General features: G+C 72.5%; 54 protein-coding genes (1 of these 54 running past the window's edge). 40 read left to right on the top strand and 14 right to left on the bottom strand.

The window, feature by feature from the left end; translation table 11 throughout:
- Positions 1–782, bottom strand: the beginning of a protein-coding gene (locus ACGF0J_RS24425; protein ID WP_393149280.1) for a protein kinase. It extends 1258 nt beyond the left edge of the window; only the first 782 of its 2040 coding nucleotides appear in the window; the start codon lies at positions 780–782; the stop codon falls past the left edge of the window.
- Between the two features lie 646 nt (positions 783–1428).
- On the opposite strand from ACGF0J_RS24425, the gene ACGF0J_RS24420 reads away from it, so the two are divergent.
- Both ACGF0J_RS24420 and dnaE read left to right on the top strand, forming a co-directional pair.
- Entirely contained in the window at positions 1429–2454 is a 1026-nt protein-coding gene (locus ACGF0J_RS24420; protein ID WP_393149279.1) for a chorismate mutase, read from the top strand.
- Positions 2455–2757: 303 nt separating this feature from the next.
- Entirely contained in the window at positions 2758–6285 is a 3528-nt protein-coding gene (gene dnaE, locus ACGF0J_RS24415; protein ID WP_393149278.1) for a DNA polymerase III subunit alpha, read from the top strand.
- A 58-nt stretch (positions 6286–6343) separates the two neighbouring features.
- On the opposite strand, the gene ACGF0J_RS24410 is transcribed toward dnaE, so the two are convergent.
- Positions 6344–7396, bottom strand: a complete 1053-nt coding sequence (locus tag ACGF0J_RS24410; RefSeq protein WP_393149277.1) for an SMP-30/gluconolactonase/LRE family protein — start codon at positions 7394–7396, stop codon at positions 6344–6346.
- 104 nt (positions 7397–7500) lie between these two features.
- Here ACGF0J_RS24410 and ACGF0J_RS24405 point away from each other — a divergent pair, with 104 nt between their 5' ends.
- Positions 7501–7947 carry a MarR family winged helix-turn-helix transcriptional regulator gene (locus tag ACGF0J_RS24405; RefSeq protein ID WP_393149276.1) on the top strand — a complete coding sequence of 149 codons (447 nt, stop codon included), beginning with the start codon at positions 7501–7503 and terminating at the stop codon, positions 7945–7947.
- A gap of 116 nt (positions 7948–8063) precedes the next feature.
- The gene (locus tag ACGF0J_RS24400; protein ID WP_393149275.1) at positions 8064–9449 is read left to right on the top strand and encodes an amidase; all 1386 of its coding nucleotides are present in this window, start codon (positions 8064–8066) and stop codon (positions 9447–9449) included.
- On the opposite strand, the gene ACGF0J_RS24395 is transcribed toward ACGF0J_RS24400, so the two are convergent.
- Positions 9446–9955 carry a hypothetical protein gene (locus ACGF0J_RS24395; protein ID WP_393149274.1) on the bottom strand — a complete coding sequence of 170 codons (510 nt, stop codon included), beginning with the start codon at positions 9953–9955 and terminating at the stop codon, positions 9446–9448. The two genes, ACGF0J_RS24400 and ACGF0J_RS24395, sit on opposite strands and share 4 nt — an antisense overlap.
- A gap of 62 nt (positions 9956–10017) precedes the next feature.
- Here ACGF0J_RS24395 and murA point away from each other — a divergent pair, with 62 nt between their 5' ends.
- A complete protein-coding gene (murA, locus tag ACGF0J_RS24390; protein WP_393149273.1) occupies positions 10018–11331 on the top strand; it encodes a UDP-N-acetylglucosamine 1-carboxyvinyltransferase in 1314 nt (437 codons plus the stop codon).
- Positions 11332–11408: 77 nt separating this feature from the next.
- Positions 11409–13703, top strand: coding sequence for a transglycosylase domain-containing protein (locus tag ACGF0J_RS24385; protein WP_393149272.1), 2295 nt, complete (start codon positions 11409–11411; stop codon positions 13701–13703).
- Here ACGF0J_RS24385 and ybaK read toward each other — a convergent pair.
- Positions 13700–14191 carry a Cys-tRNA(Pro) deacylase gene (gene ybaK, locus ACGF0J_RS24380; protein WP_393149271.1) on the bottom strand — a complete coding sequence of 164 codons (492 nt, stop codon included), beginning with the start codon at positions 14189–14191 and terminating at the stop codon, positions 13700–13702. The two genes, ACGF0J_RS24385 and ybaK, sit on opposite strands and share 4 nt — an antisense overlap.
- Before the next feature lie 49 nt (positions 14192–14240).
- The gene (locus tag ACGF0J_RS24375; protein ID WP_393149270.1) at positions 14241–14720 is read right to left on the bottom strand and encodes a nucleoside deaminase; all 480 of its coding nucleotides are present in this window, start codon (positions 14718–14720) and stop codon (positions 14241–14243) included.
- Between the two features lie 83 nt (positions 14721–14803).
- On the opposite strand from ACGF0J_RS24375, the gene hisD reads away from it, so the two are divergent.
- From hisD to hisF, 9 genes are all read left to right on the top strand, one after another.
- A complete protein-coding gene (gene hisD / locus ACGF0J_RS24370; protein ID WP_393149269.1) occupies positions 14804–16111 on the top strand; it encodes a histidinol dehydrogenase in 1308 nt (435 codons plus the stop codon).
- Positions 16112–16142: 31 nt separating this feature from the next.
- Positions 16143–17213, top strand: a complete 1071-nt coding sequence (locus tag ACGF0J_RS24365; protein ID WP_393149268.1) for a histidinol-phosphate transaminase — start codon at positions 16143–16145, stop codon at positions 17211–17213.
- A complete protein-coding gene (gene hisB / locus ACGF0J_RS24360) occupies positions 17210–17803 on the top strand; it encodes an imidazoleglycerol-phosphate dehydratase HisB (RefSeq protein ID WP_185082143.1) in 594 nt (197 codons plus the stop codon). Before ACGF0J_RS24365 ends, hisB begins: the two co-directional genes overlap by 4 nt.
- Complete coding sequence (locus ACGF0J_RS24355) at positions 17800–17955, top strand: hypothetical protein (RefSeq protein WP_393149267.1); 156 nt, start codon at positions 17800–17802, stop codon at positions 17953–17955. The genes hisB and ACGF0J_RS24355 overlap by 4 nt, the downstream gene beginning before the upstream one ends.
- Positions 17949–18581, top strand: a complete 633-nt coding sequence (hisH, locus tag ACGF0J_RS24350) for an imidazole glycerol phosphate synthase subunit HisH (protein WP_393149266.1) — start codon at positions 17949–17951, stop codon at positions 18579–18581. Before ACGF0J_RS24355 ends, hisH begins: the two co-directional genes overlap by 7 nt.
- A gap of 67 nt (positions 18582–18648) precedes the next feature.
- Positions 18649–18978 (top strand): hypothetical protein, encoded by a 330-nt coding sequence (locus ACGF0J_RS24345; protein ID WP_393149265.1) that lies wholly within the window; start codon positions 18649–18651, stop codon positions 18976–18978.
- Complete coding sequence (priA, locus tag ACGF0J_RS24340) at positions 18978–19706, top strand: bifunctional 1-(5-phosphoribosyl)-5-((5-phosphoribosylamino)methylideneamino)imidazole-4-carboxamide isomerase/phosphoribosylanthranilate isomerase PriA (RefSeq protein ID WP_393149264.1); 729 nt, start codon at positions 18978–18980, stop codon at positions 19704–19706. The genes ACGF0J_RS24345 and priA overlap by 1 nt, the downstream gene beginning before the upstream one ends.
- A 21-nt stretch (positions 19707–19727) precedes the next feature.
- Positions 19728–20123, top strand: coding sequence for a Rid family hydrolase (locus ACGF0J_RS24335; protein WP_393149263.1), 396 nt, complete (start codon positions 19728–19730; stop codon positions 20121–20123).
- The gene (gene hisF / locus ACGF0J_RS24330) at positions 20120–20881 is read left to right on the top strand and encodes an imidazole glycerol phosphate synthase subunit HisF (protein WP_393149262.1); all 762 of its coding nucleotides are present in this window, start codon (positions 20120–20122) and stop codon (positions 20879–20881) included. Before ACGF0J_RS24335 ends, hisF begins: the two co-directional genes overlap by 4 nt.
- On the opposite strand, the gene ACGF0J_RS24325 is transcribed toward hisF, so the two are convergent.
- The 4 genes from ACGF0J_RS24325 to ACGF0J_RS24310 all read right to left on the bottom strand — a co-directional run bounded on the left by ACGF0J_RS24325 (position 20853) and on the right by ACGF0J_RS24310 (position 23189).
- The gene (locus ACGF0J_RS24325; RefSeq protein WP_393149261.1) at positions 20853–21290 is read right to left on the bottom strand and encodes a hypothetical protein; all 438 of its coding nucleotides are present in this window, start codon (positions 21288–21290) and stop codon (positions 20853–20855) included. The two genes, hisF and ACGF0J_RS24325, sit on opposite strands and share 29 nt — an antisense overlap.
- Positions 21291–21335: 45 nt before the next feature.
- Positions 21336–21497: a hypothetical protein gene (locus ACGF0J_RS24320; protein WP_180903143.1), complete on the bottom strand. Its 162-nt coding sequence runs from the start codon at positions 21495–21497 to the stop codon at positions 21336–21338.
- 103 nt (positions 21498–21600) lie between these two features.
- Complete coding sequence (locus ACGF0J_RS24315; protein WP_393149260.1) at positions 21601–22071, bottom strand: ABA4-like family protein; 471 nt, start codon at positions 22069–22071, stop codon at positions 21601–21603.
- Complete coding sequence (locus ACGF0J_RS24310) at positions 22068–23189, bottom strand: hypothetical protein (RefSeq protein ID WP_393149259.1); 1122 nt, start codon at positions 23187–23189, stop codon at positions 22068–22070. The genes ACGF0J_RS24315 and ACGF0J_RS24310 overlap by 4 nt, the downstream gene beginning before the upstream one ends.
- Before the next feature lie 95 nt (positions 23190–23284).
- Between ACGF0J_RS24310 and ACGF0J_RS24305 the strand changes: the two genes are divergently transcribed.
- The gene (locus ACGF0J_RS24305) at positions 23285–23971 is read left to right on the top strand and encodes a MerR family transcriptional regulator (RefSeq protein WP_393149258.1); all 687 of its coding nucleotides are present in this window, start codon (positions 23285–23287) and stop codon (positions 23969–23971) included.
- Between the two features lie 45 nt (positions 23972–24016).
- Here ACGF0J_RS24305 and ACGF0J_RS24300 read toward each other — a convergent pair whose 3' ends face one another.
- Positions 24017–24646, bottom strand: coding sequence for a TIGR03085 family metal-binding protein (locus tag ACGF0J_RS24300; protein ID WP_393149257.1), 630 nt, complete (start codon positions 24644–24646; stop codon positions 24017–24019).
- Between the two features lie 118 nt (positions 24647–24764).
- On the opposite strand from ACGF0J_RS24300, the gene ACGF0J_RS24295 reads away from it, so the two are divergent.
- Together ACGF0J_RS24295 and ACGF0J_RS24290 are read left to right on the top strand one after the other, a co-directional pair.
- Positions 24765–26555 (top strand): ABC transporter ATP-binding protein, encoded by a 1791-nt coding sequence (locus ACGF0J_RS24295; protein ID WP_393149540.1) that lies wholly within the window; start codon positions 24765–24767, stop codon positions 26553–26555.
- The gene (locus ACGF0J_RS24290; protein WP_393149256.1) at positions 26552–28339 is read left to right on the top strand and encodes an ABC transporter ATP-binding protein; all 1788 of its coding nucleotides are present in this window, start codon (positions 26552–26554) and stop codon (positions 28337–28339) included. Before ACGF0J_RS24295 ends, ACGF0J_RS24290 begins: the two co-directional genes overlap by 4 nt.
- 89 nt (positions 28340–28428) lie before the next feature.
- On the opposite strand, the gene ACGF0J_RS24285 is transcribed toward ACGF0J_RS24290, so the two are convergent.
- Positions 28429–28818 (bottom strand): ATP-binding protein, encoded by a 390-nt coding sequence (locus ACGF0J_RS24285; RefSeq protein ID WP_393149255.1) that lies wholly within the window; start codon positions 28816–28818, stop codon positions 28429–28431.
- A 320-nt stretch (positions 28819–29138) separates the two neighbouring features.
- Between ACGF0J_RS24285 and ACGF0J_RS24280 the strand changes: the two genes are divergently transcribed.
- From ACGF0J_RS24280 to ACGF0J_RS24200, 17 genes are all read left to right on the top strand, one after another.
- Positions 29139–30113, top strand: a complete 975-nt coding sequence (locus ACGF0J_RS24280; protein ID WP_393149254.1) for an RNA-guided endonuclease InsQ/TnpB family protein — start codon at positions 29139–29141, stop codon at positions 30111–30113.
- Positions 30082–30321: a zinc ribbon domain-containing protein gene (locus tag ACGF0J_RS24275; protein ID WP_393149253.1), complete on the top strand. Its 240-nt coding sequence runs from the start codon at positions 30082–30084 to the stop codon at positions 30319–30321. The genes ACGF0J_RS24280 and ACGF0J_RS24275 overlap by 32 nt, the downstream gene beginning before the upstream one ends.
- 45 nt (positions 30322–30366) lie before the next feature.
- A complete protein-coding gene (locus ACGF0J_RS24270) occupies positions 30367–30726 on the top strand; it encodes an STAS domain-containing protein (protein ID WP_393149252.1) in 360 nt (119 codons plus the stop codon).
- 59 nt (positions 30727–30785) lie between these two features.
- Positions 30786–31136: a phosphoribosyl-AMP cyclohydrolase gene (hisI, locus tag ACGF0J_RS24265; protein WP_393149251.1), complete on the top strand. Its 351-nt coding sequence runs from the start codon at positions 30786–30788 to the stop codon at positions 31134–31136.
- Positions 31133–31798: a Trp biosynthesis-associated membrane protein gene (locus ACGF0J_RS24260; RefSeq protein ID WP_393149250.1), complete on the top strand. Its 666-nt coding sequence runs from the start codon at positions 31133–31135 to the stop codon at positions 31796–31798. Before hisI ends, ACGF0J_RS24260 begins: the two co-directional genes overlap by 4 nt.
- Positions 31799–31950: 152 nt before the next feature.
- Positions 31951–32607 (top strand): DUF4190 domain-containing protein, encoded by a 657-nt coding sequence (locus ACGF0J_RS24255; RefSeq protein ID WP_393149249.1) that lies wholly within the window; start codon positions 31951–31953, stop codon positions 32605–32607.
- A gap of 144 nt (positions 32608–32751) precedes the next feature.
- Entirely contained in the window at positions 32752–33237 is a 486-nt protein-coding gene (locus tag ACGF0J_RS24250; RefSeq protein WP_393149248.1) for a CD225/dispanin family protein, read from the top strand.
- Positions 33238–33252: 15 nt separating this feature from the next.
- Complete coding sequence (locus ACGF0J_RS24245) at positions 33253–33684, top strand: DUF2752 domain-containing protein (protein WP_393149247.1); 432 nt, start codon at positions 33253–33255, stop codon at positions 33682–33684.
- A 119-nt stretch (positions 33685–33803) separates the two neighbouring features.
- Positions 33804–34643 carry an indole-3-glycerol phosphate synthase TrpC gene (gene trpC / locus ACGF0J_RS24240; RefSeq protein WP_393149246.1) on the top strand — a complete coding sequence of 280 codons (840 nt, stop codon included), beginning with the start codon at positions 33804–33806 and terminating at the stop codon, positions 34641–34643.
- A 38-nt stretch (positions 34644–34681) separates the two neighbouring features.
- The gene (gene trpB, locus ACGF0J_RS24235) at positions 34682–35887 is read left to right on the top strand and encodes a tryptophan synthase subunit beta (RefSeq protein WP_393149539.1); all 1206 of its coding nucleotides are present in this window, start codon (positions 34682–34684) and stop codon (positions 35885–35887) included.
- A gap of 214 nt (positions 35888–36101) precedes the next feature.
- A complete protein-coding gene (gene trpA / locus ACGF0J_RS24230) occupies positions 36102–36902 on the top strand; it encodes a tryptophan synthase subunit alpha (RefSeq protein ID WP_393149245.1) in 801 nt (266 codons plus the stop codon).
- A gap of 132 nt (positions 36903–37034) precedes the next feature.
- A complete protein-coding gene (locus tag ACGF0J_RS24225) occupies positions 37035–37571 on the top strand; it encodes a MauE/DoxX family redox-associated membrane protein (RefSeq protein WP_393149244.1) in 537 nt (178 codons plus the stop codon).
- Complete coding sequence (locus ACGF0J_RS24220) at positions 37568–38320, top strand: DsbA family protein (RefSeq protein WP_393149243.1); 753 nt, start codon at positions 37568–37570, stop codon at positions 38318–38320. Before ACGF0J_RS24225 ends, ACGF0J_RS24220 begins: the two co-directional genes overlap by 4 nt.
- Before the next feature lie 26 nt (positions 38321–38346).
- Positions 38347–39462: a prolipoprotein diacylglyceryl transferase gene (lgt, locus tag ACGF0J_RS24215; RefSeq protein WP_393149242.1), complete on the top strand. Its 1116-nt coding sequence runs from the start codon at positions 38347–38349 to the stop codon at positions 39460–39462.
- Positions 39459–40163, top strand: coding sequence for a VIT1/CCC1 transporter family protein (locus ACGF0J_RS24210; RefSeq protein WP_393149241.1), 705 nt, complete (start codon positions 39459–39461; stop codon positions 40161–40163). The genes lgt and ACGF0J_RS24210 overlap by 4 nt, the downstream gene beginning before the upstream one ends.
- Entirely contained in the window at positions 40160–40996 is an 837-nt protein-coding gene (locus tag ACGF0J_RS24205) for a hypothetical protein (RefSeq protein WP_393149240.1), read from the top strand. Before ACGF0J_RS24210 ends, ACGF0J_RS24205 begins: the two co-directional genes overlap by 4 nt.
- Before the next feature lie 88 nt (positions 40997–41084).
- On the top strand, positions 41085–41678 hold the full coding sequence (locus ACGF0J_RS24200) for a hypothetical protein (RefSeq protein WP_393149239.1): 594 nt from the start codon (positions 41085–41087) through the stop codon (positions 41676–41678).
- Positions 41679–41749: 71 nt separating this feature from the next.
- On the opposite strand, the gene ACGF0J_RS24195 is transcribed toward ACGF0J_RS24200, so the two are convergent.
- Genes ACGF0J_RS24195 through ACGF0J_RS24185 form a run of 3 tightly spaced genes read right to left on the bottom strand, consistent with a single transcriptional unit; the run spans position 41750 to position 44933 of the window.
- Positions 41750–42316, bottom strand: a complete 567-nt coding sequence (locus tag ACGF0J_RS24195; RefSeq protein WP_393149238.1) for a TetR/AcrR family transcriptional regulator — start codon at positions 42314–42316, stop codon at positions 41750–41752.
- Positions 42313–44379, bottom strand: a complete 2067-nt coding sequence (locus ACGF0J_RS24190) for a YhgE/Pip family protein (RefSeq protein ID WP_393149237.1) — start codon at positions 44377–44379, stop codon at positions 42313–42315. The genes ACGF0J_RS24195 and ACGF0J_RS24190 overlap by 4 nt, the downstream gene beginning before the upstream one ends.
- Entirely contained in the window at positions 44379–44933 is a 555-nt protein-coding gene (locus tag ACGF0J_RS24185) for an ATP-binding cassette domain-containing protein (protein ID WP_393149236.1), read from the bottom strand. The genes ACGF0J_RS24190 and ACGF0J_RS24185 overlap by 1 nt, the downstream gene beginning before the upstream one ends.
- Before the next feature lie 278 nt (positions 44934–45211).
- On the opposite strand from ACGF0J_RS24185, the gene gltB reads away from it, so the two are divergent.
- From gltB to pyk, 5 genes are all read left to right on the top strand, one after another.
- On the top strand, positions 45212–49732 hold the full coding sequence (gltB, locus tag ACGF0J_RS24180; RefSeq protein ID WP_393149235.1) for a glutamate synthase large subunit: 4521 nt from the start codon (positions 45212–45214) through the stop codon (positions 49730–49732).
- 14 nt (positions 49733–49746) lie between these two features.
- Entirely contained in the window at positions 49747–51225 is a 1479-nt protein-coding gene (locus tag ACGF0J_RS24175) for a glutamate synthase subunit beta (protein ID WP_393149234.1), read from the top strand.
- Between the two features lie 111 nt (positions 51226–51336).
- A complete protein-coding gene (locus ACGF0J_RS24170) occupies positions 51337–52536 on the top strand; it encodes a cytochrome P450 (RefSeq protein ID WP_393149233.1) in 1200 nt (399 codons plus the stop codon).
- Between the two features lie 88 nt (positions 52537–52624).
- A complete protein-coding gene (locus tag ACGF0J_RS24165; protein WP_393149232.1) occupies positions 52625–54352 on the top strand; it encodes a S8 family serine peptidase in 1728 nt (575 codons plus the stop codon).
- A 160-nt stretch (positions 54353–54512) separates the two neighbouring features.
- Complete coding sequence (gene pyk, locus ACGF0J_RS24160; protein WP_393149231.1) at positions 54513–55943, top strand: pyruvate kinase; 1431 nt, start codon at positions 54513–54515, stop codon at positions 55941–55943.
- The last annotated feature ends 936 nt before the right edge of the window (positions 55944–56879 follow it).

The following is a 56879-nucleotide window of genomic DNA, read 5'->3' as shown; positions in this document are numbered from 1 at the left end:
TCGTACGAGGGACGCTGCACCGGCTCCTTGGCCAGCAGCAGGTCGATCACCTCGGCCAGCGGGCCCGCGTGGGGAGCCGGGTCCGGCGGGTCGGTGAGCACCGCGTGCATGGTGGCCAGCGCCATGCCGCGCTCGTGCGGCGAGCGGCCCTCCACGGCGGTGTAGAGGGTCGCGCCGAGCGACCACAGGTCGGACTCGCGCCGTGCGGGCAGCCCCTTGAGCCGCTCGGGCGCGATGAACGCCGGAGTGCCCGCCAGGCCGGTCACGGTGAGCTGTGTCTCGGTCTCCAGCGTGGCGATGCCGAAGTCGGTCAGCACCACCCGGCCGTCGTCGGCCAGGAGCACGTTCTCGGGCTTGACGTCGCGGTGCAGCACGCCCGACTCGTGCGCGCGGTGCAGGGCGTCGAGCACCGCCAGGCCGATCTCGGCGACCCGTTTCGGCTTCAGCGGCCCGTCCTGCTTGATGACCGCGCCCAGGGAGCGCGACTGGACGAGCTGCATGACGATCCAGGGGCGGTCGTCCTCCTCGATCACGTCGTGCACGACGATCACGTTGGGGTGCTCGAACCTGGCCGCCGCCCGCGCCTCGCGCATCGTGCGCCGGTTGAGCATCTGCACCTCGTCGCCCAGAGCGGCGGCATAACGGACTTCCTTGACCGCCACCGTGCGATCCAGCAACTCGTCATGGGCGCGCCAGACGATGCCCATCCCGCCCTTGCCAATGGGTTCCAGCAGCTGGTAGCGGCCGGCGATGCGGCGTCCGTCCCGCTTGCGATCCGACATCAACGGCCTCAAACCCTCCCTCTAGGCCAAGAAATACTCCCATAGCGAGGGATCATCGGCGACTCGCTCGAAGGACAGTCCGCCGTCAGGACCTCCCGAGGGGGCCGGCGGCTTCGGCCGTCGGGTGGATCGGGAGTGGGCGGCCCGCCGAGGCCTGAGTGGGCTCTGGCCTGCGAGGTCCGCGCCTGGCGGAGGCCTTCCGGGTTCTGCCGTACCGGCCGACATCGTGGTCGTCTCGTCACGGAACGTGAGAGGTGGGCGCGCGCAGGTCGTTCAAGTTCCGCTGCGACCCACCGCCAGGCGGTGCGCCGCGCTCGCGCGGTGCGTGGAGGGCCACCGGCAGTCGCGCGACGCCGCGCCGGAGCATCGCCGCACCGCCTGCCGCAGGCCGGTGTCACGATTGACTGCGGCGAGCAGTCCCGCGAGCGGCTCGGCGAGAAGCCGCTTCCTTCAGGGAACGGAGGCGGGTGGAGGGCGGGTGTAGGGTTTCTGACATGACCTGTCGCTACACGTTTACCGAGCCGGCTCCGGGAGGGCCGGTCGCCGGGTAGCGACCACCTGGAGTCGGCAAGAGGCAGAGACGCCCGTCTCTGCCTTTTTGGTTTTCCGCCGGCTTCCGAAGGGCCGGCCCGAGTGAGGAGCCGAGATGTCATCGACCTTGGAACGCCGCGTCGTCACCCTGGGCGGGACGCCGGTCGGCGCGGGACCGGCCGTGGTGATCGGCGGCCGGGTGAGCCTGCGCGAGCGGCGCGGGGACGCGGCGCGGACCCTGCGCGGGCGGGCGAGGCTGGTGGAGCCGTCCGGCGCCGGTGACCTGCCGTGGATCGCCGAACGGGCCGACGGCGTGGTGGTCGGCGCGGCCTGGACCCGCGACATCCCGCTCGTCCGGGCCGTCGCCGGGCTGGGGCTGCCCGTGGTGGTGGAGCGCAGGCCCTCGGCGTCGCTGGAGGAGTGGCTCACGCTGGCCGGTTACTGCGCGGCCGAGGGCGACGACCAGGTGATCCTGTGCGAGGGCGGGCGGCTCGACCTCGGCCTGCTGCGGGCCGCACGGGCGGCGTCCGGCCGTCCGGTGGTGGCCGACGTGCGCGCCGACCCGGGGCTGTCCGCCGCGGCGGTGGCTGCCGGGGCCGACGGCCTGATCGTGGCGGATCCGGCCGGGGCGGGGCCGGACGGTGTCCCGTACCCGAGATCGCGCGGCGAGGCGGGCGGCGGGCACGGCGCTGTTCGTGGCGCCGCTTCCGGCGCGGCCCGCAACGCCGCGATCGGTGCAGCGGACGGTCCAGCGGGGGAGTTCGAGGACCGTCCCGAGGGCGGGTTCGAGGACGGGTTCGAGGATGGTGGGCGGCGGGCGGCGGAGGAGGCGGTGACGCTCGTGGGGGCGCTGCTCCGGCCCGAGACGCCCGACACGCTGGAGGAGTGCCGGGAGGCGATCGACCGGGTCGACGCCGCCCTGGCCACGCTGCTGGAGCGGCGTGCCGCGCTGGCCGGCGTCGTGCAGACGCTCAAGCCCGTCGGCGGCTTCGCCGGCCGCGACCCGGGGCGGGAGCGGGCCCTGGTGGCGCGGATGGCCCGGCGCGCGCCCGAGCTGGGGGAGGAGCGGCTGGCCGCCATCATGAACGCGGTCATCGAGGCCGGCCTGCACCTGGCGGAGGAACGCCGCGCCCACCGGTGACCCGCCCGGAGGGAGGCGGCCCGGAGACGACCCGGGAGACGATGCGGGAGGCGGCCCGGGAGGCGGCCCGGAGACGGCCCGGAGACGGCCCGGGAGGCGGTGCGGGAGGTGGCCCGGGAGACGGTGCGGAAGCCGGTGCGGGGGGCGGGCTGACAGGGTGTCAGGAGGTCGTCGCCAGGTGACGCGCCGCCCCCTCGTACGGACGCGGGTTGTCGGCGGGGAGCACTAGAGTCGGAGCACACCCTCGACCGCCCGGACGCGCCGGGCCGGCCGGCTGACCCGCAGACTCGGAGGCGCCGCTCCATGTCGTCCAGCGACTCGTTCGTCCATCTGCACGTGCACACCGAATACTCCATGCTCGACGGGGCCGCACGGCTCAAGCAGATGTTCAAACAGGTCGGCGAGCTGGGCATGCCCGCGATCGCCATCACCGACCACGGCAACATGCACGGCGCCTACGACTTCTACAAGCAGGCGACCGCCGCGGGCGTGAAGCCGGTCATAGGCATCGAGGCGTACGTCGCGCCGGAGTTGCGGCACAACAAGAAGCCGGTGCTGTGGGGCGAGCCGCACCAGAAGAGGGACGACGTCTCCGCGGGCGGCTACTACACCCACATGACGATCTGGGCGCGCGACAAGGCGGGCCTGCACAACCTGATGAAGCTCAGCTCGCGCGCCTACACCGAGGGGTTCGTGCGCAAGTGGGCGCGGATGGACGCCGAGATCCTCGCCGAGCACGCCGAGGGGCTGATGGCGACCACCGGCTGCCCGTCGGGCGAGGTGCAGACCCGGCTGCGGCTCGGCCAGTACGACCTGGCGCTCCAGGCGGCGGCGCGCTTCCAGGAGATCTTCGGCAAGGACAACTACTACCTGGAGATCATGGACCACGGCCTCGACATCGAGCGCCGCGTCCGCGACGGGCTGACCAGGATCAGCAAGGAGCTGGCCATCCCGCCGCTGGTCACCAACGACTCCCACTACACCTACGAGTCCGACGCCGCCTCCCACGACGCCCTGCTGTGCATCCAGACGGGCAAGCAGCTCTCCGACCCCGACCGGTTCCGGTTCGACGGCTCCGGCTACTACATCAAGACGGCCGACGAGATGCGCGCCGTCGACTCCTCCGACCTGTGGGCCGAGGGCTGCCGCAACACCCTGCTGGTGGCGGAGAAGGTCGATCCGACCGGGTTCTTCGAGTTCAAGAACCTCATGCCGACCTTCCCGATCCCCGAGGGCATGACGGAGGAGCAGTTCTTCCGGCAGGAGGTCTGGAAGGGCATGGAGCGCCGCTTCCCGGGCGGCGTGGACGAGGAGCACCGGGCCTGGGTGGAGAAGGAGCTCGGGGTCATCGTCCAGATGGGCTTCCCGAGCTACTTCCTCGTGGTCGCCGACTTCATCATGTGGGCCAAGAACAACGGCATCCGCGTCGGGCCTGGCCGTGGCTCGGCGGCCGGCTCGCTGGTGGCCTACGCCCTCGGCATCACCGACCTCGACCCCATCCCGCACGGCCTGATCTTCGAGCGTTTCCTCAACCCCGAGCGCGTCTCCATGCCCGACGTCGACATCGACTTCGACGAGCGCCGGCGCGCCGACGTGATCCGCTACGTGACCGAGAAGTGGGGCGCCGACAAGGTCGCCATGATCGCCACGTTCGGCACCATCAAGGCGAAGGCCGCCATCAAGGACGCCGGCCGCGTCCTCGGCTATCCCTACGCGCTCGGCGACCGGGTGTCCAAGGCGTTCCCGCCCGCCGTCATGGGCAAGGACATCCCGCTGTCCGGCATCTTCGACAAGGACCACCCGCGCTACAACGAGGCGGGTGAGCTGCGCAAGCTCTACGAGGAGGACGTCGACGTCAAGGCGACGATCGACCTCGGCAAGGGCCTGGAGGGCCTGATCCGGCAGACCGGCGTGCACGCCGCCGGCGTGATCATGTCGTCCGAGGTGCTGACCGACTACATCCCGATCATGCGCCGCGACTCCGACGGCGCGATCATCACGCAGTTCGACTACCCGACCTGCGAGACGCTCGGCCTGCTGAAGATGGACTTCCTGGGCCTGCGCAACCTGACGATCATCGACGACTGTCTCAAGGCCATCGAGGGCACCACCGGCGAGCAGATCGAGCTGCTGGAGCTGCCGCTGGACGACGCCAAGACGTACGAGCTGCTGGCGCGCGGCGACACGCTCGGCATCTTCCAGCTCGACGGCGGCGGCATGCGCTCGCTGATGCGGCTGATGCGGCCCGACAACTTCGAGGACATCTCCGCGGCCCTGGCCCTCTACCGGCCGGGCCCGATGGGCGCCAACTCGCACACCAACTACGCGCTGCGCAAGAACGGCCAGCAGGAGATCACCCCGATCCATCCCGAGCTGGAGGAGCCGCTCAAGGAGATCCTCGACACGACCCACGGCCTGATCGTCTATCAGGAGCAGGTCATGGCCATCGCCCAGAAGGTCGCCGGCTACTCGCTCGGCGGCGCCGACCTGCTGCGGCGCGCGATGGGCAAGAAGAAGAAGTCCGAGCTGGACAAGCAGTTCGAGTTCTTCGAGAAGGGCATGCAGGACAACGGCTTCTCGGCCGCCGCCATCAAGGCGCTGTGGGACATCCTGCTGCCGTTCTCCGACTACGCCTTCAACAAGGCGCACACCGCCGGCTACGGCCTCGTCGCCTACTGGACCGCCTACCTCAAGGCCAACTACCCGGCCGCCTACATGGCGGCCCTGCTGACCAGCGTCAAGGACGACAAGGACAAATCGGCCCTCTACCTCAACGAGTGCCGGCGCATGGGCATCAAGGTCTACCCGCCGGACGTCAACGACTCCGACTTCGACTTCACGCCGCGCGGCACCGACATCCGTTTCGGCCTGTCGGCGGTCCGCAACGTCGGCGGCAACGTCGTCGACGGCATCATCGCGGCCCGTAAGGAGAAGGGCCGCTTCGGCGACTTCAAGGACTTCCTGCGCAAGGTGCCGGCGATCGTCTGCAACAAGCGGGTGATCGAGTCGCTGATCAAGGCGGGCGCGTTCGACTCGCTGGGCCACGTGCGTAAGGGCCTGGTCATGGTGCACGAGCAGGCCGTCGACGCGATCATCGACATCAAGAAGAACGAGGCGATCGGCCAGGACTCGCTGTTCGGCGCGGTCGACGGCGGCGAGGACCAGACCTTCGACGTGCAGATCCCGGTCGGCGAGTGGGACAAGAACACCCTGCTCCAGTTCGAGCGGGAGATGCTCGGTCTCTACGTCTCCGACCACCCGCTGTTCGGCGTGGAGCACATCCTCGCCTCGGGCGCCGACTGCACGATCGCCGCGCTGCAGGACGACAGCCGCCCCGACGGGCAGATCGTCACCGTGGGCGGCATCCTCAGCGGCGTGCAGCGCAAGATCACCAAAAAGGGCGACACCTGGGTGCTGACCCAGCTCGAAGACCTCGAAGGCTCGATCGAGGTCATGATCTTCCCGTCCGCCTACCAGCTCTGCTCGACGATCCTGGCCGAGGACGCGATCGTCTTCGTCAAGGGGCGCATCGACAAGCGGGAGGACGTCGCCAAGATCATCGCCATGGAGGTGACGGCGCCCGACCTGACCCAGGAGGCGGGCGGGCCGCTCCTCGTCAGCCTGCCGCTCAACCGGTGCACGCCGCCGGTGGTCGGCCGGCTCAAGGAGATCCTCACCACCCACCCGGGCACCTCCGAGGTGCACCTGCAGGTGCACAACGGGCCCAAGACGACGGTCATGCGGGTCGAGGACCGGCTCCGCGTGACCCAGTCACCGGCGCTCATGGGCGACCTGAAGGAGCTCCTCGGCCCGGCCTGCCTCGGCGGCTGACCCGCCCCCGTCCCGGACCCGCCCCCCGCCCCGTCCCGGTCCCGGTCACGGTCGGGTGTCAGATGCCGCGCACCACGGCGATGGTGAACGGCGTGCTGGGCGTGCCCTCTCCCATGGGGCCGCCCTTGTCGAACTGCGAGCGCACCACGTAGAGCCGTCCGTGCCGGCGCGCCAGCGTGGTGGGCAGGTGCAGGGCGTCGTCGGTCACCCGCCGTTCGAGGCGCGCCGACGAGCCGTCCCGGGCGAGGCGCCACCGGCTGACGGCGTTGTCGACGTTGTGCACGACCCACAGGGTGCCGTCGTGCAGCTCCAGGCCGTCGGCGTTCGCCATGTCGCCGCCGCGCAGGGCCACGCGCCGCACCGCGCCGGTGACCGGGTCGAGCCGGAACAGGTCGCCGCCCGCCATGTCCACGACGAACAGGTGGCGCCCGGCGGGGTCCGCGACGATGCCGTTGAGTGTCCCGCCGGTGGGCGTGTCGAGGACGTCGCGGAGGTCGGCGTACGGGGTGAGCGTCGCGGACCTGCCGCGCGCCCGGCGTAGCTGCGCGGGCGTGACCCGGTAGATCACGGCGCGCAGGCTGTCGGTGAGGTAGGCGGTGCCGTCGGCCCCGACGGTCACGTCGTTGACGAAGGTCGGCGCCCCCTCCGGCACGGTGAGGCGGGCGAGCGGCTCGCGGCTGGCGAGGTCGTAGACCTGGACTCCGCTGGTGGAGTCGGTCACCCACAGCCTGCCCGCCCGGTCGGCCGCCAGGCCGTTGGCGGTGTGCCGTCCGTCCGCGCCGGCGGGCAGGAAGACCTCGGCGACGCGTCTGCCTGGCATGGCCCGATAGACCGTGCCGTCGGCGAAGGAGCCCACGTAGAGCGCTCCGGTGCGGGGATCGGCGGTGATCCCTTCGGGGTAGACGCGGTCGCCGGGCAGTTCGTGGGCCGTGGTGATCCGCGCGGCGGCGAGCGGCCCGGCCGGGTGCTCGCCCGTGGCGGCGGCCGCCGCCACGCCGGGGTGGGCGGTGGGAGCGAGGGCGACGGGGTGGGCGGTGGGAGCGAGGGCGACGGTGACGCCGAGGGTCGCGGCGAGGGCGGCGGTGCGGAAAGGCGGGGGGTAGGGGGACATCCGAACTCCAGACGTGAGCAGTCAATCATCAGTATGCACACGAACGATAGTTAGAGCTCTAATGCTAGTCAACTTCGCGACGATCGTGCCGTTACCATGCAGCAATGACCTCCATGCCCATCACCGAACGCCTGGGCGGCCACCTCAAGCGCACGGTGCAGGCGCTCGACGCGGCCAAGCAGGCCGCGCTCAGGCCGGCGGGCGTGACCGTGCCGCAGTACGCCGCGCTGCTGCACCTGGCGGACAGCCCCGGCATCTCGGCCGCCGCGCTGGCCCGGGCATGCGGGGTGACGCCGCCGACGATGAACACGATCCTCAGAAACCTCCAGGACCAGGGCCTGATCGAGCGCACCCCGCACGAATGGCACAAGAACATCCTGCAGACCCGGCTCACCGAGCGGGGCCGGCAGGCGCTGGACGCCGCCGACGCCGCCGCGATCCACGTCGAGCGCGGGCTCGCCGCGGAGTTCAGCGACGAGGAACAGCAGACGCTGATCGCCCTGCTGGCCCGCTGCACGGCCTTCCTCGACGGCACGCGCGGACGCGGCTGACCCCGGCCGGGTCCCCCGCCGACGGCGAGTCGCGAAGATCAAGTGACCAGCGCGACGCGCGGGACCTGGCAACCCTCGCCGTGTCCCGCCGCGCACCGGTGGGGGAGGATCGGAGCGTGACCGCACCGCACTACCTCACCGCCGCCGAGATGGCCCGCCTGGTCCGGACCCGGCAGGTCAGCGCCGTCGAGCTGCTGCGGGCCTGCCTCGACCGGATCGAGCAGGTCAACCCGCGGGTCAACGCCATCGTGACGCTCGCCGCCGAGCAGGCGCTCGACGCCGCCAGGGCCGCCGACGCCCGGACGGCCGGCGCCGCCGAGCCGACCGGGCCGCTGCACGGGGTGCCGGTCGCGCACAAGGACCTCGTGGACACCGCCGGCATCCGTACGACGTACGGCTCGCCGCTGTTCGCCGGGCACGTGCCCGAGACCGACGCGGTGATCGTGCGCAGGCTCCGGGCCGCAGGCGCCGTCACCGTGGGCAAGACCAACACGCCCGAGTTCGGCACCGGGTCGCACACCGTCAACGAGGTGTTCGGCGCCACCCGCAACCCGTACGACCTGACGAGGTCGGCCGGCGGCAGCAGCGGCGGGGCGGCCGCCGCGCTGGCCGCCGGCATGGTGCCGCTGGCCGACGGCACCGACATGGGCGGCTCGCTGCGCAACCCGGCGTCGTTCTGCAACGTGGTCGGCCTGCGGCCCACACCCGGGCGGGTGCCGGCCCCGTCCGCGACGGCCGCCTGGTACACGCTGTCGGTGCCCGGGCCGATGGCGCGGACGGTCGAGGACGTCACGCTGATGATGTCGGTCGTCTCGGGGTTCGACCCGCGCTCGCCGTACTCGATCACGGAGCGGTTCGCCGCCGACCCGGTGGAGGGCGTCGCCGGGCTGCGCGTGGCCTGGAGCCCCGACCTCGGCGGGCTGCCGGTGGACCCGGCGACGGCCGCGGTCACCGCGACGGCGCCCGGCGTGTTCGAGCGGCTCGGCGCGCGCGTGGAACAGGTGGACCTCGACCTGTCCGACGCCGAGGAAGCCTTCCGGACCTACCGGGCCTGGCACTACGCCCTGTCGTTCGGCGACCTCGACGGCCTCGGCCCGCACACCGCCTGGAACGTCGAGCAGGGCCGCAAGGTCACCGGCGACGACCTGGCACGGGCCGAACGGCTGCGCAGCGGCCTCTACCAGCGGATGGCCGGCTTCTTCGACAGCTACGACGTGCTCATCGCGCCGGTCAGCCAGGTGCCGCCGTTCCCCGTCGGGCAGCCGTACGTCACCGAGATCAACGGCGTCGAGCTGCCCGACTACCTGGCCTGGATGCGCTCGGCGTACTGGATCAGCGTGCTGCACGCGCCCGCCGCGTCCGTGCCGGCGGGATTCACCCCCGACGGCCTGCCGGTCGGCGTGCAGATCGTCGGGCGGCCGTTCGCCGACGCCCGGGTGCTGCGCGCCGCCCGCGCGTTCGAGCAGGCCACCGGTCACGGCGCCCGCCGACCGCCCCTCTAGCCGATCCCGTACGGCTTGCGCAGCGGCGACTCGCGGTAGCCGTGCATGGCCTCCAGCAGCCCGAAGAACGCCACCGCGCACAGCGGCCACGACACCAGCACGCCCTTGGCGGTCAGCAGCAGCGTGCCGGGCACCACCGTGACCCCGGGGGAGGCGGCCGCCTCGACCGTGACCACGCCCAGCGTGAACGTCGAGCCCACCCAGTACGTCACGAACGACGCGAGCACCCCGCCCGCGCCCAGCCCCAGCAGCACCGCGAGCTGGTGGCGCCGCCCGAGGAACCAGCCCAGCGCGCCGAAGGCCAGCCCCAGCCCGCCGGTGATCACCGCGAACCAGCCGTCGGCGGCGATCAGCGCCTGCGTGGTCGGGTCGGCCAGCACCTGCCCGCGCCCCGTCACCTGGTACGGCGCGCGCGGCGACACCCACGACCAGACGAGCCCGGCGAGCACCGCGGTGGCGGCGAGGAGCAGGACGGTCACCGCGAAAGCCCGCACGTGCCGCGCCACGCGACCCCCTCACCTCGCCGTCCAGGATCAGCTTGATGCTATCTCCCGGTTAGGCTCGCTTCGTGAATCAAGAAGAGGTCTGGCTGATCGAACCGTCCGGTCCGCTGCGCGGGGACGTGGTGGTCCGCGGTTCCAAGAACGCCGTGTCGAAGCACATGGTCGCCGCCATGCTCGGCAGCGGCGAGAGCACCATCCACAACGCCCCCGAGGTGGGCGAGGTGGGCATCACCGCGGCGATGCTGGAGGCCCTCGGCATCAACGTGGAGATCACCAAGACGGAGATCCGCCTCGGGCAGGGCCCGGAGATCCGGCCACGGGTGCCCGACGCGTTCACCGGCCTGAACCGCATCCCGATCCTCATGCTCGGCCCGCTGCTGCACCTGGCCGGTGAGGCGTTCGTGCCCCTGGTCGGCGGCGACCCGATCGGCCGGCGGCCGGTGAACTTCCACGTCGAGGCGCTGCGCGCGATGGGCGCCGAGGTCGAGGTGGGCGAGACCGGCATCCACGCCAAGGCCAAGCGGCTCAACGGCGCCCGGCTGGAGCTGGCCTACCCGAGCGTCGGCGCGACCGAGACGATCCTCATGTCGGCGGTCCTCGCCGAGGGCAAGACCGTGGTGAAGAACGCGGCGATGGAGCCCGAGGTGGTCGAGCTGGCGCTGTTCCTGCAGCGCATGGGGGCCAGGATCGAGCTGTCGCCCGACCGCCGGATCGTCATCGAGGGCGTCGAGCGGCTGCACGGCGCGTCCATCTGGCTGGCCGGCGACCGCATCGAGGCGTTCTCCTACCTGGCGGCCGGGCTGATCACCGGTGGCGAGGTGCGCGTCCACGGCTGCCCGCAGGACCGCCTCGTCACCGCGATCACCACGCTGGCCCGGATGGGCGCCCGGTTCGACATCAACGACGAGTACCTGTGCGCCACCGCCCCGCCCGAGGGGCTGCGGTCGGCCGCGGTGCAGACCGACACCCACCCGGGCTTCATGACCGACTGGCAGACGCCGCTCATGGTGCTGTTCACGCAGAGCCAGGGCATGTCGGTGCTGCACGAGACGGTCTTCGAGAACCGCCTGGTCTACGTGCCCGCGCTGCAGAAGATGGGCTGCGAGATCGAGGTGTTCGACCAGTGCCTGGGCGGGCCCGCCTGCCGCTACCACGACACCAACGCCCGGCACTCCGCCGTCGTGCGCGGCGTGTCGAAGCTGCGGGGCGCCGACGTGACGCTGCCCGACATCAGGGCCGGGTTCTCGGCCGTGCTGGCCGCCGCCGTCGCCGACGGGGTCTCCACGCTGCGCGGCGTGCACCACATCGAGCGCGGCTACCACCGGCCGTTCGAGCAGTTCGCGTCGCTGGGTCTGGACATCCGCAGAGATCGGTCTTGACATCCGGGGCGAACGGTAAAGGAGTCGGCACAGGGCGTTTCCCGGGGGCCCGCCGGTCGCAGATCACCTGAGTGAGTGTGCTCAGATGCATCGGCGGTCTCGGCACGGCCGCGGCGCTCGGCGGAGTGCTGGCCGCGGCGCTGGTCGCGCCCGCCGTCACCGGAGCGGGGCTCGCCGCCAAGGACGTCGTCACCACGTTCCTCGACCTGCCGCCCGCGCCGCGCGAGGAGCCGCTGTCGGAGGTCACCCGGCTGCTGGACCGCGACGGCAGGCCGTTCGCCCAGTTCTACGAGGCCAACCGGACGCAGGTCCGGCTGGCCCAGGTGGCGCCCGTCATGCGGCAGGCCATCCTGGCCGTCGAGGACGCCCGCTTCTACGAGCACGGCGGCCTCGACGTCCGGGGCACCCTGCGGGCGCTGCTCACCAACACCCAGGCGGGGGGCATCAAGCAGGGCGGCTCGTCACTCACCCAGCAGCTCGTGAAGAACATCCTGGTCGAGAGCGCCCGCACCGACGAGGAGCGCGAGCAGGCCCGGGCGCTCAACGTCGCCCGCAAGATCACCGAACTGCGGCTGGCGATGGCCCTGGAGAAGAAGTACTCCAAGGACCAGATCCTGGAGAAGTACCTGAACATCGCCTACTTCGGCGCCGGCGCGCACGGCGTCGAGGCGGCCGCCCGGCGCTTCTTCTCCACCACGGCCGCCCACCTCACCCTCACCCAGGCGGCCACCCTCGCGGGCGCCGTGCGCATGCCGTACGCGACCGACCCCTCGCTGGGCCCGGCGCGGCAGGCACGGCTGAAGGAGCGCCGTGACCTCGTCCTGGACCGGATGGCGGAGCTGCGGCAGATCACCCCGGCGCAGGCAGCGGCGGCCAAGCGCAGCCCGCTCGGCATGAGGCTGCGGCCGGAGCCCGGCGGCTGCGCGCAGAGCGCCTACCCGTACTACTGCCTGTACGTCCAGCGCGAGCTGCTCACCAACGCGGCCTTCGGCAGCACCGCCCACGAGCGGCGGGCCCGGCTGGCGCGGGGCGGGCTGACGATCCTCACCGGCCTCGACCCGGTGGCGCAGGAGGCGGCGGAGAAGGCGATCCGCGCCCGGGTGGACCCGCAGGACACCGAGGTGGCCGCGGAGGCGATGGTCGAGCCGCGCACCGGGCGGATCCGGGCGATGGCGGCCAGCAAGAAGTTCGGCCGCAACCCCGGCGACCGCAAGAACGGCGCCCGCACCACCTACAACCTGGTGGCCGACCGGGCCCACGGCGGCGGGATGGGGCTGCAGGCCGGCTCGACGTTCAAGGTGTTCACGCTGGCGACCGCGTTGAAGCAGGGCTGGCGGTTCGGCCAGGGCTTCATGACGCCCGGTTCGATGACGCCGGCGCAGGGCTACCGCGACTGCGGGGGCAGGCCGGTCAACTCCCCGAACGTCCGCGTGCAGAACGCCGGCGGCGAGGGTGAGGGCGGCCCGCACAGCATCGAGACCGGCACCTGGAAGTCGGTGAACGTCTTCTTCATGCTGCTGGAGCGCAAGGTCGGCCTGTGCAACGTGGTCAGGACGGCCAAGGCCGCCGGCATCGCGCGGGCCGACGGCAAGCCGTTGCGCGAGGTGCCCACGTTCACGCTCGGCGTCAACGAGATGGACCCGGTGACGGTGGCGTCGGCCTTCGCGACGTTCGCCGGCCGCGGCCGGTACTGCCGCCCGCAGGCCATCGTGGAGATCGTCTCGCGGGACGGGCGGCGCACCCACGTGCCGCCCGCCTGCCGCCAGGCGATGGACCGGGGTGTGGCCGACGCCGTCAACCACGTCCTGACGGGCGTCTTCGACAAGGGCACGATGCGCGGGCAGGGCATCGGCCGGCCGGCGGCGGGCAAGACCGGCACGAACAACGGCTACACCTCGGCGTGGTTCGCCGGCTACACGCCTGACCTGGCCGCCGCGGTCAGCGTGGGCGACATCCGCGGCTCCTACCGCTACCCGCTGCGCGGCGTGACCATCGGCGGCACCTACTACGGCTCGGTCCAGGGGGCGTCGCTGCCGGGGCCGATCTGGGTGCAGTCGATGCGCTCGGCGCTGCGCGACACCCCGTCACGTGGCTTCCCGGGTCCGGACATGTCCCGCTTCGGCGGGGGTCACACGCCCGGCCTGAAGGAGGCCGAGGCCGCCGAGGCCCGCCGCGCCCTGTGGCGCCGCCTCCGTGAACGGCTCGGCTGGGACCCCCACTGGCAGCGTCGCTGGCAGCGGCCGCGCTGGGACCGGCCGCGGGGGACCCGGCCGCGCTACCTGTGGCCGCGCCGCCGTCACCCGGCCGGTCCGCCGCGCTTCGGCGGACCCGGCGCCCACGTCCTCCCGGCCGCCCCGCCGGCCGGCGGCTAGCGCCTGGCGATCGGGGCGGTGGCGGCGCGGGTGAGGGTGACGAGGTTGGCGGGGGCGGTCTCGATCTGCAGGCCGCGTCTGCCGGCCGAGAAGTAGATCGTCGCGAAGTCGAGGGCGGAGGAGTCGACCACGGTCGGCAGCTGCCTGCGCTGGCCCAGCGGGCTGATGCCGCCGACCACGTAGCCGGTGACCCGCTCGACCTTCGCCGCGTCGGCCATCGCGGCGCGCTTGCCGCCGAGGGCCGCCGCCAGCGCCTTGAGGTCGAGCTTGCCGGCGACGGGCACGACGGCCACCGCGAGGCCGCTCTCCACCTCCGCCACCAGCGTCTTGAAGATCCGCTCGTACGGCACGCCGAGCGCGTCGGCGGCCTCCTCGCCGTAGGCCTGCGCCGCCGGGTCGTGGTCGTAGGGGTGCAGGGTGAACTCGGCCTTGGCCCTGGTCAGCGCGACCGTGGCCGGGGTGCCCCCGTGCGCCTTCTGCTTGCCCACGTCCTGGTCCTCCGCGTACTGAAGAAATCTACGATGTAAAGGCGCCCGGTCAGGCGCGCGCGTGGAAGCGGCGGTGCAGCTCCCGCACCTCGTCGTCCAGGCCCGGGACGGGACCGTCCACGACGACTCCCGGCACCACGTCGTTGATCGGCAGCGTGCGCACGGGCGGGGCCGGCACGCCCAGCTCGGCCAGCCACGCGGCGAGCTGCCGCGACGAACTGACGTAGACGATGCGCCCGAGGCCGACCCAGCCGTGCGCCGCCGCGCACATGGGGCAGTGCTCGCCCGAGGTGTAGACCGTCGCGGCGGCCCGCTCCCCGGGCGTCAGCCGCGCGGCGGACCAGCGGGCCAGCTCGAACTCCGGATGGCGGGTGTGGTCGCCGGACGCCACGTGGTTGTGGTCCTCGAACAGCACCGTGCCGTCGGCCGCCACGAGGACCGAGCCGAACGGCTCGTCGCCCACGGCCAGGGCCCGGGCGGCCAGCTCGACGCACCGCCGCAGGTGCGGCAGGTCCTTCTCCTCGATCACGGCGCCATGCTATCGGCGACGCGCGCATGTCCGGATGATGGACGAAACGGGACTCACGTGCTGGACTCCGTAGACTAGGGAGGGTGATTTCCCGTATTGACTTGCGCGGCTCCCTGCCGGGTGACCTGCGCGACGTGCTGCCCCGCGCCGACCTCGACGTCGAGGCCGCCCTGGAGAAGGTGCGGCCGATCTGCGACGAGGTGCGCCATCGCGGGGCGGTCGCCGTACGGGAGCTGACCGCCAGGTTCGACGGGGTCGAGATCGAGCGGGCCCGGGTGCCCGCGGCCGCGCTGGAGCGGGCGCTGGCCGAGCTGCGTCCCGAGGTGCGCGCGGCGCTGGAGGAGTCGATCCGCCGCACCCGGCTGGTCCACCGCGACCAGCGGCGCTCCGACGTGACCACCCAGGTCGTGCCGGGCGGCACCGTCACCGAGCGGTGGGTGCCGGTCGACCGGGTGGGGCTCTACGTGCCGGGCGGGCGGGCCGTCTACCCCTCCAGCGTGGTCATGAACGTCGTGCCCGCCCAGGAGGCCGGGGTGCCGTCGCTCGCCGTGACCAGCCCCGCGCAGAAGGAGTTCGGCGGGCTGCCGCACCCGACGATCCTGGCCGCGTGCGCGCTGCTGGGCGTCGACGAGGTCTACTCCGTGGGCGGGGCGCAGGCCGTCGCCATGTTCGCCTACGGCACCGAGGAGTGCCCGGCGGCCGCCATGGTCACCGGCCCCGGCAACATCTGGGTGGCCGCGGCCAAGCGGCTGCTGAAGGGCCGGATCGGCATCGACTCCGAGGCCGGCCCGACCGAGATCGCGATCCTGGCCGACGACACGGCCGACCCCGTGCACGTGGCCGCCGACCTGATCAGCCAGGCCGAGCACGACGTGATCGCCGCCGCCGTGCTGGTCACCGACAGTGTGGACCTGGCCGAGGCGGTGGCCAAGGAGCTGCCGGGTCAGGTGGAGGCCACCAGGCACTCCGCCCGCATCACCGAGGCGCTGGCCGGCCGGCAGTCGGGCATCGTGCTGGTCGACGACCTCGACGCGGGTGTGGAGGTGGTCAACGCCTACGCCGCCGAGCACCTGGAGATCATGACCGCCGGCGCCGCCGAGGTGGCCGGCCGGATCCGCAACGCCGGGGCGATCTTCGTCGGCCCGTACGCGCCGGTCTCGCTGGGCGACTATCTCGCCGGGTCCAACCACGTGCTGCCCACGGGCGGCTGCGCCTGCCACTCCAGCGGGCTGTCGGTGCAGGCGTTCCTGCGCGGCATCCACGTGGTCGACTACACCCGCGAGGCGCTGGCCGGCGCCGCGGCGCACGTGTCGGTGCTCGCCGACGCCGAGGACCTGCCCGCGCACGGCGCCGCCGTCCGTGCCCGCTTCGACTGGCGGATCCCCTCATGACCGCACCGACCGCTGGGGAGAGTCCGTCCTCGTGAACCTGGACGATCTGCCGATCCGTGACGATCTGCGAGGCAAGACGCCGTACGGCGCGCCGCAGATCGACGTCCCGGTCCGGCTCAACACGAACGAGAACCCCTACGCCCCGTCCAAGGCCCTGGTCGACGACCTGGCCGAGGAGGTGCGCCGGGTCACGGGCGGGCTCAACCGCTACCCCGACCGCGACGCCGAGGAGCTGCGCGCCGACCTGGCCGGCTATCTCGGCCACGGGCTGACGCCCGGGCAGGTGTGGGCGGCCAACGGCTCCAACGAGGTGCTCCAGCAGATCCTGCAGGCGTTCGGCGGCCACGGGCGCACGGCGCTGGGGTTCGAGCCGTCCTACTCGATGCACCCGATCATCACCACCGGCACCAGCACGGAGTGGATCTCCGGGGTGCGCGAGGACGACTTCTCCCTCGACGCCGGCAAGGCCGCGGCGGCGGTGGCGGAGCACCGGCCCGACATCGTCTTCCTGACCTCGCCCAACAATCCGACCGGCACCGCGCTGCCGCTGGAGACCATCGTCCGGGTGCTGGAGGCGGCCGAGGGCATGGTGGTGGTCGACGAGGCCTACGCCGAGTTCGCCCGGGAGGGCACGCCGTCGGCGCTGAGCCTGCTGCCCGGCCACCCGCGGCTGATCGTCACACGGACCATGTCCAAGGCGTTCGCCATGGCCGGCACCCGGCTGGGCTACCTCGCCGCGCACCCGGCCGTGGTGCAGGCGTTGCTGCTGGTGCGCCTGCCGTACCATCTGTCGACGCTCACGCAGGCGGCGGCGCGCGTGGCGCTGCGGCACCGCGCCGAGCTGCTGGGCATGGTCGACACGCTGCGCCGCGAGCGTGACGACACTGTGTCCTGGCTGCGGGGCAAGGGCCTGACGGTCGCCGACTCCGACGCGAATTTCGTACTCTTCGGGAGGTTTCCCGAGCGGCGGCGGGTCTGGGAGGGCCTGCTGGCGAGAGGCGTGCTGATCCGCGAAGTGGGGCCGCCGGAGTGGTTGCGGGTGTCGATCGGCACCGGCGAGGAGATGGCGGCGTTCCGTGCCGCGCTGGAGGGAGTTCTGTGAGTCGCGTAGGCCGCGTCGAGCGTACGACGAAGGAGACGTCGGTCCTGGTCGAGGTGGGTCTCGACGGCACGGGCCGGGTGGACGTGTCGACCGGGGTCGGCTTCTTCGACCACATGCTCGCCCAGCTCGGCAAGCACGGGCTGTTCGACCTGACCGTCAAGACGGAGGGCGACCTGCACATCGACTCCCACCACACGATCGAGGACACGTCGCTGGCGCTGGGGGCCGCCTTCCGCCAGGCATTGGGCGACAAATCGGGCATCAGGCGGTTCGGTAGTGCGTCGTGCCCGCTGGACGAGTCGCTCGCCCAGGTGACCGTCGACCTGTCGGGCCGGCCCTACCTCGTGCACAGCGAGCCCGAGGGCATGGCGCCGATGATCGGCCCCGAGTACGACACGACGATGACCCGGCACATCCTGGAGTCGCTGGTCGCGCAGGCGGCGATCTGCCTGCACGTCCACGTGCCGTACGGGCGCAACGCCCACCACATCGTCGAGGCCCAGTTCAAGGCGCTGGCCAGGGCGCTGCGCGAGGCGTCGGAGCTCGACCCGCGGGCCACGGGGGTGCCCAGCACCAAGGGCGTTCTATGACCGAGAACATGATCGCCATGGTGATGGTGTTCGTCGGGCTGTTCCTGATCGGCGGCGTTTTCTCGCTCGCCAGGCAGGGACTCAAGATCGGCGCCGTCGTCTGCGCGGTCGGTGCGGCGATGGCGATCACAGCGGGGGTGATGTGGTGGTGAAGAAGGTCGTCGTACTCGACTACGGGTCGGGCAACCTGCGCTCCGCCGAGCGTGCCCTGGCCAGGGTGGGGGCCGACGTGACCGTCACGTCCGACCTCGACGCGGCCATGGAGGCCGACGGGCTCGTGGTGCCCGGCGTCGGCGCGTTCGCGGCATGCATGGCGGGGCTGCGCCGGGTGCGCGGCGAACGTGCCGTCGGGCGGCGCCTGGCCGGCGGCCGGCCGGTGCTGGGCATCTGCGTCGGCATGCAGATCCTGTTCGCGCGGGGCGTGGAGCACGGGGTCGAGACCGAGGGCTGCGGCGAGTGGCCCGGCACGGTCGAGCGGCTGGAGGCGCCGGTGCTGCCGCACATGGGCTGGAACACCGTCAAGGCGCCGGCGGGCAGCGTGCTGTTCGACGGGCTCGACGCCGCGACGAGGTTCTACTTCGTGCACTCGTACGGGGTGCGCGAGTGGGAGCTGCGGCCCGGTGACGGGTTCGCCGAGCCGCTGGTCACCTGGGCCGAGCACGGCGTGCCGTTCGTGGCCGCCGCCGAGAACGGCCCGCTCATGGCCACCCAGTTCCACCCGGAGAAGTCCGGCGACGCGGGAGCCGCGCTGTTGCAGAACTGGCTCGGCATCCTGTGAGCGGCCGCGCCGGCTCGTCCGGCGGGACCGCTCCGGGCCAGCGGGCCGAGGCGTCCGGTGGGGTGCCGTGAGCAAGGAGCGGGCGCGCCGCCGGGCCGTGCGTGAGGCGGAACGGCAGCGCGCGAACCGGCTCAACGAGCGACGCCAGGCGCGCACGGCCCGCCGTCGCGCGTTGCTCGCCCGCCTGGCGCCGCGCCCGGTGCGCGTCGCCCGACCGGGCGGCCTGCTGGCGCGGCGCCGCCGCGCCCAGAACGCCGTGGTGGCGCTCGGCTTCGTCCTCGTCCAGGTGCTGGTGTGGCTGCTGTGGGGCTCTCCGCTGGTGAGCTTCGGCGCGGTCGTGCTGTCCCTGCTGCTGATACCTGTTGTCGTGACCCTTGCCTTCGACCGGAGGATCTGATGTCTCTCATACTGCTCCCCGCCGTGGACGTGGCTGGCGGCCAGGCCGTCCGGCTGGTCCAGGGGGAGGCCGGCACCGAGACCGGCTACGGCGAGCCACTGGCCGCCGCGCTGGCCTGGCAGGAGGCGGGCGCGGAGTGGATCCATCTGGTCGACCTCGACGCAGCCTTCGGCCGCGGCTCCAACCGGGAGCTGATCACCGGCGTGATCGGCCGGCTCGACGTGAACGTGGAGCTGTCGGGCGGCATCCGCGACGACGAGTCGCTGGCCGCCGCGCTGGCGACCGGCTGCCGCCGGGTGAACATCGGCACGGCGGCGCTGGAGAACCCCGAATGGTGCCGCAAGATCATCGCCGAGCACGGTGACAAGATCGCGGTCGGTCTGGACGTGCGCGGCACCACGCTCGCGGCGCGCGGCTGGACCGAGGACGGCGGCGACCTGTGGGAGGTGCTCGACCGGCTGGAGGCCGACGGCTGCCCCCGCTACGTGGTCACCGACGTCACCAAGGACGGCACGCTCCGCGGCCCCAACGTGGACCTGCTCAAGGAGGTGTGCGCCCGCACCGACAGCCCGGTCGTCGCCAGTGGCGGCGTGTCGTCGCTCGACGACCTCGTGGCGCTCGCGTCGCTGGTGCCGCTCGGCGTGGAGGGGGCCATCGTCGGCAAGGCCCTGTACGCCCAGGCGTTCACGCTCGAGAGCGCGCTGGCCACAGTGCGCGGTCAATCGTAGGAGGAGGCCGTGGTGGGCGGCATGAGCATGGAAATCACCGGCTCGCGGGTGTTTTCTGGCGGCATCTGGGAGGAACGCTACGGCTATGCCCGCGCGGTCGTCGTGGGCGACCGGGTCATCGTGTCGGGTTGCACCGCCACGGTCGACGGGGAGATCCGCCACGTCGGCGACCCCTACCTGCAGAGCGTGACCGCGATGGGCATCGCCGTGGACGCCGTCGAGCTGGGCGGGCTGACGCGGGAGGACGTGGTCATGGTCCGCTACTACGTGGTGGACCAGCGCCACTTCGACCCGGTGGGGCAGGCCATCGCGGAGGTGTTCGGGCACGTCAGGCCGGCGTGCACGGGCGTACGGGTGGCCGGGCTGGTCGACCCGAGAATGCTGGTCGAGATCGAGATCGAGGCACTACGGGCATGACGGTAGCCGTCAGGGTGATCCCCTGTCTGGACGTGGACGCGGGCCGGGTGGTCAAGGGCGTCAACTTCACCAACCTGCGCGACGCCGGCGACCCGGTCGAGCTGGCCAGGCGCTACGACGAGGAGGGGGCCGACGAGCTGACCTTCCTCGACATCACCGCCTCCTCGGGCGAGCGCGAGACCATGCTCGACGTGGTGCGGCGCACGGCCGAGCAGGTGTTCATCCCGCTGACCGTGGGAGGCGGCGTCCGCTCGGTCGAGGACGTCGACCGGCTGCTGCGGGCGGGCGCCGACAAGGTGTCGCTCAACACGGCGGCCATCGCCCGGCCGGAGCTGCTGACCGAGGCGTCGCGGCGGTTCGGCGCGCAGTGCGTGGTGCTGTCGGTGGACGCCCGGCGGGCGCCGGGCACGCCGAGCGGGTTCGAGGTGACGACGCACGGCGGGCGGCGCGGCACGGGCATCGACGCGGTGGAGTGGGCGGCGCGCGGCGAGGAGCTGGGCGTCGGGGAGATCCTGCTCAACTCGATGGACGGTGACGGCACGCGTGAGGGCTACGACCTGGAGATGGTGCGCGCGGTCCGGGCGGCGGTGCGGGTGCCGGTGATCGCCAGCGGCGGCGCGGGCCGGCTGGAGGACTTCCCGCCGGCGGTGGCGGCGGGGGCGGACGCGGTGCTGGCGGCGTCGGTGTTCCACTTCGGCCAGCTCAAGATCGCCGACGTCAAGGAGACCCTCAGGAGCGCGGGCCACCCGGTCCGCTAGGGCCGTTCTGCCGCCGGGCGACCGGCGGCAGGGCGTTCCTCGCCGCTCCGCGGCCGCCAGGTCGACGGCGTCCTCGGGGAGGGCGCGCGGATGCTGTCTCTGGCGGATGTGTCTCTGACGGATGTGTCTCTGACGGATGGTGTCTCTGGCGGATGGTGTCTCGGAGGGAGCCGTCGGGCCGTCGTGGGTTCGACGGCCCCGCCGCGGCTCCCGGTGTCCGGGGGAGCGGGACGTAGGTCGGGGGGTCGGGGGCGATGCGCGCCTCGCCCACCGGACCCAGGTGCTCGAACTGGTCGAGCATGTTCGTCGCCAGGACGGCTACCGCGTGCCCGGGCCGGCCTGGACCGGCTGTCGGGCTGGTGAGGGCCGGGCGACACTCTGGCGAGGTGTCATCCCGCCTGCGTGACACGATCCGCGACCTTGGGGAAGCGCTCGACGCAGGAGGCCGGTGACGTCAGGTCAGCACGTTGGTGAAGAAGACGGAGAGTTGGTTGGCTCCTTGGATGATGCCGTCGAACACGCCGTTGACCGCTGCCGCGGCCTGGGCCGGCCGGGTGAACAGGTAGAAGATCACGAAGGCCACGAGCACGTACGTGGCTACCTTCTTGACCTGCATGGGGGCCTCCTGCAGTCCATTCCCAGCCGTATATACCCGAATCTGGGCGATCACTGGCATCTTCTATGAAGATGTTCTTGATCCTAACCGGGGGGCTCGTTTCCTAAGCCATGGTACGTGCTTGAATCGCGCTTGACCCAGGAGTCGTGTCCGTCTTCTCCCGATACGGCAGGCGCGCCAGGAGATAGATCGGCAGCCCGATCGGCGACAGCATGATCGTCAGCACCATGATCGGGGCCATGAGCAGGGGGTGCACGCCGCGCCGCCGGCTGTCGAGGTACATCCACCGGCCGAGGAACAGGTCCCAGGCGATGATCTGCGCCCAGCAGGCGGCCAGCGCGGCGGGGTCTGCGACCAGCGCCTGGAGGCCGGCCAGGGAGGGCCTGGTGACCACCGGCCAGAAGTCGGCGACCAGCGGCACCAGCAGGACGAGGTTGACGGCGAGGGTGGGCAGCACGATGAGCGGGGAGGCCGCCACCCTGCGGGTGACCGACCAGGTCGGGGCGATGATCATCAGCGCCCAGAAGGGGGCCGCGAGGGTGAAGCTCAGGTCGAACAGGGTCTCGGTGCTCATCGGGAGGCTCCCGCGGCCACATCCGGCTCGGTGATCTTCGTCACGCCGCTCACTCCGGTCACTCCGCTCACTCCGGTCACGCCGGTCACGGTCACGCCGGTCACGGTCACGCCGGTCTCGGTCACGCCGGTCGCGCCGGTTACCCCGGTCACGCCTGTTGTGCGGGTCGTGCCGGACGCTCCGGTCGTGCGGGTCGCTTCGAAGGTGCCCGTCGCGCTCGGCGCGTTCCCGCGTGTCAGGGAGAGCACCGCTCCGATGAGCACGGCGAGGACGACGGCGGCCGCGGCGGCGAGGGTGACGCCGTCGGGCGCGATCAGCGGCTGGCCGCGCAGGGCCTGCCAGACGGTGAGGGCGAACACGCCCGCGTACCCGCCGCCCGCGGTGAGGGTCAGGCCCAGCCGTACGGACTCGGGGGCGAGGACGGGCAGCCGGCGGGACAGGGCCGCGAGCGCGAGCGGTAGCAGGGGGAGCAACTGCAGGGCGTGCATGCCCACGAAATGCCCCACGCGCAGGTCGCCGCCCGCGGTGCTCCAGCCGAGCAGGGGCAGGCCGGGGCCGCCGTCGGGCAGGCCCACCGTGTGGGCGCCGATGACGCCGCCGGCGAGGCTCTGGCCGGGGCGCGGGCCGAGCATGAGTCCGCCGCCGGCCAGGCCGAGGGTGGAGATGATCAGGCCGAGGCGGACGGCCCAGGTGGTGGGCCGGTCGGCCTGGCGGTCGAGCAGCACGGCGACGGCGGCGACGATGTTGGCCAGCATGAGCGTGATGATCATCAGGCCCATCGCGCCGAAGAGGGCGGCGTCCAGCGGGCCGGAGGCGTTGAAGTGGCTGCGGTGCCCGCGTGCCGCCTGGAAGACGATGACCGCGACCTCGGTCACCCCGGCGACGGCGAGGACGGTGCCGGCCCAGTGGCCCCAGCGGCGGTCCCGGCGCTGCAGGGACAGCAGCCAGGCCCAGGTGAAGGAGTAGACGGCGACGGAGATCGCGAACTTGAGCGGCTTGGCCCACAGGGGCATGCCGTCGAGGGTGCGCTCGTCCACGGCGAACGGGACGGCGAGCGCTACGGCGAGGAGTGCCATGAGCCCCGTCGCCAGCATCAAGGGGCGGTGCCATCGGAGCATGGATGCCTCCCGATCGGATAGTGGATAGTGCTACTACTCACTATCTATAGCTAAACTCTCCACTGACCACAAGGGGAGGAGTTGCAGACGTGCGGATGGCGGACCTAACGGCGGAGACAGGTGTCCCGGTCCCGACGATCAAGTACTACCTGCGGGAGGGGCTGCTGCCGCCCGGCCGCCCCCTGGGTCGCAACCAGGCCGAATACAGCCAGGCGCACGTCCGCAGGCTCAGGCTCGTCCGCGCGCTCATCGAGTACGGCGGGCTGAGCATCGCCGACATCCGCCACCTGGCCCAGCACCTGGACGACCCCGGCTTCAGCGGCGGCGACCTGCTGGGTGTCGCCCAGCTCGCGGTGACCGCGCAGCACGAACCGCCCTCCGGCCCCGGCCGGGAGGAGGCCGAACGGGTCGTCGACGACCTGCTGGCCCGCCACGGGTGGCACGACCTCGACCGGCACCCGTCGCGGCAGACCCTCATCGGGCTGGTCGCCAGCCTGACCCAGCTCGGCCGCGAGGACATGCTCGGCGTGCTCGACGACTACGCGGCGGCGGCCGAACGCGTCGCCGAGGCCGACCTGCGCGTCGTCGGCGAGCTGGGCGACCGGGAGCGGGCGCTGGAGATCGTGGTGCTGGGCACGCAGCTCGGCGACACGATCATCACTGCGCTGCGCAGGCTCGCCCAGGCGCACGTCTCCGAGCGCCTCCACGGGTCGTCCCCGAGCGGACCGTTCCCGGAACCACCGTCCGCGAGCACGGGCTCGGGACCGGGGCAGCCGTCGTGACGTACGGGGCTCGGGGGCCGGGCGGCCGTCCTTACCGCGGCCCGGTCAGAGGCCGAGCCTGGCGTCCTGGAGCCGTGCGATCGCGTCGGGGTCGCCCCTCAGCTCCACCCTGGCGTGCGCCTGGCGCCCGAAGCAGAACAGCAGCAGCTCGCCGGCCTTCCCCGTGACCTCCACCTTCGGGCCGATCTGCGGGCCGCCCAGGGCCACGCCGCCGCCGAGCCGGTGCAGCACCACGCCCACCGGTGCGCGCCGCAGCATCAGCCGCCCGCCGGCCGACACCCGCTTCCAGAAGACCCGTTCGAGACTCTCGGGCAGCTCGCGCGGCTCCCAGGACGGCTGGGCGCGGCGCACGTCCTCGTGGTGCACGAACAGCTCCAGCGTGTTGACCGCCTCGTCCAGCAGCGGCAGCACCCCGTACACCCCGCCGGGCCTGCGCACCAGGTCGACCAGCTCCGGGTAGGGGTGCCGGGCCTTCAGCCGCTCCTGGACCGACGCCGTGTGCCCGGCCAGCGGCTTGAGCGCGATGCCCGGCAGCGCGTCGGGACGACGCTCGCGCAGCACCAGGTGGGCGGCCAGGTCGTACGTCGTCCAGCCGTCGCACAGGGTCGGGGCGTCAGGGCCGAGCCGGTCGAACAGATCGCAGAGGGCGGACCGTTCGCCACGAGCGTGAGTCACGCTATCCACCCTACCCAGGGGAATAACGTGCTGATCGGCAGTGATTGGCTCATAGGGACAATTCATCCGCTCAAGGAAGGACATCCAGCGAGTGGCGAGCAAGGTCACCTCGGCCGTCATGCGTCAGGGGCTCCGCGTTCTCGGAGTCGCCATTCGCGCGGAGAAGGCGGTGTTCGCGTCGGCCGTGCTGGCCAGCGCGGTCTACGGCGGCATGACCGTCGCCTCGGCGTGGGCCCTCGGCTGGGCCACCGAGAACATCGTGCTGCCCACCTTCGAGCAGGGCGGCGTCGGCGCGGGCGCGCTCTGGACGGGTGTGCTGCTCATCGTGGGCACCGCGTTGCTGCGGGCCGTCGGCGTGGCCGGGCGGCGCATCCTGGCCGGCGTCATGCAGTACCGCATGCAGGCCCGGTCGCGCCGCGACGTCTCCAAGCAGTACCTCCGGCTCCCGCTGGCCTGGCACCACCGCCACCCGACCGGGCAACTGCTGTCCAACGCCAGCTCTGACGCCGAGGCGGCCTGGGCGCCGATCGCGCCCCTGCCGATGGCCGTCGGAGTGATCGTCATGCTGGTGACGGCGGCCGTCGCGATGGTCCTCACCGACCCCGTGCTGGCGCTGGTCGGCTTCCTGATCTTCCCGGCCATCGCCGTGCTCAACCTGGTCTACCAGCGCCGGCTCAGCCCGCTCGCCACCCGCGCCCAGCAGTTGCGCGCCGAGGTGAGCGAGATCGCGCACGAGAGCTTCGACGGCGCGCTCGTCGTCAAGACCCTCGGTCGTGAGTCTCTGGAGACCGAGCGGTTCCAGCGACGCGCCCACGAGCTGCGCGACGCCAACATCGCCGTCGGCCGGGTGCGCGGCCTGTTCGACCCGATGCTGGAGGCGCTGCCCACCCTCGGCGTGCTCGCCGTGCTCGCGGTCGGTTCGCTGCGCCTCGCCTCCGGTGCCATCGACCCCGGCGAGCTGGTGCAGGTCGCCTACCTGTTCACGCTGCTCGCCTTCCCCATCAGGGCGCTCGGCTGGGTGCTCGCCGAGCTGCCGCGCAGCGTCGTCGGCTGGGAGCGGGTGAGCGCCGTGCTGGAGGCCGAGGGCTCCATGGACTACGGCCGGACCTCCGTGCCCGACACCTCCGCCCCCGCCGGGCTGGAGGTGGAGGACGTCTCCTACGCCTACGGCTCCGGCGACGTGCTGCACAAGGTGCGCTTCGACGTGCCGCCGGGCCGTACGGTCGCCCTGGTCGGGCCGACCGGCTCCGGCAAGTCCACGCTCGTCCAGCTCCTGGCCAGGCTCGTCGATCCGGACGCCGGGCGGGTCCTGCTCGACGGCGTGGACCTGCGCGAGCTGCCGTACGGCGGCGTGGCCGAGTCGGTCGCGCTGGTGCCGCAGCAGACGTTCCTGTTCGACGACACCGTGCGCGGCAACGTCGCGCTCGGCCTGGAGGCCGGCGACGACGACGTGTGGGCGGCGCTACGGCTCGCCCAGGCCGACGGGTTCGTCGCCAGGCTCCCCGACGGCCTGGCCACCCGGGTGGGCGAGCGTGGCGCCACCCTGTCCGGCGGGCAGCGGCAGCGCCTCGCCCTGGCCCGCGCGGTCGTGCGCCGGCCCCGGCTGCTCGTCCTCGACGACGCCACCTCCAGCGTGGACCCGCAGGTGGAGGCGCGCATCCTGCACGGGCTGCGCGACGCGGCGCAGGCGTCCACCGTGGTGGTCGTCGCCTACCGGCTGGCCACGATCGCGCTCGCCGACGAGGTCGTCTACCTCGAACGCGGCCGGGTCGAGGACCGCGGCACCCACGCGGAGCTGCTGGAGCGCTGCCCCGGCTACCGCAACCTGGTCACCGCCTACGAACGCGAGGAGGCCGAGCGGGCCGCCATCGCGGCCGAGGCCGAAGAGGAAGAAGGGGTCAGCGCGTGAGCGTCACCACCGGCGGCATCGGCCGCAACGCCGAACGGTCGGCCCTGGCGACCGTCCGGCACGGCCTGTCGCTCACGCCGGAGTTCCGCAAGGGCCTCGCCGGCACCCTCGCGCTGGCCGTCGTCGCCACCACCGGCAAGATCATCGTGCCGATCGCGGTGCAGCAGACGATCGACGACGGCCTGCGGGGCGGCACGCCCGACATCTCCTACATCACCGCGGCCGTCCTGCTGTGCGCGGCCGCCGTGGTGCTGACAGCCGTCGCCGGCTACGTCATGAACGTCCGCCTGTACAGGGCGACCGAGTCCTCGCTCGCCTCGCTGCGCGTGCGGGGTTTCCGGCACGTGCACGACCTGTCGGTGCTCACCCAGAACACCGAGCGGCGCGGCGCCCTGGTCTCCCGCGTCACCAACGACGTCGACCAGATCAGCACGTTCATGCAATGGGGCGGGCTGATGATCATCGTGGCGGTCGGCCAGCTCCTCGTGGCCAGCGTCCTCATGCTGGTCTACTCCTGGCAGCTCACACTGCTCGTGTGGGCCTGCTTCCTGCCGCTCATGGTCGCCCTGCCACGCTTTCAGCGGTGGCTCTCGCGGGCCTACACCCGGGTGCGCGAGCGCACCGGCGACATGCTGTCGGCCGTCAGCGAGTCGGTCGTGGGCGCGACCGTCATCCGGGCGTACGCCGCCGAGCGGCGCACCGCCGCGCGCATCGACGCCGCCGTGGACGCCAACAAGGCGGCCCAGGTCAGGGCGCAGACCATCGTCGGATTCGTCTTCCCGCTCACCGAGATCGTGGCCGCCGTGGCCATCTCCGGCATCGTGCTGCTGGGCGTGCGGCTCGGCCTGTCGGGCGACATCAGCGAGGGCAGGCTGGTGGCGTTCCTCTTCCTCGTGACGCTGTTCGTCGCGCCGCTGCAGACCGCCACCGAGGTGTTGAACGAGGCGCAGAACGCCGTCGCGGGCTGGCGGCGCATCCTCGGCGTCCTCGACACCCCGCCCGACGTCGCCGACCCCGGAGCCGACGGCGTGGAGCTGCCGCGTGGCCCGATCTCCGTGGCGTTCGAGAACGTGCACTTCGCCTATCCGGGTGGCGCGCCCGTGCTGCGCGAGGTGTCCCTGGAGATCCCGCCGCGCTCGCGCGTCGCGATCGTGGGCGAGACGGGGTCGGGGAAGACCACGTTCGCCAAGCTGCTCACCCGGCTCATGGACCCCGCCTCCGGCCGGGTCACCGTCGACGGGCACGACCTGCGCCGGGTCCGCTTCTCCTCGCTGCGCGAGCGCATCGTCATGGTGCCGCAGGACGGCTTCCTGTTCGACGGCACGCTGGAGGAGAACATCCGGTACGGCCGGCCGGCCGCCACCCGCGAGGAGATCGAGCTGGCGATGACCGAGCTGGGCCTGGCCGACTGGGTGGACGGCCTGCCCGCCGGCCTCGACACCCCGGTGGGGCAGCGCGGCGAGTCGCTGTCGGCGGGGGAGCGGCAGCTCGTCGCGCTGGCCCGCGCCTACCTGGCCGACCCCGACCTGCTGCTGCTCGACGAGGCCACCTCCGCCGTCGACCCGGCCACCGAGGTCCGTCTCGCGCGGGCCCTGGAAGGGGTCACGCGGGGGCGCACCGCCGTCTCGATCGCGCACCGGCTGTCCACGGCGGAGAGCGCCGACGAGGTGCTGGTGTTCGACGGCGGTCGGCTGGTCCAGCGTGGGCCGCACGCGGAGTTGGTCAGCAGGCCGGGTGTCTACGCCGACCTGCACGCCTCCTGGGTGTCGGCCGCCCGCTCCTGATCGCGCCCGCTGCTGGTCGCGCCCGCTGCTGGTCGCGTCCGGTGCTGACCGTCACCCCCGGCCGTCCACCTGGCGGGCGGCCGGGGGCTTCAGCCGGTGCGGGCCGAGAGGGTCACGCTGGTGCCGCCGGGCGTCGAGACGATCGTCAGGTGATCGCACAGCAGACGGGTGAGCCACAGACCCCTGCCGCCCGGATCGTGACGTGACGGTGTCCGGGCCGGCCGCGTCCACTCCGGCGGCAGCCCAGGCTCCTCGTCGGTGACCTCGCACCACAGCCGGTCGTCGTGCGCCCACAGCCGCAGCCGTCCCCGGCCGCCGCCGTACAGCACCACGTTCGTGGCGATCTCGTTGACGGCCAGCACGAAGTCCTCCAGCCGCCGGCCCGTCAGCCCCGCGCCCGCCGCGTGCGCGGCGACAGCCCCGCGCAGCACGGCGATACGGCCCCGTACGACGTCCGCGGCGACCGCGCGCCTACACATCGCCGGTCACCCCGCGCCCGCTCCGGCGTGTCGGCGTCGGGCGGCCGGCCGGAGATCTGAACCACGATGACCCTCCATGGACCCTCCATGCCGTGTGTCGCGTAGAAGGTACTCTGCGGGGTGCCGTCACGTAACGCGTTCTCCATCAGAGCCTCCCGAGGGGACCGGCGGCTTTAGCCGCCGGGGGAATCGGGAGCGGGAGGGCCGTCAAGGCCCGAGCAGCCCTGACCCGCCAGGTCTGCGCATCACAGGTCTCCTTCCGGGTTTTGTCGGTGCCTGCCGGTACCGTGGTCGCGTCGTTACCGAGCGTGGGAGGGGGTGTGCGCAGGTCGTTCAAGTTCCTGCTGCGCCCCACCAGCAGGCAGGCCGCCGCGCTCGCCGCTTGCCTGGAGGATCACCGAATCCTGTACAACGCCGCTCTGGAGCACCGGCGCACCGCCTACGCCAAGGCGGGTGTCACGGTCCGGTACGGCGATCAGTCGGCGGAGCTGAAGCACATCCGCGCCGACGATGGAGAGGGTCAGGGCCGGTGGTCGTTCTCCTCCCAGCAGGCCACGCTGCGACGGCTCGACAAGGCGTTCCGGGCGTTCTTCGACCGCGTCAAGGCCGGGCGCACACCGGGGTTCCCGCGTTTCAAGGGGCGGGGCTGGTTCGACGCGGTGGAATGGCCCAGGGACGGCGACGGTTGCCGGTGGGATTCCCAGCCCGAGCATCCGGCCGCCACGTTCGTGCGCCTTCAGGGCGTCGGCCACGTCCGGGTGCACCAGCACCGGGCCGTGAAGGGCCGGGTGAAGACGATCGCCGTGAAGCGCGAGGGCTCGCGCTGGTACGTGCTGTCGTGCGACGAGGTGCCCGCGCAGCCGCTGCCCGCGACCGGTCTGGTCGCGGGGATCGACCTGGGTGTCGCCTCGCTGGTCACGACCAGCGACGGCCACCACATCGACAACCGGCGGCACCTGGCCGCCTGCGCCGGCCGCCTGGCGTCGGCCCAGCGCGATCTCGCCCGGACCAAGCGCGGGTCCAAGCGCCGCCGTAAGGCGGTCGCCCGGGTGGCGGCGCTGCACGCCAAGGTCCGCCGCCAGCGGATCGACGGCGCGCACAAGGCCGCCTTGGCCCTGGTCCGTGGCTGCGACGTGATCGTGCACGAGGACCTGCGGATCGCGAACATGACCCGCTCGGCGTCCGGCACGATCGAGGCGCCCGGCCGCAACGTCGCCGCCAAGGCCGGGCTCAACCGAAGCATCCTGGACGCGGGTTGGGGGGGTGTTCCTGACGATCCTCGCGCACAAGGCTGAAAGCGCCGGTCGAGAGTTGATCGCAGTCGATCCCCGCAACACCTCCCGCACCTGCTCGCGCTGCGGGCACTGCGCGAAGGACAACCGCCTCACCCAGGCCGCGTTCGCCTGCACGGCGTGCGGGCACCGGGCGCACGCCGACATGAACGCGGCGACCAACATCCTCAGGGCAGGGCTTGCCCTTCGCCAGGCTGCCCAAGCGGCTTAGCGAGAAGCCGCTCCCTTCAGGGAGCGGAGGAGTCACGACGGGGTCATGACGGGGCCGCGGGGAGCGGGCGTGGACGTGCTGGAGATGACGCGGCGCAGGCACGGGGAGATGGTGGTCGTCAGCCTCGCGGGGGAGGTCGACGTCGACAACGCGTCCCAGGTGCGCCGGTGCCTGGGCGAGGCCGCCGCTTCGCGCGGCTCCCGGCTCGTCGTCGACCTGAGCGACCTGGCGTTCATCGACACGACGGGGCTCGGCGTGCTCGTGAGGCTGCGGGCGGAGCTGGTCGAGCGCGAGGGCACCGTGGTCCTCGTCGCCCCCGACGGCCAGGTGCTCAGGCGGCTGCGCAGGACCAACCTGGCGCCGCTGTTCCCGATCTACGACACGCTCTCCCAGGCGCTCGGCTGACCCGGCCGCGTCGCCCGTCCGATGTGAAGGGCGACCGGCGAGGCTGGTTGAATGGCGGCATGCCCCTGGATCCCAAGATCGCCTCGCGGCTGAAGCGCAACGGCGACGGGCTGGTGCCCGCGATCGTCCAGCAGCACGACACGGGCGAGGTCCTCATGCTCGCCTGGATGGACGACGAGGCCCTGCACCGCACGCTCACCACCGGCAGGGCGACCTACTGGTCGCGCAGCCGCGGCGAATACTGGGTCAAGGGCGACACGTCCGGTCACGTGCAGCACGTCCGGGGCGTCGCGCTCGACTGCGACGGCGACACGGTGCTGCTCAAGGTCGACCAGGTGGGCGCCGCCTGCCACACCGGTGACCGCACCTGCTTCGACGCCGCACCCCTGGAGGTGGCGGCAGCGCCATGACCACGCCCGAACACCCGCCCGGCGAGCCCGCCGTCCCTGGAGCGGACGCTTCCGCAGAGGGGTCGGCGGCCGGTGCCGGCGGGCGGCGGCGGTCCGGGCGCGAGCTGGGCCTGTGGGTGCTGGCCACGGCGCTCGGCTGCGCGCTCGTCCTGTTCGCGACGACCCGCCCCTGGGTCGGCGGAGTGCGCGGGACGGGACCGCACGGCGGCGCGGGCCCCTTCGCCACGCCCACCGGAGGAGATCTCGGCCCCGCCCTCGTCCCGGTGGCCCTCGCGGGTCTGGCCGGCGTCGTGGCGGCGCTGGCCGCCAAGGGCGTCGCCCGGCGGGTGATCGGAGCGCTGGTGGCGCTGTGCGGCCTGGTGGCCGGCCTCGCCACCTGGCTGGCGACCGGCGGCGAGGCGACGCTGGGCTGGCTGCGCGAGCACAACGTACTGCAGGCCACGGGCGCCCTCCAGTGGGACGCCGTGCCGCTGTGGCCCGCGCTCGCCGGGCTCGGCGCGGCGATCATGGCCGTCGGCGGGGCGGTCGCGGTCGTCCGCGGCGGCCGGTGGGCGGGCATGTCCGACCGCTACGAGCGCGACCCGGCGCGGCGGCGCGCCTCCGCCGCCGACGACCGCGCCCTGTGGGAGGCCCTCGACCGGGGAGACGATCCCACCTCCTGAGCCCCACCTCCTGAGCCCCACCTCCTGAGCCCCACCTCCTGAGCGTTCCGAGGTCACGAATGGCCGACGGTCTGCCACGAACCCGGACCGGCCGGGCGTCAGATCAATAAGCTGGCCAAGTCACTCGCCACGACCACGGAGGAGCCGAAGGCATGACGTACGGGGACCAGGGCGGCAGCGGGGGCTACGGCGCACAGCCGCCCGGCGGCGGTTACGGTCAGCAACCGCCGAGCAGTGGTGGCTACGGTCAGCAGCCCCCCAGTGGCGGTGGCTACGGTCAGGGCGGCTACGGTCAGCAGCCCCCCAGCGGCGGCGGCTACGGCGGCCAGCCCGCCGGCGGCGGCTACGGCCAGCAGCCGCCGAGCAGTGGTGGCTACGGCGGCCAGCCGGCCGGCGGCTATGGGCAGCAGGGCTACGGCCAGCAGGGATACGGGTCCGGCGGGTACAGTCAGCCGAACCCCGACTACGGGCAGGCCTACGGGCAGCAGGGCTACGGGCAGCAGGGCTACGCTGGATACGGCCAGCCGCAACCTGCCAGGACGACCAACGGCATGGCCGTGACGTCGCTGGTCCTCGGCATCGTCGGGCTGGTCTTCTGTGGTTTCACGAGCATCCCCGGCGCGATCGTCGGCCACATCGCGCTCAACCGGATCAAGAAGACGGGGGAGGAGGGTCACGGCATGGCGATGGGCGGCCTGGTCACCTCCTACATCACCATCGTGCTGTGGCTGGTCCTCTGGGTGATCTTCGGTGGCATGTGGCTCGCCCTGTTCGGCCTCACCGCGGCCGCGACGACCTCGGGTTACTGACAGGCTGTCACGGCGTGTGTACACAGTTGCAGTCCGATCACGAAATGTCCCTAAAAGGGATGTTGTTCCGTGTCGCTCATGGTTTGTCGCTAGGCTGCCGCGCGCAACTCGGCAGACAATTGAGTGCATGAGGAGTCAACGAGCATGAGCTACGGAAACCAGGGCGACGGCGGCTACGGCGCCCAGCCTCCCGGTGGCGGCTACGGTCAGCAGCCCCCGAGCGGCGGTGGCTACGGTCAGCAGCCGCCGAGCGGCGGTGGCTACGGTCAGCAGCCCCCGAGCGGCGGTGGCTACGGTGGTGGTTACGGTCAGCAGCCTCCCGGTGGCGGCTACGGTCAGCCGGGCGGCTACGGCCAGCAGCCCCCGCCCGACAACCACCTGGTCGCCGCCATCCTGACCACGCTGTTCTGCTGCCTGCCCCTCGGCATCGTGTCGATCGTCAAGTCGTCGCAGGTCAACTCGAAGTGGCAGATGGGCGACTACCAGGGTGCCGTGGAGGCCTCCGAGGAGGCCAAGACCTGGTGGAAGCGGTCGCTGATCGCCGGTGCCATCTGGTGGGTGCTGGTCATCGTCGGTTACATCCTGCTGTTCGTGATCATCGCGGCGAACGCGCCGAGCTCGAGCTACTGACGGGACACGCCTGACATGGGCATCGCGAACCCCGAGCGGCGCGGCACCGGACGACTGCGGCCGGTGCTGGCGCCGCTCGGCGTCGCGGCCGCGGCCGGCGGCGTGCTGGCGTTCGTGGGCCTCGTCGATCCGAACGAGCCCGGCCACTATCCGACGTGCCCCTTCCTGTGGGCCACCGGGCTCTACTGTCCCGGCTGCGGGACCCTGCGCACCATCCACGCGCTGGCGCATCTCGACCCCGTGGCCGCGCTCGGCCTCAACCCGCTGGCCGTGGCGATGGTGCCGTTCCTGGTGTTCTGGTGGGGCCGCTGGCTGGTGCGCGCCTTGCAGGGCCGGCCGAGGCGGACCACCCTGGCGCATCCCGCCTGGCTGTGGGCCTTCATCGGCGTGGTGCTGGTCTACTGGGTGGTGCGCAACCTTCCGTTCGGCGCTTTTCTGTCACCGTAGCCGGGGGCCTGTGGCCGGGTGGGGCCGGTGGGGCCGATACCATCGCAGGACAGGCCGGGAGCGGACGCCAGGCGAACTCCCAGCCATCCCCAACTGCCGACCGGAGGGATCCCAAGCGCGTGAGTGAGCGTACCGAAGGGCCGAGTGTCCTCGACGACATCCTCGACGGGGTGCGCGCCGACCTCGCCGCACGCCAGCAGGCCGTCTCGCTCGACGAGCTCAAGCGACGGGCCGAGCGGGCTCCCGACCCCCGAGACGCGCTCGCCGCGCTCGGCGGAGACCGGGTCTCGGTGATCGCCGAGGTCAAGCGCTCCAGCCCGTCCAAGGGCGCGCTCGCCGCGATCGCCGATCCCGCCGCGCTGGCCGCCGACTACGAGGAGGGCGGCGCCCACGTGATCAGCGTGCTGACCGAGCGGCGCAAGTTCGGCGGCAGCCTCGACGATCTGGCCGCGGTCCGCGCGCGGGTCGACATCCCCATCCTGCGCAAGGACTTCATCCTCACCTCCTACCAGCTCTGGGAGGCTCGGGCCCACGGCGCCGACCTGGCCCTGCTCATGGTCGTCTGCCTGGAGCAGGAGGCCCTGGTGTCGCTGATCGAACGGGCCGAGTCGATCGGGCTCACCCCGCTGGTCGAGGTGCACACCGAGGAGGAGCTCGACCGCGCCGTCGCGGCCGGTGCCCGCGTCATCGGGGTCAACGCGCGTAACCTGAAGACACTCGAGGTCGACCGCGACGTCTTCGCCAAGATCGCGCCTAAGATCCCGGACAATGTCATCAAGATCGCGGAGTCGGGTGTCCGCGGGCCGCACGACCTGCTCGCCTACGCCAGGTCCGGTGCCGACGCCGTGCTGGTGGGCGAGAGCCTGGTCACCGGCAAGGATCCGCGCAAGGCGGTGGAGGCGCTGGTGACGGCCGGCGCCCACCCGGCGACACGCCCCGACCACGGAGCAGAGGGATAGCAGTGACACACGACGGCTCCATTCTCACCGCCGCCGACCTGGCGGGCAACGGCGCCCACGGCGACGACCCCGACCTGCGCGGCAAGTTCGGCGTCTTCGGCGGGCGCTACGTGCCGGAGGCCCTCATCCCGGCGCTCGACGAGGTCGCCAGGGTCTACGAGCAGGCCCGCACCGACGTGCAGTTCCTGCGCGAGTTCGACCACCTGCTGCGCACCTACGCGGGCCGGCCGACCACGCTGACCGACGTGCCGCGCTTCAGCGAGCAGGCCGGCGGCGCGCGGGTGCTGCTCAAGCGCGAGGACCTCACCCACACCGGCGCTCACAAGATCAACAATGTGATCGGGCAGGCGCTGCTGACCAAGCGGCTCGGCAAGAAGCGGGTCATCGCCGAGACCGGCGCCGGCCAGCACGGCGTGGCCACCGCCACCGCGGCCGCCCTGCTCGGCCTGGAGTGCGTCATCTACATGGGCGCCGTCGACTGCGAGCGCCAGGCACTCAACGTCGCCCGGATGAAGCTCCTCGGCGCCACCGTGGTGCCCGTGCACAACGGGTCCAAGACCCTCAAGGACGCCATCAACGAGGCGTTCCGCGACTGGGTCACCAACGTCGACACCACCCACTACCTGTTCGGCACCGTCGCCGGGCCGCACCCGTTCCCCGAGATCGTCCGCGACTTCGCGCGGATCATCGGCGTCGAGGCGCGCCGCCAGACGCTGGAGCTGACCGGCCGGCTGCCCGACGCCGTCTGCGCGGCGGTCGGCGGCGGCAGCAACGCGATCGGCATCTTCCACGCGTTCATCGGCGACGAGAGCGTCCAACTGCACGGCTACGAGGCGGGCGGCCACGGCCTGGCCAGCGGCGAGCACGCGCTCACGCTCACCGCCGGTTCCGTCGGCGTGCTGCACGGCGCGCGCACCTACGTGCTCCAGGACGACGAGGGCCAGACGATCGATTCCCACTCGATCTCGGCCGGGCTCGACTATCCCGGGGTGGGGCCCGAGCACGCCTGGCTCAAGGACAGCGGGCGCGCCACCTACCACGGCGTCACCGACGACCAGGCGATGGCCGCCTTCTCGCTGCTGGCCAGGACCGAGGGCATCATCCCGGCCATCGAGTCGTCCCACGCCCTCGCCGGCGCGCTGGAGCTGGGCCGCGAGCTCGGTCCCGAGGCGACGATCCTGGTCAACCTCTCCGGGCGCGGCGACAAGGACATGGGCACCGCGATGAAGTACTTCAACCTCTAGCGCCACGGCCGCGGCGGGCGGCCGTACGGTCCCAGGCGGGACACACCGCCGGAACCGGCGGTGTCGCAGGCGCTGACACGGCCGGCGACGCCGGCGCTGACAGGGCCGGCGACACCGGCGACGCCGCCGGGAGAGGCACGGCGGACGATGGCACCATGGAACGCGACGGCGGCAGCGGCGGCGTAGCGGCCTCGACCACTGAGAACGGACGATCATGACAACTCTTCAGACGGTGTTCGCCAAGGCGAAGGCGGACAACCGCGCGGCGCTCGTCGGCTATCTCCCCGCGGGCTTCCCGTCCAAGGACGGCGCCATCGCCGCCGCCGCCGCCCTGGTCGAGGCCGGCTGCGACGTCATCGAGATCGGCCTGCCCTACTCCGACCCGCTCATGGACGGCCCGACCATCCAGGACGCGGTGCACCGCTCCCTGATCAACGGCACTCGCATCGCCGACGTCATGCGCACGGTCGAGGGCGTGGCGGCCACGGGCGCGGCGACGCTCGTCATGACCTACTGGAACCCGATCGACCGCTACGGCGCCGACCGGTTCGCGCGTGACCTGGCCGCCGCGGGCGGCGTCGGCACCATCACGCCCGACCTGACCCCCGAGGAGGCGGGCCCCTGGCGCGAGGCCTCGGCCGCCGCCGGCATCGACACGGTCTTCCTGGTGGCGCCCAGCTCGACCGAGGAGCGCATCCGGGCCGTCGTCGAGTGCTGCACCGGGTTCGTCTACGCCGCGTCCCTCATGGGCGTCACAGGCGCGCGCGAGAGCGTCAACGTGGCCGCAGGCGACCTCGTCAAGCGCACCCGGGCGCACACCGACCTGCCCGTCTGCGTGGGCCTGGGCGTCGGCACCGGCAGGCAGGCGGCCGAGGTGGCCGCGTACGCCGACGGCGTCATCGTCGGCTCGGCGTTCATCCGCCGCATGCTCGACGCGCCCGACGAGCCGGCCGGGCGCGCCTCGATCGGCGAGCTGGCCCGTGAGATGGCGCAGGGCGTGCGCTCCCGCGGCTGAGCGCCGCCGCCGGCACGCCCGCACCCGGCCTCCGGCCTGGCGATTTCCCCCTTAGCTGACGCTTATTCGGCCCGTGATCGGATGTCCTGCGGATACTGTGCGGTCCGGGTGCCGAAGACAAGGAGACGAGCTGTGATCGCGTTGCCGGTGTCACGTAACGCCAGAACGGCGATACCCTGGGTGACGACCGCCGCCCGGCTGGTCCTGGGTGGGGTGCTGATCGTGGCCGGTGGGCTGAAGGTCACCAAACCGTGGGACTCGGTCGTGGCGGTCAAGGCGTACCGGTTGCTGCCCGACGACATCGCCACGGCGGTGGGCTACGTCCTGCCGATGCTGGAGATCGTGGTCGGCGTGCTGCTGGTGGTCGGCCTGCTGACCAGGGTGGCCGGGGTCGTCGCGACGCTGCTCATGTTCGCGTTCGTCTTCGGCATCGCCTGGGCGTGGGCCAACGGGCTGCGGATCGACTGCGGCTGCTTCGGTGGCGGCGGCGAGCTGGCGGCCGGGCGGGAGCCGACCTACCTGCTCGACATCGTGCGCGACTTCGGCCTCGTGCTGCTGGGCGTCTGGGCGGTGCGGTTCCCGCCGGGGCGCTTCGCGCTCGACTCGGCCCTCGGCCTGTCCGGCGCCGCCGTACGACACGACGAGCACGAGGAGGAGAGAGTCTCATGAGCAAGGGCGAGCGCCAGAAGACGGCCCGCGAGCGGATCAAGGAGCAGCAGGCCGCCGACCGGACGCGGGAGAAGCGCAAGCGCATCGTCACCTACGTCACCGCCGGCGTGGTGGCGGTGGCGGCCGTCGGCGCCGGCTGGCTGTGGTCGTTCAGCCAGTCCCAGTCGGAGGAGGCGGCCGCGCCGCTGGCCCCGATCACCGTGGACGCCAACGGGTCCGTGGTGATGGCCCAGCCGGGCGTCACCAAGCCCGTCATCGACATCTACGAAGACTTCCAGTGCCCGGCGTGCAAGCAGCTGGAGGAGGTCAGCGGCCAGACGTTCAAGAACCTCGCCGCCGAGGGCAAGGCCAAGGTCGTCTTCCACCCGATCACGATCTTCAGCCAGGAGCCCACCCGCGGCAACTCCGTCCGCGCCGGCGCCGCCGCCCGCTGCGTGGCCGACGGCAAGCAGTGGATGGCCTTCCACGACCTGCTGTTCGCCAACCAGCCGAGCGAGGCCGGCGAGGGCTTCAAGATCGACGAGTTGCTGTCCTGGGGCAAGGAGGCGGGGGTGACCTCGCCCGAGTTCGAGAGCTGCGTCCGGGACCAGAAGAACGCCAACGCGCAGATCTCCTACAGTGACAAGACCGGCAAGGAGGCGAAGATCGAGGGCACGCCCACCGTCAAGCTCGACGGCATCGTCATGGACAGCCAGGTCATCTTCACGCCGCAGGAGTTGCGCGAACAGGTCACGAAGGCGGCCAAGTAGCCCCGCGTCCGCTACCCTCACCTGACATGCCCCTTGCCTCGATTCCCAGCCCCTCCGAGGGGGTCTGGTATCTCGGGTTCATCCCGATCCGGGCCTACGCCCTGTGCATCGTTCTCGGTGTCGTCGTCGCCGTCTGGCTGAGCGAGCGCCGCTGGCGCGCCCGAGGCGGCCAGAGCGGCACGATCATCGACATCGCGGTCCCCGCGGTGATCTTCGGGTTGATCGGCGGCCGCCTCTACCACGTCATCACCGACTGGCAGACCTACTTCGGCGACCGTGCGATCAAGGAGCCCTACCAGGCGCTGTTCATCTGGGAGGGCGGGCTCGGCATCTGGGGGGCCGTCGCCCTGGGCGGCGTGGGCGTGTGGATCGCCTGCCGCCGCCGCGGCCTGTCGCTGAGCGCCGTGGCCGACACGGTCGCGCCCGGCATCGCCTTCGCGCAGGCCATCGGCCGCTGGGGCAACTGGTTCAACCAGGAGCTGTACGGCGGCCCCACCACGCTCCCGTGGGGGCTGGAGATCGACATTCGGCACGGCGGCGAGCCGGGCGTGCTCTACCACCCGACGTTCCTGTACGAGTCGATCTGGAACGTCGCGCTCGGCTTCACGCTGCTCCTGGTCGGCAAGCGGTTCTCGCTGCGGCACGGCCGATTGTTCGCCCTCTACGTCGCCGGCTACACACTCGGCCGGTTCTGGATCGAGGGGCTGCGCATCGACCCGGTCGGCGGCGTCGACCACGCGGTGACGTTCCTGGGGCTGCGGATCAACCAGTGGACGTCGATCGTCGTGTTCGCCGGCGCGCTGGTCTACCTGTGGGCGACCCGCGACAAGGACACCGCGGAGATCGTGGTCCCCGCCTCGGCGCGGGGGGACGGCGGGGCCGCGGCGGCCGATCCGGCCCACCCCGCCGACCAGGCCGACGAGGACGAGCTGAACCGGCCGGCGGGCTCGCCCGGCGCCGACAATCCCGACGACCCCGGCGGCGACAAGACCGGTGACCCCGGCGGCGCCGCGGGCACCGATCACCCCGAGGGCGCGGACAGCCTGGACGACGTGGGACGCGACCAGGCCGCCGACGCGAAGGACGCCGCGACGGTGGCGTCCGACGGGCTCGCCGCGCGGGAGGAGAAGAACGCGCGATGAACGAGCGCGCGGAGCAGCACCACCGGCACCGTGACGTCACCGGCGGCTGGCTGCGGCCGTCGGTGTTCGGCGCGATGGACGGTCTGGTGTCCAACTTCGCGCTCATCGCCGGCGTCGCCGGAGGCACCTCCGAGACCAAGGTCATCCTGCTCGCCGGCGGCGCCGGGCTGGCGGCGGGCGCGTTCTCCATGGCCGGCGGCGAGTACGTCTCCGTGGCCAGCCAGCGCGAGCTGGCCCTGGCCGAGATCGCCGTCGAACGACGCGAGCTGGAGCGCCACCCCGAAGCCGAGCAGGCCGAGCTGGCCCAGGCCCTCGTCGACCAGGGGGTCGACCCCGGCACCGCCGCCGAGGTGGCCGCCCAGATCTCCCGCAACCCCGAACGCGCGCTGAGCGTGCACGCCCGCAACGAGCTCGGGGTCGATCCCGCCGACCTGCCCTCGCCCCGGGTGGCGGCCGTGTCGTCGTTCCTGTCGTTCGGGGTGGGGGCGATCCTGCCGCTCGTGTCCTACCTGTTCGGCGTGGCCGAGCTGTGGGTGTCGGCCGTGGTGTCCTGCGTCGCGCTGCTCGGCGCCGGCGCGCTGGTCTCGACGGTGACGGCACGTAGCTGGTGGTACTCCGGCCTGCGCCAGCTCCTCGTCGGCGCGCTGGCAGCCACGCTCACGTTCGCGCTCGGCAACCTGATTGGGGCGTCCGGGCTGTGACCGAAGGCGGACAGACCCCCACCCGGACGGCCACCCGCAGACGCCGCCGCCCGCCGCCCTCCGACTGGCAGTTCCCCCTGCTCACCGACTGGGGGCTCAGGCCGGACCAGCAGCGCCTCATCGTCATCATCGCCTCCGTCCTCGGCGTCATCGCCGGAGCCTGCGGCTTGGCCGCCGTCATCCTCTCGGTCGGCGGCGGCTACGTCTCCGAACGCCCGGCCGGCGCCGCCACGGGCGCGGGCACCGGCGGCCTGCCCTCCTCCTACCAGGGGTGGGCCGCGTCCAAGCTGTTCGACCCGATCGCCGACCGGGCCAAGGACGCCGGACCGCTCACCGAGAAGGAGGTCTTCGCGAGCAAGACGCTGGCCGCTGGGAAGACGTTCCGGCTGAAGCTCGTGGCCAAGCAGCTCGACGCCGACTGCGCGGCGGCCCTGTGGGGCGAGGACCTGCTGGAGCTGGCCGCCGACGCCGAGTGCAGCCAGGCCGCCCGGGGCCTGTACACCACGGCCGACGGCCGCTACGTCGGCCAGTACACCCTGCTCAACCTGCGTGACGGCCAGGCCGCCGCCCAACTGGTCGAGCGACTGAAGACCGGCTACCGGGGCGGCTGGGTCCGCCCGCTGGCCACCGGGGGTGCCGCCTTCCCGGCCGACGGCCACACCGAGGCGGCCGGTTACGCGCTCGGCCACTACGTCGGGCTCGTCTGGTACGGCAGGGCCGACGGCGCCGAGCCGACCTCCCGCGACGACCTCGTCACCCTGGCGATCACTTTGCGAGGCGCCGAGAAGGCCGTCTACCGGCGCGTCGTCACGATCACGGGGCCCGCGTCGTGACGGCGCGCACCCTCGCCGCGGCGATCATGGGGACGGGAGTCCTGATGGCACGCCGTCTCGCTGTCGCGACCATGGGACGGGTGTCCTGATGGCGCGCCGTCTCGTCGTCCCGCTGGCGGTCGTGGCCGGGCTCGCGGTGCTGGCCGCCGGGGCCTGGCTGTGGTTCGGCCGCGCCGAGCCCCGGCCCGCCGCCTTCACCGGCGAGCCCACCTCCGCCCTGTACGCGCTGATCGACTCCCGGCAGGCCGACGCGGCGCCGCTCCGGCTGGACGAGGTGTTCCCGCCCGACGGCCGGACGCTCGGCACGCTCACCCGGGCCTCGGCCGAGCAGTTCGACGACTGCGACGAGGTCCTGTGGGGCGTCACCGCGACGGGCTGCACCCAGGCGCTGCGCGCCACGTACACGAGCGCGTCGGGAGACGCGGGCCAGTTCGTCATCGTCAACCTTCCCGACGGGCGGGCGGCCGACGCGCTGGTGGCCGCCCTGGCCAAGGACGGTTTCGTCCGGCAGGGGGTCCCGTTCGAGGCCGCCCGCAGCCGGGCGGTGGCCCGGGCGCTCGGCCACTACGTCACGATCTCCTGGGCGGGCGCCACCGGCCCCGGCGCCGACCCGGTCAAGACCCTCGTCGCCCTCGACGGCCTCGGCCGCGTCGTGCAGTCCCGCGTCCTGGCGGCCACCTGAGCCACCCGGCGTCCCCCGCACCCCGCGCGGGTGTTCGGCTCCACCCGGATCCACGTCGAGGGGGCCCGGCCTCACCTGAGGCGGCCGTGCATCAGCTCCAGGAGCGTCGCGTGGGTCTGCTCCAGGGGCCGGGAGGGGTGCAGCGCCCGGCGTTCGATGGCGACGGTCAGCACCATGCCGAACAGGGCCGTGGCCGCCGTCTCCACGTCCAGGCCGGGCCTGATGTCGCCGGCCGCCACGGCGTCGCGCAGCACGCGGGCGTAGACGCCCAGGGCGTGCTCGCGCAGTTGGGCCACCGCCTCCTGCCAGGCGGTGCGCCACATCTCGGCCAGCAGCACCCGGGCGAGCGGTCCGTGCTCGTCGAAGAAGCGCAACTGGCCGAGCACCACGTTGTCGAGCCGGGCGAGCGGGCTGTCGCCGGTGGCGGCCTGCGACAGCGCCTCGGCCAGCCGGGCGACCGAGTGCTCCAGCAGCGCGGCGAACAGCGCCTCCTTGCTGCCGAAGTTGTAGAACACGGTGCCCTTGGCCACCCCGGCCCGTTCGGCGATGGCTTCGACGGTGGTGGCGGCGTAGCCCTGCTCGGCCATGAGGTCGATCGCGGCGGCGAACACCCTGGCTCTGGTGTCCGGCCGGCTCACAGCGCCAGCTCCGGGTGCAGCCGCCTGACGGACCAGGTGCGGCCGCGGTTCACGGCGAGCGTGGTGAGCGCGAGCCCGGCGACGAGGAACGTGATCAGCACCCCGCAAGCCTGCCACACCACGGTGGGGTCGCCGCCGCTGATCAGCCGGCGCAGCGCCGAGACGACCCAGCTCATCGGCAGCCACGGTGAGATGGTCTGGAAGAAGCCGGGGGAGGTCTCGATCGGGTAGGTGCCGGCGGCGGAGGTGAGCTGCAGCATGAGCAGCGCCAGCGCCACGACCCGCCCGGGCGGGCCAAGCAGCGCGTTGACCGCCTGCACCACCGCGAGGAACGCCGCCACCGTCAGCAGCAGCAGCCCGGCGACGCCCGCCCAGTGCGCCGCCCGCATGCCGAGGCCGAACCTCAGCACCGCGACCAGCACGACGACCTGCGCCACGCCGAGCGCCACGGCGGGCAGCCAGCCGGACAGCGCGATCCGCACCGCTCCCGCGGTGCCCGCCAGGCGGCGCGGGTTGAGCGGCCTGAGCACCATGTACGCGATCATCGCGCCGACCCACAGCGCCAGAGGCAGGAAGAACGGGGCGAAGCCGGTGCCGTAGTCGGGCACCTCGTTGTCCACCTGCTTGGCCAGGCGCACCGGGTCGCTCATCATGCCGGCGCGGGCCTCGCGCTCGCGCCGGTCGTAGTCGGGGATCTGCTCGGCGCCGTCGCCGAGGCCGTCGGCGAGGTTCTTGGAGCCCTCAGCCAGCCGGGTGAGGCCCCTGTCGACCTTGCCGGCGCCGTCCTGCAGCCGGTCGACGCCGGACACGAGCCGGTCGGCGCCGTCGCCCAGCTCGGTCAGGCCGCCGCCGAGCCGGGTGAGGCCGCCGGTGACCCGGGCGGAGCCGTCGCGCAGCTTGGTGGCGCCCTGGTGCAGCTTCCTGGCTCCCTGCCCTGCCTGGCCGAGTTTGGCATCAACGGTGGCGGCGCCGTCGGCGAGCTTGGCCAGGCCGGCGTCCAGCGCGTTCACCTGCCGCCGCACCCCGTCCAGCCGGGGTCCCAGCTCGGGGGCCACGGCGGAGACCTTGCGGGCGGCGACGGCCAGCTCGCGGGCGGCCGCGCCCAGCTCGGGCGCCTGCGGGTCGTCGATGCGTGCGGCCTGTTCGGCGACCCTGTCCGCGGCCTCCGCGACCCGGGGCCCCCACTCGTCCAGCACGGGGACGTAGGTGTCGGCGATCCGGTCGATGTCACCGGTCCTGGCGTGCACCTGGTCGGCGGCCTGCCGGGCGCCCCTGCGCAGCTCGGCCGTGCCGTCGCGGCGCAGCTTGGCCAGGCCGCCGCTCAGCTCGCCGATGCCCTTCGTGGCCCGGGTGAGGCCGTCGGTGACCTGGGCGGAGCCGTCGCGCAGCCGGGTGACGGCGCCGCCCGCGGTGTCCAGGCCGGCCGCCAGCCTGCGGGCGCCCGTCTCGGCGGTGCCGAGGCCGGTGGCGAGCCTGGCGACGCCGTCTCCGGCCCGGACCGTGCCGTCGTGCAGTTCGTCGGCCCCGTCGGCGGCCTGGGAGGTCTGGTCGTGGATGTCGCCGATGGAGACGAAGACCCGGTCGAAGTAGTCGTGGATGACCGTGCGCTCGGCCGCCGCCCGTACCTCGTTGAACACGGCGTCGGAGATGCTGCCGACGATGTAGCTGCGGCCGGTGTCCACCCGCAGCCCGAGGTGGGCGGGAGCGGGTGTGGCCCGGTCGTCGGCGGGCGCGGCCAGGCGGGCGCTGAAGTCGGCGGGAATGGTCAGGGCCAGGTAGTAGCTGCCGTCGCGCACACCGTCGGCGGCCTGCCGCGCGGTCGCCTCGTGCCAGCCGAAGACGCGGCGTTCGCGCAGCTCGGCGGCCAGGTCGTGGCCCGCGCGCAGGGTGTGGCCGGACACGGTGGCCGGCCGGTCCTCCATGACGAGCGCGACGGGCACCCGGTCGAGGTTGCCCTGCGGGTCCCAGAACGACCACAGGTACAGTCCCGCGTACAGCAGCGGCAGCACCACGACGGCGGCCAGCGCCAGCCGGGTCAGCCGGGATCGCAGCATTCCCCGCATCACAGCTCCACCATCTGGTCGTAGCGGGCCGGCGGGAGCACGCAGGAGGCCACCACGGTCCTGCCCAGCCCGCCCAGGAGGGTCCACAGGGCCCGCTGCCGGTCCGGTGGCAGGCCCAGGTCCACGTTGTCGGCGACGATCACCGCGGGGTCGTCGAGCAGCGCCATCGCCACGCCGAGTCGTACCTGCCGTTCCCGGTCCAGCTCGCGGACGAGGGTCGCCTCGCCGGTGTCCAGCCCGGCCCGTTTCAGCGCCGCGCCGTAGGGGCCGCGTCGCCGCTCGCGCAGATGCTCGCGGACCGTGAGTGACCGGTCGAGGTCGGTCACCCCGTCGAGCAGGGCCAGCGCGGCGACCCTGCGGATGGCGCGCGGCCGGGTGTGGCCGTGCACGCGCAGCGTGCCCCGGTCCGGCCGCATCCGGCCGGCCAGGGTGAGCAGCAGGCTCGTCCGCCCGCTGCCGGCCGGCCCGGCGACCACGGTGAGCGTGCCGGGCCCGGCGGTGAACGAGACACCGGCGAACACCCCCTCGACCGACAGGTCCCTGGCGACGATCACGACGGCCTCCCTCTCTTTGAACTGACCGGTCAGTGCAAAAGATAGCGTACGCGCCAGGAGGTCGAAAAAGGTGGGACGGGGCGGGAATGGCGGGCGTGATCCCGCTGTTCGGAACGGGGGAGTCCGCATGTCAAGACGCAGTGAATGTTCGCAATACGGACAGAGCGGGCACCACTCCATGTGGGTGCGGTAATCTCTACGCACAACATGCAGCAGGGCCAACGTCGTCCCCGCCTGTTGAGCAGTTCTGGACAGACGAAGACGACGGGAGGGATTCAATGCCTGCTGCCCACCTCGGGTTCCCCGAGCCCCAGGGCCTCTACCACCCCGCCAACGAGCACGATGCCTGCGGTGTCGCCATGGTCGCCGACGTCGCGGGCCGCCGCGGGCACGGGATCGTGGTGAAGGCGCTGACGGCGCTGCTCAACCTGGACCACCGGGGGGCCAAGGGTAGCGAGCCGGACACCGGTGACGGAGCCGGCATCCTCACGCAGCTCCCCGACGCCTTCCTGCGCGCCGACGTGCCCTTCGACCTGCCCGACGCCGGGCAGTACGCCGCCGGCCTCGCCTACCTGCCGGCCGACGAGCAGGAGCGCGCGGTCGCCGTGCGGCGCATCGAGGAGATCGCCGCGGAGGAGGGCCTGACCGTGCTCGGCTGGCGCGAGGTGCCGGTCGACCGCGAGCTGCCCGGCCCCAGCGCCCGGGCCACCATGCCGCACTTCGCCCAGCTCTTCGTCGCCGGCCCGGACACCGGCGCCGGCGCCGTGGCCGGGCTGGAGCTCGACCGGCTGGCGTTCTGCCTGCGCAAGCGGGCCGAGCACGAGGCGAAGGTCTACTTCCCCTCGCTCAGCTCGCGCACCATCGTCTACAAGGGCATGCTCACCCCCGAGCAGGTCGAGCCGTTCTTCCCCGACCTGTCCGACGAGCGTTACGAGACCGCGATCGCGCTGGTGCACTCGCGCTTCTCCACCAACACCTTCCCGAGCTGGCCGCTCGCCCACCCCTACCGCTACGTCGCGCACAACGGCGAGATCAACACGGTCAAGGGCAACCGCAACTGGATGCGGGCCCGCGAGGCGATGCTCGCCTCCGACCTCATCCCCGGCGACCTCGGCCGGCTGTTCCCCATCTGCGACCCCGACGGCAGCGACACCGCCTCCTTCGACGAGGTCCTCGAACTGCTGCACCTCGGCGGCCGCAGCCTGCCGCACGCGGTGCTCATGATGATCCCCGAGGCGTGGGAGAACCACACCGAGATGGACCCGGCCCGCCGGGCCTTCTACGAGTTCCACTCCTCGATGATGGAGGCCTGGGACGGCCCCGCCTCGATCACCTTCACCGACGGCACCCTCGCCGGCGCCGTGCTCGACCGCAACGGCCTGCGCCCCGGCCGGTTCTGGGTGACCGCCGACGGTCTGGTCGTCCTCGCCTCCGAGGCCGGTGTGCTCGACTTCGCCCCCGGCGACGTGGTCCGCAAGGGCCGCCTGCAGCCCGGCCGGATGTTCCTCATCGACACCGCCCGCGGCAAGATCATCGAGGATGACGAGATCAAGGCCGAGCTGGCCGCCGAGCTGCCGTACGCCGACTGGCTGCACGCCGGCCTGGTCCGCTTCGAGGAGCTGCCCGCCCGCCAGCGCGAGATCCCCACGCACGAGGCGCTCGTCAAGCGGCAGCAGACCTTCGGCTACACCGAGGAAGAGCTGCGGATCATCCTGTCGCCGATGGCGAGGACCGGCATCGAGCCGATCGGCTCCATGGGCACCGACACGCCCGTGGCCGTGCTCAGCGAGAAGCCCCGGCTGCTGTTCGACTACTTCTCGCAGCTGTTCGCGCAGGTCACCAACCCGCCCCTGGACGCCATCCGCGAGGAGCTGGTCACCTCCCTCGCCAGCGTGCTCGGCCCCGAAGGCAACCTGCTCGACCCCGGCCCCTCCTCCTGCCGGCAGCTCGTCCTGCCGTACCCGGTGATCGACAACGACGAGCTCGCGAAGATCATCCACATCAACGACGAGCACGACCTGCCCGGCTTCCACCCGCACGTGATCTCCGGCCTGTACCAGGTGTCGGGCGGCGGCGAGGCGCTGCTGCACCGCCTGGAGGAGATCCGCGCCGAGGTGTCCGAGGCCATCGCCGGCGGCGCGCGCGTCATCGTGCTGTCCGACCGGGGCTCCTCGGAGGAGCTGGCGCCGATCCCGTCGCTGCTGCTCACCGGCGCGGTGCACCACCACCTCATCAAGGAGAAGACCCGCACCAAGATCGGTCTGGTCATCGAGACGGGCGAGGCCCGCGAGTGCCACCACATGGCGCTGCTCATCGGCTACGGCGCCGGCGCGGTCAACCCCTACCTCGCCATCGAGACCGTCGAGGACCTGGTCGACACCGGCGTCCTGCAGGTCGACAAGCACAAGGCCGTACGCAACCTGATCAAGGCGTACGGCAAGGGCGTCATCAAGGTCATGTCCAAGATGGGCGTCTCCACGGTCGCCTCCTACACCGGCGCGCAGATCTTCGAGGCGCTGGGCCTGAGCCAGGAGGTCATCGACACCTGCTTCACCGGCACCACCTCGCGCCTGGGCGGCGTCGGCTTCGACGTGCTGGCCCGCGAGACCGCCGAGCGGCACCGCCACGCCTACCCGCGGGTGCCCAACGCGCACCGCAGGCTCCAGGTCGGCGGCGAGTACCAGTGGCGGCGCGAGGGCGAGCCGCACCTGTTCAACCCCGAGACCGTCTTCAAGCTCCAGCACGCCACGCGCAGCCGCCGCTACGAGATCTTCAAGGAGTACACCGGCATGGTGGACTCCCAGGCGGAGCGGCTGATGACGCTGCGCGGCCTGTTCAAGCTCAGGAGCGACCGCGCCCCGGTGCCGATCGAGGAGGTCGAGCCGGTCTCCGAGATCGTCAAGCGCTTCTCCACCGGCGCCATGTCGTACGGCTCGATCTCGATGGAGGCGCACGAGACGCTCGCCATCGCGATGAACCGGCTCGGCGGCAAGTCCAACACCGGCGAGGGCGGCGAGGACCCCGAGCGCCTCTACGACCCGGCCCGGCGCAGCTCCATCAAGCAGGTGGCCTCCGGCCGCTTCGGCGTCACCAGCGAATACCTGGTCAACGCCGACGACCTGCAGATCAAGATGGCGCAGGGCGCCAAGCCCGGCGAGGGCGGCCAGCTACCCGGCCACAAGGTGTACCCGTGGATCGCCAAGACCCGGCACTCCACGCCCGGCGTCGGCCTCATCTCGCCGCCGCCGCACCACGACATCTACTCGATCGAGGACCTGGCCCAGCTCATCCACGACCTGAAGAACTCCAACCCGCGGGCGCGCGTGCACGTCAAGCTCGTCGCCGAGGTCGGGGTCGGCACGGTCGCGGCCGGCGTGTCCAAGGCCCACGCCGACGTGGTGCTCATCTCCGGTCACGACGGCGGCACCGGCGCCTCCCCGCTGACCAGCCTCAAGCACGCCGGCGCCCCCTGGGAGCTCGGCCTGGCCGAGACCCAGCAGACGCTGCTGCTCAACGGCCTGCGCGACCGCATCGTGGTGCAGGTCGACGGCCAGCTCAAGACCGGCCGCGACGTGATCATCGCCGCGCTGCTCGGCGCCGAGGAGTTCGGCTTCGCCACCGCTCCGCTGGTCGTCTCCGGCTGCGTCATGATGCGGGTCTGCCACCTCGACACCTGCCCCGTGGGCGTCGCCACGCAGAACCCCGAGCTGCGCAAGCGCTTCAGCGGCAAGCCGGAGTTCGTGGTCAACTTCTTCGAGTTCGTCGCCGAGGAGATCCGCGAGTACCTCGCCCAGCTCGGCTTCCGCTCGCTGGACGAGGCGATCGGGCACGTCGAACTGCTCGACACCACCGCCGCCGAGGACCACTGGAAGGCGAGCGGGCTCGACCTGACGCCGATCCTGCACCAGCCGGAGCTGCCCGAGGGCACGCCGCTGCGCCGCGTCGGCGAGCAGGACCACGGCCTGCGGCACGCCCTCGACAACACGCTCATCCAGCTCGCCGAGGGCGCGCTCAAGGACGGCACCCCGGTCACCCTGGAACTGCCGATCCGCAACGTCAACCGCACGGTCGGCACCATGCTCGGCCACGAGGTGACCAAGCGTCACGGCGGCGCCGGGCTGCCCGACAACACGATCGACATCTCGTTCACCGGCTCGGCCGGCAACTCGTTCGGCGCGTTCATCCCGCGCGGCCTCACCCTGCGGCTGACCGGCGACGCCAACGACTACCTCGGCAAGGGCCTGTCGGGCGGCCGCATCACCGTCCGGCCGCACGAGGAGGCGCCGCTCGACGGCCACATCATCGCCGGCAACGTCGCCCTGTACGGCGCGACCTCCGGCGAGGTGTTCGTCCGCGGCGTGGTCGGCGAGCGGTTCTGCGTGCGCAACTCCGGCGCCACCGCGGTCGTCGAGGGCGTCGGCGACCACGGCTGCGAGTACATGACGGGCGGCCGGGTCGTCGTGCTCGGCCCGACCGGGCGCAACTTCGCGGCCGGCATGTCCGGCGGCGTCGCCTACCTGCTCGACCTGCGTGCCGAGCGGGTCAACCGGGAGATGGTGGCGATCGAGGAGCTGACCGAGCAGGACGCCGAGTTCCTGCGCGAGACGGTCGAGAAGCACTTCGCCGAGACCGGCTCCCCGGCGGCGAAGGAGCTGCTGGCCGACTGGCAGGGCTCGCTGGCCAGGTTCGGCAAGATCATGCCGACCGACTACAAGCGGGTCCTGGAGGCGGCCGAGGCCGCCCGCATCGAGGGCCGCGACATCGACGAGGCGGTCATGGCCGCCGCGGTTCAGGGCTAAGGGAGGCGTAACCGATGGCTGACCCCAAGGGTTTTCTCACTCACGACCGGGAGCTGCCGGCGCGCCGCCCGGTGGACGTCCGCATCGGCGACTGGCGCGAGGTCTACGAGGACTTCTCCGCCGAGAAGCTGACCAAGCAGGCGGCCCGCTGCATGGACTGCGGCATCCCGTTCTGCCACAACGGCTGCCCGCTCGGCAACCTCATCCCCGAGTGGAACGACCTGGTCTTCCGCACCGACTGGCGTGAGGCGATCGAGCGGCTGCACGCCACCAACAACTTCCCGGAGTTCACCGGCAGGCTCTGCCCGGCTCCGTGTGAGGCGGCGTGCGTGCTCGGCATCAACGCCGACCCGGTGGCGATCAAGCGGGTGGAGGTCGAGATCATCGACCGGGCGTTCGCCGAGGGCTGGGTCACCCCGCAGCCGCCGGCCCGCAAGACGGGCAAGCGGGTCGCGGTGGTCGGCTCCGGCCCCGCCGGGCTGGCCGCCGCCCAGCAGCTCACCCGCGCCGGGCACGACGTCGTCGTGTTCGAGCGGGCCGACCGCGTCGGCGGGCTGCTGCGCTACGGCATCCCCGAGTTCAAGATGGAGAAGCGGCACATCGACCGCCGGCTGGCCCAGATGCGGGCCGAGGGCACCGAGTTCCGCACCGGCGTGAACGTCGGCGTCGACATCACCGCCGCCCAGTTGCGCGAGCAGTTCGACGCTGTCGTGCTGTCCGGCGGAGCCACCGAGTGGCGCGACCTGCCGGTCCCCGGCCGCGAGCTGACCGGCGTGGTCCAGGCGATGGAGTACCTTCCGCTGGCCAACAAGGTTCAGGAGGGCGACCTGGCCCAGTCGCCCATCTCGGCCGAGGGCAAGCACGTCGTCGTGATCGGCGGCGGCGACACCGGCGCCGACTGCATCGGCACCGCGATCCGGCAGGGCGCCGCGTCCGTCACCCAACTGGAGATCATGCCGCGCCCGCCCGCGTCGCGGCCCGGCAACCAGCCGTGGCCGACGTTCCCCATCCTGTTCAAGATGGAGAGCGCCCACGAGGAGCTGGCGGACGGCGGCGGCGACCGGGTCTACGCCGTCTCGACGACGGAGTTCGTCGGCGACGGGGCCGGCAACGTCCGGGCGCTGCGCCTGGTGGAGGTCGAGGGGCCGCAGCACGGCTTCAAGCCCGTCCCCGGCACCGAGCGGGAGATCCCGGCCGACCTGGTCACCCTGTCGATGGGCTTCGTCGGCCCGGAGAAGGGCGCCCTGCTGCGGGACCTGGCCGAGGACGGCGGCGACGGCTTCTACGACGCCCGCGGCAACGTCGCACGCGACAAGACGTACATGTCGAAGGTGGACGGCGTCTTCGTGGCGGGCGACATGGGCCGCGGCCAGTCGCTCATCGTGTGGGCGATCGCCGAGGGGCGGGCGGCGGCCTCCGGCGTCGACCGCTACCTGACGGGGGAGACGGCGCTGCCGTACCCCATCCTGCCCACGGCGCGGCCGCTCGTCTGACGCGAGCCCGACGCGCTGAGCGCCCGCCCGGACCTGGTCCGGGCGGGCGCTCGGCGCATCCGCCGACCGCCGAGGCTTGTTAAGCTATCGCTTGCTTGGTTCGATGGACCCGTGACAGAACATCCGGTCAACGAGGCCATCGACCTGGTGAGCGGGACCTTCTGGGGCCGCAACCCGCAGGAGGAGCTGCGGTGGATGCGCGAGAACGCCCCCGTCTACTGGGACGGCCGCGTGTGGGGCGTGGCCGCGCACCGCGACGTCCGCCACGTCTCCCTGCACCCCCGCACGTTCTCCAGCGCGCGCGGCATCCGGCCGGACGCCGCCGCCCTGCCCATGATGATCGACATGGACGACCCCGCGCACCTGCTCCGGCGCAGGCTCGTCAGCCGGGGGTTCACGCCGCGCCGGGTGGCCGCGCAGGGCGAGCGCATCCGCCGGCTGTGCGACCGGATCCTCGACCGGATCTGCGAGCGCGGCGAGTGCGACTTCGTGTGGGACATCGCCGCGCCGCTCCCCCTCATCGTCATCGGCGACGCCCTCGGCGTCGCGCCCGAGGACCGGGAGGCGCTGATGCGCTGGTCCGACGACATGCTGCGCGGCCTCGTCGGCCAGTCCGACAGCGACCTGCTGGTCCGGGCCGCCGAGGCGTTCGAGCAGTACGAGGCCTACGCCGGCCGCGTCATCGCCGACCGGCGCGCGTGCCCCCGCGACGACCTCATCAGCACCCTCGTGCACGCCGAGGTCGCCGGGGACCGCCTCGACCACGCCTCCCTGGTCTACGAGTCGCTGCTCATCCTCATCGGCGGCGACGAGACCACCCGCCACGTCCTGTCCGGCGGCGCGTACCAGCTCTTCACCCATCCCGCCCAGCGCCGCGCGCTCATCGAGGACCCGGCCGGCATCCCGGCGGCGGTCGAGGAGATGCTCCGCTGGGTCTCGCCCATCAAGAACATGGCCCGCACCGTCGCCGCCGACACCGTGCTCGGCGGGCAGCGGCTGCGCGAGGGCGAGCAGGTGCTGCTGCTCTACCCGTCCGCCAACCGCGACGAAACCGTCTTCGCCGACCCGCACCGCTTCGACGTGACCCGCGCCCCCAACGACCACCTCGCCTTCGGCTTCGGCAGCCACTTCTGCCTCGGCAACAGCCTGGCCCGGCTGGAACTGCGCACCATGGTGGAGCGGCTGCTGGCGCGCCTGCCCGACATGGAGCCCGTGGACGGCCGCGAGCCCCCCTGCCGGGCGGCCAACTTCGTCTCCGGGTACGAGTCGCTGCCGGTGCGCTTCACTCCGGCGCCTCCGGCCGGCGAGTAGCCGGTCGGCCGTACGGGCATGAAGTTGCATCATCGGTGGAGTGCCGGGAAGATGCAGAATCTGCGCATACGCGGCGGATGGGGGAAGAATGCGGCGAGTTGCGGCCTGCCTGGCCGCCCTGACCACTGCAGCCGCGCTGGCCGGATGCGGGCTCACCGCCTCCCCCGCCCCGTCTGCCGCCGCGACCGCCACCGGCGAGTACCTCGTCTTCTACGCCGACGGCGGGCGCGGTGAAGCCCTGGCCGCCATCGAGCGCGCCGGTGGCCGCACGGTCGCCACCGACTCCAAGCTCGGTTACGCGCTGGCCAAGGGTGCGGGCGACGCCTTCGTGGACGCCCTCGGTTCGTCCCCGGCCGTCGTCGGCGTCTCCACGGACCGGCGGATCGGCTTCGCCTCCGCCCGCTCCGCCGACCCCGGTGGCGCGGGCACCGGCGGCGCGGGCAACGGTGGCGCGGGCAACGGTGGCGCGGGCAACGGCGGTGCGGCGCAGCCCGCGGCGAGGGCGGCGGCGCATCCCGACGCGACGGCGCTCGCCTCCGAGCAGGCGGGCGACGAGCCGCTCGCGGGCCGCCAGTGGGACATGCGCATGATCGGCGCCGACCGGGCCCGAGCGAAGGCGCCCGGGACCCGCAAGGTGCTCGTCGGCGTCATCGACACCGGCATCGACGGCAAGCACCCCGACATCGCCCCCAACTTCAACCGCGAGCTGAGCCGCAACTTCGTCACCGACCGGCCCAAGGACCCCGACGGAGACACGCTCGACGGCACGTGCGAGGTCAGCGGCTGCAAGGACCCCGTCGACCGGGATGACGACGGCCACGGCACCCACGTGGCCGGCACCATCGCCTCGCCCGTCAACGGCGTCGGCATCGCGGGCGTCGCCCCCGGAGTCCAGCTCGTCAACATCAGGGCCGGGCAGGACTCCGGATACTTCTTCCTCAAGCCCAGCCTCGACGCCCTCACCTACGCGGCCGACATCGGCGTGGACGTGGTGAACATGAGCTACTACGTCGACCCGTGGCTGTTCAACTGCGCGGACAACCCGGCCGACAGCAAGAAGCAGCGGCTTGAGCAGCGCGCCGTCATCACCGGCATGCAGCGGGCACTCGACTACGCGCGCAAGAAGGGCGTCACGCTCGTGTCCGCGCTCGGCAACGGCGCCACCGACCTCGGCCGGCCCACGGTCGACCGCCACAGCCCCGGCTACCCGCGCGGCGGGGAGAAGGTTCGCAAGGTGGACAACTCCTGCCTGAACGTCCCCGCCGAGTCCAAGGGCGTCATCTCCGTCTCCGCCGTCGGCCCGTCCGGCCGCAAGGCCCTCTACAGCGACTACGGCGTCGAGCAGACCGACGTGGCGGCGCCCGGGGGCGACCTGCTCGACGGTAAGGGCGCCTCCGCCACCCGCGCCATCCTGGCCCCCGCACCGCAGGACGTGCTGCGCCGCAGCGGCAAGCTCGACGGGTCGGGCACGCCCAAGACGGCCGACGTGGTCCGTGACTGCCGTGACGGCGCCTGCTCCTACTACCAGTACCTGGAGGGCACCTCCATGGCCGCCCCGCACGCCACCGGAGTCGCCGCCATCCTGATCAGCAGGTTCGGCAAGCCCGGCAAGGGCGGCGTCACGCTCGACCCCGCCACCGTCGAACGCCTCCTCTACCGCACCGCCACGCCCACGGCCTGCCCCCAGCCCCGCACGTACGCCTACAAGATCTACGGCGATACCGAGCGGCACGTGTGCGCGGGCGGCAGGACGAAGAACGGCTTCTACGGCCACGGCGTCGTCGACGCGTGGAAGGCCGCCACCGTCGCACGATGATGTGCCCTGGCAGGCCTTCCCGTCGTAGGCTGGGCAGTGCTGTCCGTCTGCCGTCCGTCGTCACCGGCATCGAACGCCCGCCGGCCGCGGACGGCGGCCACGCGTGCTGTTCTCCGTCGCCGGTGACGCCAAGTGGTCTGTACCAATTAAGGTAGGACTCGTGACTCGTCGCGCGAAAATAGTCTGCACTCTCGGCCCCGCCACGTCCTCGCCCGAACGCCTGCGGGAGCTCATCTCCGCCGGCATGGACGTGGCCCGGTTCAACCTCAGCCATGGCGACCATGACCTGCACCAGGAGGTCTACCACCGGGTCAGGGAGGTGGCGGCCGACCTCGGCCGCGGTGTAGGCGTGCTCGCCGACCTGCAGGGCCCCAAGATCCGCGTCGGCCGGTTCGAGGAGGGCCCGGTGCGGCTCGGCTTCGGCGACGTCTTCACGGTCACCACCGAGGACGTGCCCGGCGACCGCGACCAGGTCTCCACCACCTACAAGGGCCTGCCCGGTGACGTCCGCCCCGGCGACACCATCCTGGTCGACGACGGCCGCCTGGTGCTGGAGGTCACCCGCGTCGACGGCCAGCGCGTCACCACCCGCGTCGTCATCGGCGGCATGATCTCCGACAACAAGGGCCTCAACCTGCCCGGTGTCAACGTCAGCGCCCCCGCGCTCACCGACAAGGACGAGGCCGACCTGCGCTGGGCGCTGCGCACCGGCTTCGACATGATCGCCCTGTCGTTCGTGCGCCGCCCGTCCGACGCCGACGTGGTCCGCAACATCATGGAGCAGGAGGCCGTCCGCCTCCCACTGCTCGCCAAGATCGAGAAGCCGCAGGCGGTCGAGCGGCTCCCCGAGATCGTCGAGGCGTTCGACGGCATCATGGTCGCCCGTGGCGACCTCGGCGTCGAGCTGCCGCTGGAGCAGGTGCCGATCGTGCAGCGGCGCATCATCGAGCTGTGCCGTGAGAAGGCCCGCCCGGTCATCGTCGCCACCCAGATGCTCGACTCGATGATGAGCGCCCCCCGCCCCACTCGGGCCGAGGCCTCCGACGTCGCCTACGCCGTCATGGACGGCGCCGACGCGGTCATGCTGTCCGGCGAGACCTCGGTGGGCAGCTACCCGATCGAGGCCGTCTCCACGATGGACCGCATCGCCTGCGCGGCCGAGAAGTCCTCGCTGCAGGCCACCCACACCCTGGAGCGCATGCCGGAGACCACGGGCGGCGCCATCGCCCGAGCCGCCGCCGAGGTGGGCGCCATCGTCGGCGCCAAGGCGCTGGTGGCGTTCACCATGTCCGGCGAGACGGCCCGCCGCCTGGCCCGCTACCGCTCACCCATCCCGCTGCTGGCCTTCACCTCCGCCCCGCACGTGCGCGGGCAGCTCTCGCTGACGTGGGGGGTGGAGACGTTCCAGGTGCCGTTCGTGCACCACACCGACGACATGGTGCGCCAGGTGGAGGCATCGCTGCTGTCCCTCGGCCGCCTGGAGAAGGGCGACAAGGTGGTCATCGTGGCGGGCTCCCCTCCCGGCACCCCCGGCTCCACCAACGCCCTGCGCGTCCACACGATCGGCTCCGCCGTCTCCCACGGCAGCTGACCGCCCGCCTCCTGACCGCCCGCCCCCCCGACTGCCGCCCGGCCGCGCCTGCGGCCGGGCGAGCGAGGGCTGCGGGCCCATCATGACCGTGCCGGTCCCGTCGCAGCCCTGAAGCGCCCTGGGGCGGCGAAGCGCGTGCTTCGACACCGGCCAGGCGACGGCGGGCGGCCACGGCCATCCCCGGCGACGACCGGCGACGACACCGCACCGACCGCCACATCGACCGCCGCCGCCGCCGACCGCCACATCGACCGCCGCCGCCGCCGCCGCCGCCGACCGCCACATCGACCGCCGCCGCCGCCGACCGCCGCACCGACCGCCGCCGCACCGACCGCCGCCTGCGGCCCGGCGGGTCCGCGACCGCCCGCGTCGACACGCCGACGCCGGCCCCGCTGATCGCACCCCCTCCCGGACCACGTACCGTCTCCAGGTCGTACGCCACGGGCCGGACCGCTGCTCGCCCGCCGCGGTACCGAGACGGCGCGCCCGCCGGTGACCCTCCTTTCCGCGCCCGTGAACAGCCGCGCACCCTTCCCCGCAAGAGCTGCTCATGCCGCTGCTGAGCTGGCCTGATATCGGGTCGGCTATGAGGGCGTGAGTCATATCAGTCTTGGACACCCTCTCGGCGGGTGTGCTGTCATGGCCGCCATGCCCGGCCACGCCGACCTGTCCGGCAGGCAAGGAACCACGCTGCTTGCCCTCACTTCCCTCAACCGGAGGACCTGTGCGACCGTCCCGGCGCTCACACACCCGCCCCGCCCGTGAGAGCACCCGTCCCGCCCGTGAGAGCACCCGGCCGGGTCCACGCCGGTTCCTGCCGAGTTGGAAGCTCGTCATGGCTGGTGTCGTGGTGTTCGCGGCGGGCATCTTCGGCATGATCGCCGTGGCCTACGCGAACATGCCGGTGCCCACGCAGGACCAGACCCAGGACTCGGT

Origin of the sequence: Nonomuraea sp. NPDC047897, from assembly GCF_043204415.1 — a bacterium.
In the GTDB taxonomy this organism is placed as follows: domain Bacteria; phylum Actinomycetota; class Actinomycetes; order Streptosporangiales; family Streptosporangiaceae; genus Nonomuraea.
The sequence above is the reverse complement of the archived record's forward strand: the minus strand, read 5'-3'. Positions and strand labels throughout refer to the sequence as shown.

Excerpts from the sequence above, each read along its gene's own strand:
- lgt (WP_393149242.1), top strand. The coding sequence starts at position 38,347 with ATGCCCCTTGCCTCGATTCCCAGCCCCTCCGAGGGGGTCTGGTATCTC.
- ACGF0J_RS24255 (WP_393149249.1), top strand. The coding sequence starts at position 31,951 with ATGACGTACGGGGACCAGGGCGGCAGCGGGGGCTACGGCGCACAGCCG.
- ACGF0J_RS24220 (WP_393149243.1), top strand. The coding sequence starts at position 37,568 with ATGAGCAAGGGCGAGCGCCAGAAGACGGCCCGCGAGCGGATCAAGGAG.
- ACGF0J_RS24285 (WP_393149255.1), bottom strand. The coding sequence starts at position 28,818 with ATGTGTAGGCGCGCGGTCGCCGCGGACGTCGTACGGGGCCGTATCGCC.
- ACGF0J_RS24260 (WP_393149250.1), top strand. The coding sequence starts at position 31,133 with ATGACCACGCCCGAACACCCGCCCGGCGAGCCCGCCGTCCCTGGAGCG.
- ACGF0J_RS24190 (WP_393149237.1), bottom strand. The coding sequence starts at position 44,379 with ATGCGGGGAATGCTGCGATCCCGGCTGACCCGGCTGGCGCTGGCCGCC.
- gltB (WP_393149235.1), top strand. The coding sequence starts at position 45,212 with ATGCCTGCTGCCCACCTCGGGTTCCCCGAGCCCCAGGGCCTCTACCAC.
- ACGF0J_RS24355 (WP_393149267.1), top strand. The coding sequence starts at position 17,800 with ATGACCGAGAACATGATCGCCATGGTGATGGTGTTCGTCGGGCTGTTC.
- hisF (WP_393149262.1), top strand. The coding sequence starts at position 20,120 with ATGACGGTAGCCGTCAGGGTGATCCCCTGTCTGGACGTGGACGCGGGC.
- ACGF0J_RS24250 (WP_393149248.1), top strand. The coding sequence starts at position 32,752 with ATGAGCTACGGAAACCAGGGCGACGGCGGCTACGGCGCCCAGCCTCCC.
- ACGF0J_RS24245 (WP_393149247.1), top strand. The coding sequence starts at position 33,253 with ATGGGCATCGCGAACCCCGAGCGGCGCGGCACCGGACGACTGCGGCCG.
- ACGF0J_RS24335 (WP_393149263.1), top strand. The coding sequence starts at position 19,728 with ATGAGCATGGAAATCACCGGCTCGCGGGTGTTTTCTGGCGGCATCTGG.
- ACGF0J_RS24295 (WP_393149540.1), top strand. The coding sequence starts at position 24,765 with ATGCGTCAGGGGCTCCGCGTTCTCGGAGTCGCCATTCGCGCGGAGAAG.
- ACGF0J_RS24405 (WP_393149276.1), top strand. The coding sequence starts at position 7,501 with ATGACCTCCATGCCCATCACCGAACGCCTGGGCGGCCACCTCAAGCGC.
- priA (WP_393149264.1), top strand. The coding sequence starts at position 18,978 with ATGTCTCTCATACTGCTCCCCGCCGTGGACGTGGCTGGCGGCCAGGCC.
- ACGF0J_RS24315 (WP_393149260.1), bottom strand. The coding sequence starts at position 22,071 with ATGAGCACCGAGACCCTGTTCGACCTGAGCTTCACCCTCGCGGCCCCC.
- ACGF0J_RS24200 (WP_393149239.1), top strand. The coding sequence starts at position 41,085 with ATGGCGCGCCGTCTCGTCGTCCCGCTGGCGGTCGTGGCCGGGCTCGCG.
- ACGF0J_RS24420 (WP_393149279.1), top strand. The coding sequence starts at position 1,429 with ATGTCATCGACCTTGGAACGCCGCGTCGTCACCCTGGGCGGGACGCCG.
- ACGF0J_RS24305 (WP_393149258.1), top strand. The coding sequence starts at position 23,285 with ATGGCGGACCTAACGGCGGAGACAGGTGTCCCGGTCCCGACGATCAAG.
- ACGF0J_RS24175 (WP_393149234.1), top strand. The coding sequence starts at position 49,747 with ATGGCTGACCCCAAGGGTTTTCTCACTCACGACCGGGAGCTGCCGGCG.
- trpA (WP_393149245.1), top strand. The coding sequence starts at position 36,102 with ATGACAACTCTTCAGACGGTGTTCGCCAAGGCGAAGGCGGACAACCGC.
- ACGF0J_RS24410 (WP_393149277.1), bottom strand. The coding sequence starts at position 7,396 with ATGTCCCCCTACCCCCCGCCTTTCCGCACCGCCGCCCTCGCCGCGACC.
- ACGF0J_RS24270 (WP_393149252.1), top strand. The coding sequence starts at position 30,367 with ATGACGGGGCCGCGGGGAGCGGGCGTGGACGTGCTGGAGATGACGCGG.
- ACGF0J_RS24310 (WP_393149259.1), bottom strand. The coding sequence starts at position 23,189 with ATGCTCCGATGGCACCGCCCCTTGATGCTGGCGACGGGGCTCATGGCA.
- dnaE (WP_393149278.1), top strand. The coding sequence starts at position 2,758 with ATGTCGTCCAGCGACTCGTTCGTCCATCTGCACGTGCACACCGAATAC.
- ACGF0J_RS24165 (WP_393149232.1), top strand. The coding sequence starts at position 52,625 with ATGCGGCGAGTTGCGGCCTGCCTGGCCGCCCTGACCACTGCAGCCGCG.
- ACGF0J_RS24320 (WP_180903143.1), bottom strand. The coding sequence starts at position 21,497 with ATGCAGGTCAAGAAGGTAGCCACGTACGTGCTCGTGGCCTTCGTGATC.
- ACGF0J_RS24210 (WP_393149241.1), top strand. The coding sequence starts at position 39,459 with ATGAACGAGCGCGCGGAGCAGCACCACCGGCACCGTGACGTCACCGGC.
- hisI (WP_393149251.1), top strand. The coding sequence starts at position 30,786 with ATGCCCCTGGATCCCAAGATCGCCTCGCGGCTGAAGCGCAACGGCGAC.